Annotated in this window: 52 protein-coding genes and 1 tRNA gene; 36 read left to right on the top strand and 17 right to left on the bottom strand. The window is 58.6% G+C overall.

Features of this window, described 5'->3' with window-relative positions; all coding sequences use genetic code 11:
* A partial coding sequence (locus ACR0B0_RS20480; protein ID WP_480649379.1) for a COG4223 family protein occupies window positions 1-1108 on the top strand: 1108 nt, incomplete at its 5' end.
* Window positions 1109-1118: 10 nt separating this feature from the next.
* On the top strand, window positions 1119-2660 hold the full coding sequence (locus ACR0B0_RS20475) for a heme biosynthesis protein HemY (protein WP_170349514.1): 1542 nt from the start codon (window positions 1119-1121) through the stop codon (window positions 2658-2660).
* 4 nt (window positions 2661-2664) lie between these two features.
* Here the strand turns inward: ACR0B0_RS20475 and ACR0B0_RS20470 are convergent, their stop codons facing one another.
* The 3 genes from ACR0B0_RS20470 to ACR0B0_RS20460 are packed head-to-tail and all read right to left on the bottom strand — an operon-like array spanning window position 2665 to window position 5757.
* Window positions 2665-3699, bottom strand: coding sequence for an ABC transporter substrate-binding protein (locus ACR0B0_RS20470; protein ID WP_170376611.1), 1035 nt, complete (start codon window positions 3697-3699; stop codon window positions 2665-2667).
* Window positions 3696-5093 carry a sensor histidine kinase N-terminal domain-containing protein gene (locus ACR0B0_RS20465; protein ID WP_480649377.1) on the bottom strand — a complete coding sequence of 466 codons (1398 nt, stop codon included), beginning with the start codon at window positions 5091-5093 and terminating at the stop codon, window positions 3696-3698. The genes ACR0B0_RS20470 and ACR0B0_RS20465 overlap by 4 nt, the downstream gene beginning before the upstream one ends.
* A complete protein-coding gene (locus tag ACR0B0_RS20460; protein ID WP_480649375.1) occupies window positions 5086-5757 on the bottom strand; it encodes a response regulator transcription factor in 672 nt (223 codons plus the stop codon). Before ACR0B0_RS20460 ends, ACR0B0_RS20465 begins: the two co-directional genes overlap by 8 nt.
* Window positions 5758-5909: 152 nt before the next feature.
* Here ACR0B0_RS20460 and ACR0B0_RS20455 point away from each other — a divergent pair, with 152 nt between their 5' ends.
* The 3 genes from ACR0B0_RS20455 to ACR0B0_RS20445 all read left to right on the top strand — a co-directional run bounded on the left by ACR0B0_RS20455 (window position 5910) and on the right by ACR0B0_RS20445 (window position 8931).
* Window positions 5910-6878, top strand: a complete 969-nt coding sequence (locus ACR0B0_RS20455; RefSeq protein WP_170349510.1) for a Bug family tripartite tricarboxylate transporter substrate binding protein — start codon at window positions 5910-5912, stop codon at window positions 6876-6878.
* Window positions 6879-6950: 72 nt separating this feature from the next.
* Window positions 6951-7382: a tripartite tricarboxylate transporter TctB family protein gene (locus ACR0B0_RS20450; protein WP_170361122.1), complete on the top strand. Its 432-nt coding sequence runs from the start codon at window positions 6951-6953 to the stop codon at window positions 7380-7382.
* 10 nt (window positions 7383-7392) lie between these two features.
* The gene (locus ACR0B0_RS20445) at window positions 7393-8931 is read left to right on the top strand and encodes a tripartite tricarboxylate transporter permease (protein ID WP_170349508.1); all 1539 of its coding nucleotides are present in this window, start codon (window positions 7393-7395) and stop codon (window positions 8929-8931) included.
* A 141-nt stretch (window positions 8932-9072) separates the two neighbouring features.
* Here the strand turns inward: ACR0B0_RS20445 and ACR0B0_RS20440 are convergent, their stop codons facing one another.
* Both ACR0B0_RS20440 and ACR0B0_RS20435 read right to left on the bottom strand, forming a co-directional pair.
* A complete protein-coding gene (locus ACR0B0_RS20440; protein ID WP_480649372.1) occupies window positions 9073-9936 on the bottom strand; it encodes an amidohydrolase family protein in 864 nt (287 codons plus the stop codon).
* Window positions 9933-10931, bottom strand: a complete 999-nt coding sequence (locus ACR0B0_RS20435) for an ester cyclase (protein ID WP_480649370.1) — start codon at window positions 10929-10931, stop codon at window positions 9933-9935. Before ACR0B0_RS20435 ends, ACR0B0_RS20440 begins: the two co-directional genes overlap by 4 nt.
* Window positions 10932-11095: 164 nt before the next feature.
* On the opposite strand from ACR0B0_RS20435, the gene ACR0B0_RS20430 reads away from it, so the two are divergent.
* The 15 genes from ACR0B0_RS20430 to ACR0B0_RS20360 all read left to right on the top strand — a co-directional run bounded on the left by ACR0B0_RS20430 (window position 11096) and on the right by ACR0B0_RS20360 (window position 25747).
* Complete coding sequence (locus tag ACR0B0_RS20430; protein ID WP_170349505.1) at window positions 11096-12169, top strand: ABC transporter ATP-binding protein; 1074 nt, start codon at window positions 11096-11098, stop codon at window positions 12167-12169.
* Window positions 12170-12217: 48 nt separating this feature from the next.
* A complete protein-coding gene (locus ACR0B0_RS20425) occupies window positions 12218-13429 on the top strand; it encodes an ABC transporter substrate-binding protein (RefSeq protein ID WP_170349504.1) in 1212 nt (403 codons plus the stop codon).
* Window positions 13430-13496: 67 nt separating this feature from the next.
* A complete protein-coding gene (locus tag ACR0B0_RS20420; RefSeq protein ID WP_170349503.1) occupies window positions 13497-14519 on the top strand; it encodes a carbohydrate ABC transporter permease in 1023 nt (340 codons plus the stop codon).
* 1 nt (window position 14520) lies between these two features.
* Window positions 14521-15675 (top strand): carbohydrate ABC transporter permease, encoded by a 1155-nt coding sequence (locus ACR0B0_RS20415; protein ID WP_480649368.1) that lies wholly within the window; start codon window positions 14521-14523, stop codon window positions 15673-15675.
* A gap of 126 nt (window positions 15676-15801) precedes the next feature.
* Complete coding sequence (locus ACR0B0_RS20410) at window positions 15802-16332, top strand: ester cyclase (RefSeq protein ID WP_170361133.1); 531 nt, start codon at window positions 15802-15804, stop codon at window positions 16330-16332.
* 11 nt (window positions 16333-16343) lie between these two features.
* Window positions 16344-17675: a histidinol dehydrogenase gene (gene hisD / locus ACR0B0_RS20405; RefSeq protein WP_170349500.1), complete on the top strand. Its 1332-nt coding sequence runs from the start codon at window positions 16344-16346 to the stop codon at window positions 17673-17675.
* Entirely contained in the window at window positions 17672-18724 is a 1053-nt protein-coding gene (locus tag ACR0B0_RS20400; RefSeq protein ID WP_480649366.1) for an ester cyclase, read from the top strand. Before hisD ends, ACR0B0_RS20400 begins: the two co-directional genes overlap by 4 nt.
* The gene (locus ACR0B0_RS20395) at window positions 18724-19488 is read left to right on the top strand and encodes an SDR family NAD(P)-dependent oxidoreductase (protein WP_170376626.1); all 765 of its coding nucleotides are present in this window, start codon (window positions 18724-18726) and stop codon (window positions 19486-19488) included. The genes ACR0B0_RS20400 and ACR0B0_RS20395 overlap by 1 nt, the downstream gene beginning before the upstream one ends.
* The gene (locus ACR0B0_RS20390; protein WP_217354378.1) at window positions 19488-20531 is read left to right on the top strand and encodes a LacI family DNA-binding transcriptional regulator; all 1044 of its coding nucleotides are present in this window, start codon (window positions 19488-19490) and stop codon (window positions 20529-20531) included. The genes ACR0B0_RS20395 and ACR0B0_RS20390 overlap by 1 nt, the downstream gene beginning before the upstream one ends.
* Window positions 20528-21517, top strand: a complete 990-nt coding sequence (locus ACR0B0_RS20385; RefSeq protein WP_170349496.1) for a nuclear transport factor 2 family protein — start codon at window positions 20528-20530, stop codon at window positions 21515-21517. Before ACR0B0_RS20390 ends, ACR0B0_RS20385 begins: the two co-directional genes overlap by 4 nt.
* Before the next feature lie 152 nt (window positions 21518-21669).
* Window positions 21670-22629 carry a cupin domain-containing protein gene (locus ACR0B0_RS20380; protein ID WP_425081197.1) on the top strand — a complete coding sequence of 320 codons (960 nt, stop codon included), beginning with the start codon at window positions 21670-21672 and terminating at the stop codon, window positions 22627-22629.
* Window positions 22617-23228: a class I SAM-dependent DNA methyltransferase gene (locus ACR0B0_RS20375; protein WP_170376636.1), complete on the top strand. Its 612-nt coding sequence runs from the start codon at window positions 22617-22619 to the stop codon at window positions 23226-23228. Before ACR0B0_RS20380 ends, ACR0B0_RS20375 begins: the two co-directional genes overlap by 13 nt.
* 10 nt (window positions 23229-23238) lie before the next feature.
* Window positions 23239-24363, top strand: coding sequence for a cobalamin-independent methionine synthase II family protein (locus ACR0B0_RS20370; protein WP_480649363.1), 1125 nt, complete (start codon window positions 23239-23241; stop codon window positions 24361-24363).
* The gene (locus ACR0B0_RS20365) at window positions 24360-25055 is read left to right on the top strand and encodes an alpha/beta fold hydrolase (RefSeq protein ID WP_480649361.1); all 696 of its coding nucleotides are present in this window, start codon (window positions 24360-24362) and stop codon (window positions 25053-25055) included. The genes ACR0B0_RS20370 and ACR0B0_RS20365 overlap by 4 nt, the downstream gene beginning before the upstream one ends.
* A complete protein-coding gene (locus ACR0B0_RS20360; protein ID WP_480649359.1) occupies window positions 25052-25747 on the top strand; it encodes an RraA family protein in 696 nt (231 codons plus the stop codon). Before ACR0B0_RS20365 ends, ACR0B0_RS20360 begins: the two co-directional genes overlap by 4 nt.
* Before the next feature lie 55 nt (window positions 25748-25802).
* Here the strand turns inward: ACR0B0_RS20360 and ACR0B0_RS20355 are convergent, their stop codons facing one another.
* Together ACR0B0_RS20355 and ACR0B0_RS20350 are read right to left on the bottom strand one after the other, a co-directional pair.
* Window positions 25803-25988 (bottom strand): hypothetical protein, encoded by a 186-nt coding sequence (locus ACR0B0_RS20355; RefSeq protein ID WP_480649357.1) that lies wholly within the window; start codon window positions 25986-25988, stop codon window positions 25803-25805.
* A gap of 442 nt (window positions 25989-26430) precedes the next feature.
* A tRNA-Leu gene (locus ACR0B0_RS20350) sits at window positions 26431-26517 on the bottom strand.
* Window positions 26518-26716: 199 nt separating this feature from the next.
* On the opposite strand from ACR0B0_RS20350, the gene ACR0B0_RS20345 reads away from it, so the two are divergent.
* The gene (locus ACR0B0_RS20345) at window positions 26717-27700 is read left to right on the top strand and encodes a complex I NDUFA9 subunit family protein (protein WP_480649355.1); all 984 of its coding nucleotides are present in this window, start codon (window positions 26717-26719) and stop codon (window positions 27698-27700) included.
* Here ACR0B0_RS20345 and ACR0B0_RS20340 read toward each other — a convergent pair whose 3' ends face one another.
* Window positions 27701-28504 carry an undecaprenyl-diphosphate phosphatase gene (locus tag ACR0B0_RS20340; RefSeq protein WP_170411224.1) on the bottom strand — a complete coding sequence of 268 codons (804 nt, stop codon included), beginning with the start codon at window positions 28502-28504 and terminating at the stop codon, window positions 27701-27703.
* 229 nt (window positions 28505-28733) lie between these two features.
* Between ACR0B0_RS20340 and ACR0B0_RS20335 the strand changes: the two genes are divergently transcribed.
* The 7 genes from ACR0B0_RS20335 to ACR0B0_RS20305 all read left to right on the top strand — a co-directional run bounded on the left by ACR0B0_RS20335 (window position 28734) and on the right by ACR0B0_RS20305 (window position 39923).
* Window positions 28734-30167 carry an NAD(P)-dependent oxidoreductase gene (locus ACR0B0_RS20335; RefSeq protein WP_170349487.1) on the top strand — a complete coding sequence of 478 codons (1434 nt, stop codon included), beginning with the start codon at window positions 28734-28736 and terminating at the stop codon, window positions 30165-30167.
* 29 nt (window positions 30168-30196) lie between these two features.
* Window positions 30197-30631, top strand: coding sequence for a GFA family protein (locus ACR0B0_RS20330; RefSeq protein WP_170550445.1), 435 nt, complete (start codon window positions 30197-30199; stop codon window positions 30629-30631).
* On the top strand, window positions 30628-35160 hold the full coding sequence (gltB, locus tag ACR0B0_RS20325; protein WP_480649354.1) for a glutamate synthase large subunit: 4533 nt from the start codon (window positions 30628-30630) through the stop codon (window positions 35158-35160). The genes ACR0B0_RS20330 and gltB overlap by 4 nt, the downstream gene beginning before the upstream one ends.
* Before the next feature lie 116 nt (window positions 35161-35276).
* Complete coding sequence (gene mtgA / locus ACR0B0_RS20320) at window positions 35277-36011, top strand: monofunctional biosynthetic peptidoglycan transglycosylase (protein WP_170361165.1); 735 nt, start codon at window positions 35277-35279, stop codon at window positions 36009-36011.
* 58 nt (window positions 36012-36069) lie between these two features.
* Window positions 36070-36735 (top strand): FtsZ-binding protein FzlA, encoded by a 666-nt coding sequence (gene fzlA, locus ACR0B0_RS20315; RefSeq protein WP_170349481.1) that lies wholly within the window; start codon window positions 36070-36072, stop codon window positions 36733-36735.
* Between the two features lie 74 nt (window positions 36736-36809).
* Entirely contained in the window at window positions 36810-37847 is a 1038-nt protein-coding gene (gene queG / locus ACR0B0_RS20310; RefSeq protein ID WP_480649351.1) for a tRNA epoxyqueuosine(34) reductase QueG, read from the top strand.
* A gap of 72 nt (window positions 37848-37919) precedes the next feature.
* A complete protein-coding gene (locus ACR0B0_RS20305; RefSeq protein ID WP_480649349.1) occupies window positions 37920-39923 on the top strand; it encodes a hydantoinase/oxoprolinase family protein in 2004 nt (667 codons plus the stop codon).
* Window positions 39924-39944: 21 nt separating this feature from the next.
* Here the strand turns inward: ACR0B0_RS20305 and msrA are convergent, their stop codons facing one another.
* Both msrA and msrB read right to left on the bottom strand, forming a co-directional pair.
* The gene (msrA, locus tag ACR0B0_RS20300; protein ID WP_170349476.1) at window positions 39945-40454 is read right to left on the bottom strand and encodes a peptide-methionine (S)-S-oxide reductase MsrA; all 510 of its coding nucleotides are present in this window, start codon (window positions 40452-40454) and stop codon (window positions 39945-39947) included.
* On the bottom strand, window positions 40451-40900 hold the full coding sequence (gene msrB, locus ACR0B0_RS20295) for a peptide-methionine (R)-S-oxide reductase MsrB (protein WP_170349474.1): 450 nt from the start codon (window positions 40898-40900) through the stop codon (window positions 40451-40453). Before msrB ends, msrA begins: the two co-directional genes overlap by 4 nt.
* Before the next feature lie 142 nt (window positions 40901-41042).
* On the opposite strand from msrB, the gene ACR0B0_RS20290 reads away from it, so the two are divergent.
* Entirely contained in the window at window positions 41043-41564 is a 522-nt protein-coding gene (locus ACR0B0_RS20290) for a glutathione peroxidase (protein ID WP_480649347.1), read from the top strand.
* On the opposite strand, the gene ACR0B0_RS20285 is transcribed toward ACR0B0_RS20290, so the two are convergent.
* Window positions 41540-42427 (bottom strand): DMT family transporter, encoded by an 888-nt coding sequence (locus tag ACR0B0_RS20285; protein ID WP_480649345.1) that lies wholly within the window; start codon window positions 42425-42427, stop codon window positions 41540-41542. The two genes, ACR0B0_RS20290 and ACR0B0_RS20285, sit on opposite strands and share 25 nt — an antisense overlap.
* A gap of 182 nt (window positions 42428-42609) precedes the next feature.
* Between ACR0B0_RS20285 and ACR0B0_RS20280 the strand changes: the two genes are divergently transcribed.
* The 3 genes from ACR0B0_RS20280 (at window position 42610) to ACR0B0_RS20270 (ending at window position 44709) form a co-directional block, all read left to right on the top strand.
* Window positions 42610-43806, top strand: coding sequence for a BCCT family transporter (locus tag ACR0B0_RS20280; protein ID WP_170349838.1), 1197 nt, complete (start codon window positions 42610-42612; stop codon window positions 43804-43806).
* A 145-nt stretch (window positions 43807-43951) separates the two neighbouring features.
* Complete coding sequence (locus ACR0B0_RS20275) at window positions 43952-44305, top strand: hypothetical protein (RefSeq protein ID WP_480649344.1); 354 nt, start codon at window positions 43952-43954, stop codon at window positions 44303-44305.
* A 170-nt stretch (window positions 44306-44475) separates the two neighbouring features.
* Window positions 44476-44709, top strand: a complete 234-nt coding sequence (locus tag ACR0B0_RS20270; protein ID WP_170349469.1) for a hypothetical protein — start codon at window positions 44476-44478, stop codon at window positions 44707-44709.
* A gap of 60 nt (window positions 44710-44769) precedes the next feature.
* Here the strand turns inward: ACR0B0_RS20270 and ACR0B0_RS20265 are convergent, their stop codons facing one another.
* The 4 genes from ACR0B0_RS20265 to ACR0B0_RS20250 all read right to left on the bottom strand — a co-directional run bounded on the left by ACR0B0_RS20265 (window position 44770) and on the right by ACR0B0_RS20250 (window position 49470).
* On the bottom strand, window positions 44770-45057 hold the full coding sequence (locus ACR0B0_RS20265; RefSeq protein ID WP_170349467.1) for an HU family DNA-binding protein: 288 nt from the start codon (window positions 45055-45057) through the stop codon (window positions 44770-44772).
* Between the two features lie 130 nt (window positions 45058-45187).
* Window positions 45188-46651: an AMP nucleosidase gene (locus tag ACR0B0_RS20260; RefSeq protein WP_170349465.1), complete on the bottom strand. Its 1464-nt coding sequence runs from the start codon at window positions 46649-46651 to the stop codon at window positions 45188-45190.
* Window positions 46648-48450, bottom strand: a complete 1803-nt coding sequence (gene ade, locus ACR0B0_RS20255) for an adenine deaminase (protein WP_170349462.1) — start codon at window positions 48448-48450, stop codon at window positions 46648-46650. The genes ACR0B0_RS20260 and ade overlap by 4 nt, the downstream gene beginning before the upstream one ends.
* 144 nt (window positions 48451-48594) lie before the next feature.
* Window positions 48595-49470, bottom strand: coding sequence for a LysR family transcriptional regulator (locus tag ACR0B0_RS20250; RefSeq protein WP_170349460.1), 876 nt, complete (start codon window positions 49468-49470; stop codon window positions 48595-48597).
* Between the two features lie 116 nt (window positions 49471-49586).
* On the opposite strand from ACR0B0_RS20250, the gene ACR0B0_RS20245 reads away from it, so the two are divergent.
* Both ACR0B0_RS20245 and ACR0B0_RS20240 read left to right on the top strand, forming a co-directional pair.
* On the top strand, window positions 49587-50342 hold the full coding sequence (locus ACR0B0_RS20245; RefSeq protein ID WP_170349459.1) for a class II aldolase and adducin N-terminal domain-containing protein: 756 nt from the start codon (window positions 49587-49589) through the stop codon (window positions 50340-50342).
* 11 nt (window positions 50343-50353) lie between these two features.
* The gene (locus ACR0B0_RS20240; protein WP_480649342.1) at window positions 50354-51343 is read left to right on the top strand and encodes a sterol desaturase family protein; all 990 of its coding nucleotides are present in this window, start codon (window positions 50354-50356) and stop codon (window positions 51341-51343) included.
* Window positions 51344-51347: 4 nt separating this feature from the next.
* Here ACR0B0_RS20240 and ACR0B0_RS20235 read toward each other — a convergent pair whose 3' ends face one another.
* Window positions 51348-51980, bottom strand: coding sequence for a class I SAM-dependent DNA methyltransferase (locus ACR0B0_RS20235; RefSeq protein ID WP_170349455.1), 633 nt, complete (start codon window positions 51978-51980; stop codon window positions 51348-51350).
* 90 nt (window positions 51981-52070) lie between these two features.
* Here ACR0B0_RS20235 and ACR0B0_RS20230 point away from each other — a divergent pair, with 90 nt between their 5' ends.
* Window positions 52071-52916: an SDR family oxidoreductase gene (locus ACR0B0_RS20230; protein ID WP_170349453.1), complete on the top strand. Its 846-nt coding sequence runs from the start codon at window positions 52071-52073 to the stop codon at window positions 52914-52916.
* A gap of 3 nt (window positions 52917-52919) precedes the next feature.
* On the opposite strand, the gene ACR0B0_RS20225 is transcribed toward ACR0B0_RS20230, so the two are convergent.
* On the bottom strand, window positions 52920-54536 hold the full coding sequence (locus ACR0B0_RS20225; protein WP_480649340.1) for a GMC family oxidoreductase: 1617 nt from the start codon (window positions 54534-54536) through the stop codon (window positions 52920-52922).
* A gap of 397 nt (window positions 54537-54933) precedes the next feature.
* On the opposite strand from ACR0B0_RS20225, the gene katG reads away from it, so the two are divergent.
* On the top strand, window positions 54934-57135 hold the full coding sequence (gene katG, locus ACR0B0_RS20220) for a catalase/peroxidase HPI (protein ID WP_480649338.1): 2202 nt from the start codon (window positions 54934-54936) through the stop codon (window positions 57133-57135).
* Window positions 57136-57490 lie beyond the last annotated feature (355 nt).

Raw genomic sequence — 57490 nt, 5'->3', positions numbered from 1 at the left:
AGCCGAAGCCGAAGCCGAAGCCGAAGCCGAAGCCGAAGCCGAAGCCGAAGCCGAAGCCGAAGCCGAAGCCGAAGCCGAAGCCGAAGCCGAAATGGCCGTGGAACCGACCCACGCTGAGCCTGCTGCGCACAAAGAAGAAAAGCGAGGCGGCTTTGTCCCGGCCCTGATCGGTGGTGCAATCGCCGCGGCGATTGGCTTTGCCGCTGGCAGCGCGGGCATGTTCAATTCGGGCCAGTCTGACGCGCTGACAGCCCTTGAATCGAAGTTGAGCGACCAGGCCAGCCAGATTGAAGCGCTGACGAAATCCCTATCCGAATCCCAGTCCGGCAGTTCGGACGTAGACAGCAAGATCGCGGCCCTGACTGATCAGGTCACGCCGCTCAGTTCGGATCTGGCGGCGTTGAAAACCAGCCTGGATGGGCTGGCTGGCAAGGTTGACCCCTTGGCCAGCCGTCTGAACGATCTGGAAAGCGGCGCCCTGACGCAAGGCGCCTCGCCCGAGGTCTCGGCCGCCTTTGAGGCCGAACTGAAGAAACTGCAGGACTCGTTGACCGCGCAGCGGGCTGAGGTCGAGAAAATGGTCTCGGATGCACAAGCGCTTGAGGCGCAGGCCGCGGTCAAGGCACAGGCCGCGACCAATGCCGCGGTTCTGTCTCAGGTGCATGGGCAGTTGGAGGCGGGCCAGCCTTATAACGACCTGGTAGACCAATTGACGGCAGGTGGCGTGAACGTGCCAGAGGCCCTGTCAACACCGTCCACGGAAGGCGTTGCAACTCTTGCCGCCTTGCGCGAGTCCTTTGTGCCCGCAGCCCGTACTGCGCTGGCCGATGCACGTGATGCCGACAAGACAACCGGGCTGGTCGCCTTTCTGCAACGGCAGACCGGCGCGCGATCGGTGACGCCGCAAGAGGGTGACGGCCCGGACGCGGTCCTGTCACGGGCACAGGCAGCCCTGTCCGAAGGGGATATCGCCACCGCGCTGAGCGAGCTTAAATCTCTGCCCAACACGGCACAGGCCGCATTGGCCGATTGGGAACAGGCGGCCCAGACACGTGTGGCTGCCGTGGACGCCGCAAATGCGCTGCAATCCAGCGTAAACTCGAACTGAAGGACCTGCCATGCTGTGGTCATTGTTAAAGATCCTTGTTTTTGTAGCGATTATCGGCCTGCTGGCCATGGGCGCCATGTTCCTGATGGAAACCAGTGGTGGCGTGCAGATCACCGTTGCGGGCACCGAATTTACATTGGGGCCATTGCAATCGGTGATCGCGCTGGGCGTGCTTGTGGTGGCCATCTGGGTGATCTTCAAGCTGTTGACCCTGCTGATCGCGACATTGCATTTCCTCAACGGCGACGAAACTGCCCTGTCGCGCTATTTCGACCGCAGCCGCGAGAAGCGCGGTTATCAGGCGCTGGCGGATGGCCTGATGGCGTTGGCCTCGGGTGAGGGGCGCGTGGCGATGAACAAGGCCGCCAAGGCGGAGAAACTGCTGAACAAGCCGGAACTGACCAATCTGCTGGTGGCACAGGCTGCCGAGATGAATGGCGATACGAAAAAGGCGTCAGAGACCTACAAGAAACTAGTCACCAATAACGCCACCCGCTTTGTCGGTGTGCGCGGCATCATGAAGCAGAAACTGGCCGAGGGTGATGATGACACAGCCCGAAAGCTTGCTGAAAAGGCGCTGGCGATCAAACCGCGTCACGCTGAAACCCAAGATATTTTGCTGGGCCTGCAGACCAAATCGCAGGACTGGGCCGGAGCGCGATCAACCCTGACGGCCAAGTTGAAGGCGGGCCAACTACCGCGCGACGTGTTCAAGCGCCGTGACGCGGTTCTGGCCCTGTCCGAAGCCAAGGACATTTTGGATGACAGCGCCACGGTCGAACAACAGGAACACGCGATCGAGGCCAACCGCCTGTCACCCGATCTGGTGCCTGCCGCCGCGATGGCCGCGCGCGCCTATATTGAAAAGGGCAAGCCGCGTGCTGCGACCAAGATCCTGAAAAAGGCTTGGGAGGTGCAACCGCATCCCGATCTGGCCCATGCCTTTGCCGAGATTGCGCCGGATGAAACACCGGCGGCCCGGATCTCCCGGTTCACTGCCCTGACCCGTATCCACCCCGAAAACCTGGAAACCCGCCTGATCCTGGCTGAGTTGAACATCGTCGCCGAGGACTTCCCTGAAGCCCGCCGCGCGCTGGGCGATGTGGTGGAAAAACAGGCCGATGCGCGGGCCTATACCCTGATGGCAGCGATAGAACGGGGCGAAGGGTCCTCGGACGCTGTTGTGCAAGGCTGGCTGGCCAAGGCGCTGAACGCGCCGCGCGGGCCGCAATGGGTCTGCGACAATTGCCACGACATCCAGCCCGAATGGGGACCGGTGTGCCAGAACTGCGGCAGCTTTGACACGCTCAGTTGGCAGACCCCGCAAACGCCTGAGATCGCCACGGCCACTGGTGTGCATATGCTGCCGCTGATCGTCGGCGCGCTGGAGGACAAAGTCGAGCCGGAACCCGAGCCCGAAGCCGAGCCGGAAGAGGACGTGGTCGAAGAGGCCGAGGCCCCCGAGATCATCGAGATGGAGGCCGAACCTGTCCGCCCTGACGTTGAACCGGTGCGGCCCGATGTCGAACCCGTGGTGGAAAAACAGGCCTGACGCCTTAACGCGCAGTTTCTACGTTGAATGCGTCGTTCCAGAGTTTAAACAGCTCGGCCCGACGGTTCTGATCGCGCGCCACCAGCAGCGCTGGGGACAGGGCGATAAATCGGCGGGCGCTAGGGTTCAGGCCAGTCTCAGCCGCGTCCATCGGGGCGACAAGGCCCGAGGCCGCCAGCAGGGTTTGTGCCTCAGGCGACAGCAGGAAATCCAGAAACCCGGTGGCGGCATCCTTGTTTTCCGCCTGTGCCGGGATCATGAAGGCGCGGGATAGGACCAGCGTGTAATCCTCGGGCAGGATCACCCCCACACCGGGGGCATCGGCATTGGCTACGTAAGAGCCCAGAACGTTATAGGCGATCAAGAACCGCCCCTCGGCCACATCGCGGATGATTTCGGCGGAACAACAGGTGGCCACGGCGTCGATGCGGGCAAACCCCTCGATCAGGGACCCGAATGTCGTGGCCTCAAGACTGTCGCCATAAGCAAACAGGTACCCCAGCCCGGATGCGGCGATATCATAGGTGGCCACCCGCCCGCGTAACAGGTCGGGCTGGGTGCGCATGGCGTCCAACAGGGCAAACCGGTTGCGCGGAACATCCTGATCTGACAGCAGAGATTTGTTATAAGCAATAACCGCGGGTTCCGTGGTGATCCCCCACAGCTCATCCCGCCAACGCCGGGCCGCGGGCAGGGCTTCGGTTCGGGGTGATCTGTAACGATGCCCGCAGGCGGCGTTAACCAGCCAGACCATTTGCTGAATGGCCGAGGAAAAGACCACATCGGCCGGGTTCTCACCATTCTTGCAAACCGTCCGGCTGTGCTGGAACAGCGCGTTTGACCCCCATTGCTCATACGTGATCCGCAGGTCGGGGTTCTGGTCGGCAAACCGCTCAAGAACCGGGGCGATGATGGCGATATCAGTGGTCGAACGGATCAGCATCGGGTCGTCTCCGTCACCGAAGCTGGCCGTGGCCTCCTGCGCGCATGCAAGGCCGGGCAGGGCAAACAGAAGGCAGGTCATCAAAGCGCGGATCATTCCACCCCCCTTGAGGTCGTGGCAGGAAAGCTGAGTGCGGCGCGAAAGCCAATGTTGTCGCGGGTCATTTCAACCTTGCCGTCAAACGCCTCGGCTGTCGATTTCACGATGGACAGTCCCAGCCCGCTGCTGTCCTCGCCCGAGCCGGTGGTGCGATTGAACCGATCACCGATTTGTTCGGCGACAGGGGTGGCCGGGCCAGGCCCATGATCGCGCACCCACAATACGGCACGGCCACTTTCTTGCGCAGCCCCGATGCTGACCGGGGGTTGCCCGTGCCGCAGCGCATTGCCCAACAAGTTTTTGGCAGCTTCGGCCAGAGAAAAGGCATCGGCATTTACCAGAACGGGATTTTCTCCGATCTCCAGCCGCACTTCGACCCCGGGGGCGACAAGCTCATGATCGCTTTGTTCCAGCACGTCCAATGCCACCTCGCGCAGATCAACGGGAAGGCGCGGGGCACTGTCGATGCGGTGGATCACCATGGCACGGGACAGCAGTTGGTCCAGCAAAGTGCCCAGCGAGCGCGTGCGGCCCAGTAGCCGGTCTAATGCCCGTTTGCGGGCGGGGGGTTCGGGATCATCCTGCGCAATTTCCGCCTGAACCCGGATCGCCGCCACCGGCGTGCGTAGCTGATGCGCCGTGTCGGCAATCAGGTTGCGCATGGTGTCCACCTGCCGGTCCAGCCGTCCCATAAAGCGGTTCATCGCGTTCAGCATCAACTGCAGTTCGCGCGGCAGGCCGTCGCTGGCCATAGGGGTCAGATCGTGAGGATCGCGGCGGGTCAGATCCTCGGACAGGGCCTCAAGCGGGCGCAGGGCGGATCGGGTGACAATCCATGACATCGCCAACAACAGAACGCCCGCCACCGCCATCGGCAGCAAGGCGTCGCGCATCAGGCCAACGGTCATCATCTGACGCGCGCGCAAGGTCTGCCCGACCAGTATTTCCACCTCGCCCGAAAACTCGCGTTCGGCAAACAGGCGGGCCAGGCGGACAAAGCGCGCAGGTTCTCCGTTCAGATCAGCGGCGAAATAGATCGGAGCAGCACCAGGCTGTTGCGGTATGTCGATCACCGTGTCGCGATCCAACCCGGTGATAAAAGGGCCATCTGGTACTTGAACCGCATAGAAAATCCGATCTTCAGGGGCCTGCGCCAGCAGTTGAAAGGCGGAAACCGGCAGGTCTACGACGGGTACGCCGTCCTGAATCCGCACGGATTCGGCGATGTCGCTGGCGGCGCCAAGCAAAAGCCGGTCATAAGCCTGCCGCGCCGCCAATCTGCCATTGGCCCAGATCGACAAAGCGACAAGGCAGCCGCCCAGTATCAAAATCAGCATCACCGCGCTGAGAACACGGGCAGTCAGGCTGTGGGGCAGGTGCAGCTTAGCCATCCAGACCGATCCGGTATCCGACACCACGCCGGGTGGTGATGCTGACCGTACTGCCGGTGAACTTTTTGCGCAGGCGGGCGATATACAGCTCGATCGCGTTTTCGCCGACATCGGCATCCTCGAACCCGTAAAGCGAATCGTACAGCCGGGTTTTCGACAGGAATTGCCCCTCATGCCGGATCAGTGTGTCCAGCACAGCGGCCTCGCGCGCGGTCAGGTTCAGGCGTTTGCCCTCCAGCGCGGCGCTGCGGTCCTTGGGGGCATAGATCAGCGGGCCCAGCGTGATCTGCTCGGATTTTCGGTCGGCGTCGCGACGAACCAGAGCGCGCAACCGGGCCTCAAGCTCGCGCTGGTCGAAGGGCTTGCCCAGATAGTCATCGGCCCCCTTGTCCAGCGCGGCGATCCGATCTTCGACCGAGGTCAGCGCGGTCAGCATCAGCACAGGGATACGGTCACCTGCCGCGCGGATCTTGCCTAGGAAACTTAACCCGGACCCATCGGGCAGGTTTATATCCAGCAACATGGCGTCATAGCTTTGGACTGCACGAAAATCACCGGCGGCTTCGACGGTTGTGGCCAGATCACATACCACACCGGACCGGGCGAGATGGGCTATCACACCTTCGGCCAGATCTTCGGCATCTTCGATCATCAATACGCGCATGACCCCTCCCCAAGGCGAACGCCTGAACCCTGACAGGTTCGTGACAGCATTATTCGGTAAACAGATTCAACCTGCAAGAACGGGCCTTGTGTCCTGCGGGGATCGGTTTCGGCTGCACGCGCAGTCCAAAAAGACCAGAGGAGGAGACACGAATGAAACTGTTTGGAACCAGTGGCGCGATTGCGGCTGCTGTCTTTGCCCTGTCCGGCGTTGCGGCCAGCGCGCAGGAATGTATCGCCCCGGCCAACCCCGGTGGCGGATGGGATTTCACCTGTCGTCAGGTGGGTAAATCGCTGCAGGATCTGGGCCTGATCGACCAGACCATGCAAGTGGTGAACCTTGCCGGTGGCGGCGGCGGCGTTGCTTTTGCCGAGGTGGTGAACAAGCGCGGCGAGGATAATGAGCTGATCGTGGCGGCCAGTGCGGCCACTGCCACCCGTCTGGCGCAGGGGGCTTACCCCGGCAATACCATGGATCAGGTGCGGTGGCTGGCGGCCATCGGCGCGGATTACGGCGTGATTGCCGTTGCGGCAGATAGCCCGGTCAACACGCTGCCTGAGTTGCTGGACCAGATCAAAGCCGACCCAACCGCCGTGTCGGTTGCGGGTGGCTCGGCCGTGGGCGGTTGGGATCATCTGAAGGTTCTGATTGCGGCCAATGCATATGGCATCGACGATGTGCGCTCGGTCAAATACATCGCCTTTGACGGCGGTGGTGAGGCCGTGACCCAGCTGCTGGCCGGGTCGGTTCAGGCCTTTACCGGCGATATCTCCGAGGCCAAGGGTTTCGTAGACTCGGGCGACATCAAGGTGATCGCGGTGCTGGCACCCGAACGTCTGCCCGGCGAATTCGCCGATTTCCCGACCGCCAAGGAACAAGGCATTGACGCGATCGGCGCCAACTGGCGTGGCTTCTATGCCCCGGGTGGCATGACCGATGACGCCTATGGAGACTGGGTCGGCAAGATCGGTGATCTCTACGCTTCGGATGAATGGAAAGAGGTGATGGCCGCCAACGGTCTGGCACCGCTGGACCTGCAAGGCGCGGATTTCCAGAACTTCGTGGCTGAATCCGTGGGTCAGATCCAGACCATCTCGAAAGAGATCGGGATTATCAAATAACACCACTCACTGTGATCCGGGCACCTGGCTGTGCCCGGATCCAATCATTTACCCGAACTATAGGAGACACCGATGAGTGACCGTATCTTCGGGGTCGTCGGACTGCTACTTGCCATCGGATTTGCCTTTTCCGCACTGGCGATCGAGGAAAGCTTTTTGTCTGACGCCGTCGGGCCCAAGGCCTTCCCGCTGATCATTGCTGCCATTCTAGGCCTGTCGAGCATCGTCATCGCCCTGCGCCCTGATACCGAACCCGAATGGCCCGCGCTGGGCCGTCTGGTTGAGATCGGCGCTGCCGTAGTCATGATGATCCTTTACGCCGAATTGCTGCCCGTTGTGGGATTTGTCATCGCCACCGCCTTTGCCGCCACCTATCTGGCCTGGCGTCTGGGGGCCGGGCCGCTGGAAAGCGTGTTGGTTGGCGTCGGCACATCCATAGGTATTTACGTAATTTTCCATCTGGTTCTGGGTCTGTCACTGGCCCGCGGCCCGCTGGGCTTCTGAGGAGAGGGGCATGGAAACATTAGCATCCCTTGGGGACGGTTTCGCCATCGCGCTGACATGGCAGAACCTGATGCTGGCCCTGCTGGGCTGTTTTCTGGGTACAATCATGGGTGCGTTGCCCGGTCTGGGCCCGTCCAATGGTGTGGCCATTCTGATCCCGCTGGCGTTCACGCTAGGTCTGGGGGCGACACCCTCGCTGATCCTGCTGACCAGCGTCTATTACGGTGCAATGTATGGGGGACGGATTTCATCCATTCTTTTGAATATCCCCGGGGATGAGCCCGCGATGATGACCTGTCTGGACGGGCATCCGATGGCCAAAAAAGGGTTCGCAGGTGAGGCACTGTCGCTGTCCGGCATCGCGTCGTTTGTTGGGGCGTTTCTGGCCACTTGGGGCCTGATCTTTCTGGCACCGCAGCTGGTGAAGATCGCGCTGTTGTTTGGACCGGCGGAATATTTCGCCCTGTTCGCGTTGGCCTTTATGACGTTGGGCGGCGTGTCGTCGACCAATCAGGCGAAATCGGCATTTGCCGCCGCATTGGGACTTGGGCTGGCAACCATTGGTGTCGACACACAAACCGGCGTGCCGCGGTTCACCTTTGGCGAGGTGCATCTGTATGACGGGTTGGATTTTCTAGTCGCCATCGTCGGCTTGTTCGCCTTGTCCGAAGTGTTCATCTTTCTTGAACACCGCCACGGCGGATCGGATGCCGAGGGGCGCAAGCTGAATATCGGTCGGCTTTACCCGCCGATGTCGATGGTCAGGAAATGCACACCGACCATGCTGCGCACCTCTTTCCTGGGCTTTATAGCCGGGGTTTTACCGGGTGCAGGCGCTTCGTTGGGCTCGTTCATTTCCTATTCGATGGAAAAGCGGCTGGTCGACAAGGAAAACACCTTTGGCACCGGTGATCCGCGCGGTGTGGCGGCGCCCGAGGCCGGGAACAACGCCGCTGCCGGGGGTGCTCTGGTACCAATGCTGGCGCTGGGCGTACCGGGTTCGGGAACCACGGCCGTGCTGTTGGCGGTCCTGCTGGCGCTGAATATCACGCCGGGGCCGCTGCTGTTCACGCAGAACCCAGATGTGGTCTGGGGCTTGATCGCGGCGCTGTTCATCGCGAACTTTATGCTGCTGGCGATGAATATCCCGATGGTGGGCCTGTTCACGCGGGTTCTGATGGTGCCGTCGCGCATTCTGATGCCCGTCGTGGCGATGGTCAGTTTTGTGGGTATCTATGGCATTTCGGGCTCCAGCTTTGATCTGCTGGTGATGATCGGGTTCGGTGTCATGGGGTGGGTTCTGCGCAAGCTGGACGTACCGCTGGTGCCGGTTATCTTGGGCACGCTTTTGGGCAACTCGATGGAAAACAACCTGCGTCGTGCGGTGACCATCGACAACGGCAACTGGTGGACCCTGATCGACAGCCCGCTGTCCATCGCGCTGTGGACCATTGCCATCATCGGCTTTGTTCTGCCCCTGATCGTGGGCGCACGGGTCAAAGCCAAGATGCACCAGCGCCGCGATGAAGAAGGCGCGATCAGCGATTGATGGATCAGGCGTCGCCGATCACGTGTAGGCGGCGCCGTCCCAGGGTCTTTCGATTTGGTGATTCGCCTGAATTGTAGTTTCGGATGCCGAGCTGAGGCGTCGTTGGAACACATATGCAGCCGGTTTTCTGACCCTGATTGCTTAGATGCGATAGAACTGGCGCGCTGTGCCTCCGAAGACAAGATCGTTGTCTTGCTCGGGAACCAGCGCGCCGTGCCTTTCAACCAAAACCGCATAGGTGGAAGACAGGCTGTCGACCGGGAAATTCGACCCGAACATGCACCGATGGGGCCCGAATTGGGTCAGGCATGTGTCCACGATGGGCCGCACGCGGTCGGCGCTCCAGTTGTGATCGAACATGCCAAGACCGGACAGTTTGCATGTCACCTGCGGCAGCGCCGAGAGGTGATGCAGTGCTTGCACCCACCGTTGCAACCCTTGTTCCGACCGGTCATGGGGTGACCCTGCATGGCATAGCGCCACCCGCGTCGCAGGGGCCTGCGCCAGAACGGCGGCGGTCTGCTCCATCAATTCTGGCAGCAATTGCAGGTCAAATGACAGTCCGCGGTCACCCAGTTGTTTCAACCCGTCCAGAAACCTTGGATTGTCCAGCAGGTCGTTTGTGCCGGACAGTTGATCCTCGCCCGGTGCGCGGCCGATGATCTGACGCACCCCACGCACAGAGGGCAGGGTTTGCAAACGGTCCAGTTGCGTGGTTACGTCCTGTGCAGTCAGATCACAAAAGGCAACCTGGACCAGTGGCCAGTCGGGATTTTGATCGGCAACAGACTGGACCCATTGCGCCTCGGCCCAGGGATCGGCCGCACCTACCTGGATATGGACCGAGGCGGAAAATCCTTGAGCGTCAGCTTGGAACTCGGGCAGCAGATAGTTCCGCTGAATGGGGCTGGGGTCACCGAAGAATCGCACCGCGCCCTTTTCCATCAACCACGGATAATGCACCGCGGTCAGGTCCCACAGATGGTGATGCGCATCAATCCTCATGGTGTTTCAATCCCGGTTGTGCGGGCCAATATATCGACGCCTTGTTGTTTCCAGAAATGCAATAGATCAATGAAGATCCAGTTCTCGGCCAGCTTGTCACCCGCACGGCGATAGATGTCGATCACCCGAAACTCAGCCGCCTTTCCGGTGGCGGGCATCCCCATGAAACCGCCCGTGGGCACGGCGGTGAAATTGGGCCAGCCGAAAAAGCCGCCATAGTGCCCCTCGGCCATGCGGCAGATATGTTGGGTCTTTGAGCGTTCGGTGAAGGCCGCGCGAAACGGGCCGGAATGCTGCTGCGCGTAACGCGCGATTGTGTAGGTGGCACCGATCCCTTCGGGCCCCCACCAGATCATGTCCTCGTGCCAAGTTTGCGCCAGCTCATCCGTCAGGGACAAGCCGCTGTCCCACTGCCCAAGGTCCGAGATCATGGCGTTGATGACCTCCAGCGTCTTGTGACCTTCGTCGGCGGGCTGATCTTCGGTCAGAATGCCGTCATGTGTCATTGGTCCGGGCTGCACCAGATGCGCTGCGGTCTGTGGCGGAAAGGGGTTCTGACCGGCCTGAACCATAAGGTGCGGAATGTCGAAATACATTGCCGTCTCGGAAATCTTGCCATCCACAACATTGTGAAATTCGCAATACCGCAGAAGGGCCATCTTGCCAGTGGGGCGGATGCCCAGCCATGGCGCGTCGAACAGACCCATGAGGTGCCCCATCGACACCACCCAGACGCCCCCTTCGGTCAAAGAATTTCGGCCCGCGAAAAAGATATCCTGTCGGCGTTGTAGATGGGTCAGACTGTGTTTCAGCGGCTGCCAGAACCTGCGCGCCACCGCGTCAGGGCCTGCGATTTCGTCGAACGGGTGAAATCCGCGCCACACCAGATTCGGTGCGCAATATTGCTTTGTGACGGTGGCCAACTCATCCCCATTAGCGCGGCTAAGCGCGTCATGGAAGGACAGGATCAGCTTTTTTTCAGTTTGAAAACTCACGGCGCTTTCCGTTCTTTATCAGTGTTTTGCGGGGTCTTTTCCGCGAATTCGACTCGGTGGTTTCGCGTATTTTTGCATACGTATGCAAAAAAGTCTTGCCTGATTTGATATATGCGAATTACTGTTTTGCAAACGTATGCAAACGAATCCTTTCAGGGGGCACCATGGCGGAAATTCAATTGCGCAACGTCGGCAAGCGCTGGGGGTCATTCATTGGGGTCCACAATTTCGACCTGACCATCGCGGATCGCGAATTTCTGGTTCTGCTGGGCCCCTCGGGCTGTGGCAAGACCACCACGATGCGCATGATCGCCGGTCTTGAGGACGTCACCGAGGGCGAAATTCTGGTCGATGGCAAGGTGGTCAACGATCTGGAGCCCAAGGACCGCGATGTGGCGATGGTGTTCCAGAGTTACGCGCTCTATCCCAACATGAACGTCTACGAAAACATCCGCTTTCCTTTGAAAGTGCGCGGCATCGACCCGTCGACCCATGACGACAAGGTGCGCCGCGCCAGTGCAATGGTGGAACTGGACGATTTCTTGCACCGCAAACCCGCCGAATTGTCAGGCGGTCAGCGGCAACGTGTGGCGCTGGCCCGCGCCATCGTACGGGAACCGAACGTGTTCCTGATGGACGAGCCGTTGTCGAACCTGGATGCCAAGCTGCGTGTTTCGACCCGAGCTCAGATTAAGAACCTCAGCCACGAGCTGGCGGTGACAACCATCTACGTGACCCACGACCAGATCGAGGCGATGACGTTGGCCGACCGAGTTGTTGTGATGAAACAAGGCGTGGTGCAGCAGGTCGGCAGCCCGACCGATATTTACGACCGGCCCGCCAATACTTTTGTGGCCAGCTTTATCGGCTCACCGGCGATGAACCTGATGGATGGCGAGGTTTCGGGCGGTGTGTTCCGCGCCGAACATGTAGCGATTCCGGTCGACGCACCGGACGGTCCAATGACATTGGGCTTCCGCGCTGAAGATGCTGGCCTTGCCGAAGGGCAGGGCGAAATCACCGCACCGATCTACACGTTGGAACTGCTGGGCGATGCGACCATGATCTCGGTCCGGGTCGGCGGTGCGCTGGTATCGGTCAAAGCCGACAAAGCCTTCCGCGCCGAGATTGGAGATCCCGTCTCGTTCTCGGTGCCCAAAGAAATCTGTCACCTCTTCGAAGCTGGAAGCGGTGCGCGGATCGGGGAACAACCCCACGAACAGCCCATACGGGCTTAACACCGGTCCGGACGTCGACGACGGACCGATCCTGACAGGGAGAAACGCATGAAACTCAAGACGATCCTCATGGCAGGTGCCATGTCCATCGCGGCAAGTGGCACATGGGCTGCCTGTTCGTTTGAAAATGACGTACCGCTCAAATCGCTCTCGGCTGGTTTCGAGGCCTGGAAAGCCGTCACCGATGCGATGGCCGAATGCGGCAATTTCAATGCGTCGCTGGACCAGGAATTCCGCGAGAAACAGCCTGAGGCTTTTGCCGCCAGCCCGTCGCTCTATCAGATCGGTGGGGTGTCGAACACGACACTGATCCCGTTGCTGAATGCAGGCACGATCCGTCCGCTGGACGATCTGGTCGAGAAATACGGACAGAACCTGCTGCCAAACCAGCTGATCAAGGTGGATGGCAAGACCATGGCGATTGCCATGATGGTGAACGCACAGCACATGATGTACCGCAACGACGTTCTGGCCGACCTGGGTATTGCCGAGCCCGCAACCTATGATGACGTTCTGGCCGCCGCCGCCAAGATCAAAGATGCGGGTGTTATGGAATACCCGATCGGCGGCACCTTCAAGACCGGTTGGAACCTCGGCCAGGAATTCATCAACATGTATATGGGTGAAGGCGGCTCTTTCTTTGGCGACGGTAACATGCCTGCGATCAATAACGAGCAGGGCGTGAAGGCGTTGGAAACCCTGAAGGCCATGACCGATTACATGGATCCGGAATATCTGGTCTCGGACTCCACCTATGTTCAGCAGCAGTTCCAGCAGGGCAAGATTGCCATGGCGAACCTGTGGGCCAGCCGCGCCGCTGCAATGAACGACGAAGCCGAAAGCCAGGTGGTGGGCAAGGTTACCATGTCGGCGGCTCCGATGGGCTCGGCTGCACCGGCCACCACGATCTGGTGGGACGGTTTCGTTCTGGCCTCGAACATGAGCGATGAAGAGGCCGACGCCGCCTTCCGTGTCATGCTTGAAGGCATGGATGAGGAAATGGTCAGTGCCAACAATGACGCTGCCGTCTGGCTGAACCCGGCCTACAAGGCAGGTGAACTGGCCGCCGGTGCGGCTGCATCCGCCCAAGCCGGGGCCAAGGCATACCCGGCTTCGGGCCCGATGGGCATCATGCACACTGCATTGGGCAACGGTCTGGCTGATTTCATGACCGGCGCCAAGGACGCGCAAACCACACTGGCCGATATCGAGGCGGATTACATCACCGCAGCCAAAGAAGCCGGTTTGATCAACAACTGATCCTCCCGCGGGAGGGCCTCGGTCCTCCTGCACCCTTCCCATTGAGAACCATGAGAAAGGCAGAGCCATGAATTTCCGGACATTTGCCGCCTTTGTTGGCCCCTCTGTCTTTATGATGCTTCTCTTTATCGCGTTCCCGCTGATCAGCGTGTTCAAGCAGAGTTTCTATGTCACCCAACCGATCTATGAGACGGTGGAAGTTGAAACCTGCACCCCCGGCTTTCTGACCCAGACCTGTGTGACCGAGACGGTTTCGCAACCCCAACTCGACGAAGAGGGTAAGGTCATCATGCAGACCCAGTATGTCGGGCTGGAAAGCTACCGCAACGTGCTGGAGCCTGAACGTGCATGGCGCGCGATCAGCGAGGGCAGCTGGAATGTGTTGTCCACCATCAACTTCTGGAAAGCGCTGCGGTTCACGCTGACGTTCACGCTGATCACCCTGCCGCTGGTCATCGTCTGCGGGCTGGGGATCGCCGTTTTGATCAACAATGCCGCGCAGGCGATAAAAGGGCCGGTTATCTTTATTTCGCTGTTGCCCTTCATCATTACCCCGGTGATCGGGGTGCTGTCGGTCAACTGGCTGTTTCGCGGCGACGGTATCCTGACGGCACTGCTGGAGTGGTGGTTGAACCGCGATATCGCGCTGTTTGCGCAGGCCTGGACAATTGAGGTGCTGATGATGCTGTACCGCGTCTGGCACGTCGCCCCCTTTGCCGCCATCGTGTTTTACGCCGGTTTGCAAACGGTCAATCAGGACAGTCTGGAAAGTGCTGTGATTGACGGCGCAACCCGGTGGCAGCGGATGAAATACATCGTCATCCCGCATCTGATGCCGCTGATCATCTTTGTGTCGATGATCCACTTGATGGACAGCTATCGGGTGTTCGAAGAGATCGTCGGTTTCGCCAGCCAAGGCTATGTCATCTCACTACAATGGCTGACCTATGACTTCCTGGTGCCTGATCAGGCGGGCAACCGTTCGATCAGCCGGGCTTCGGCCAGCGCCATGCTCACCATGATCGGTATTGCCATCCTGCTTATCTTCCCGCTGCGCCGGACATGGCGCGATCACAAAGGAGGTCACTGACATGTCCTCGCGCGCGCTTCGCCAACCGCTCAGCCTGCGGCTGACTTCAAACATCTTCCTGGCCTTCTGGTGCATTGTCGCCATCTTTCCGATCTTCTGGATCACGGTGATGAGCTTCAAATCCCCAGTCGACGCCTTTGACGGTAATGCCCTGAACGTGATCTTCGGGCCGGCGACGCTGGCCAATGGCAAGGGGATTTCGCTGCTCGATATCATTCTGGGGATCGGGGTGATCTGGGGCACGATTGCTCTGGTGACCAAAAAGATGCCTGGGATGATCAAAGCCTATTCCAAAGAAGGTCAGGAGTGGTTTGGCTGGGTGATTGGCATTCTGGCCGCCGTGGTGGCCTTTCTGATCGTATTCTTCGTGATCCTGCCCGCCGTTCTGAGCATACTGAACCCGCTCTTTGGCCCTCTGGGGCGGGACATATTGGGGCTGACGACCGAACACTATAAAACCGTTTGGATCGACCGTGGATTTTCGAACAACTTCAAGAATTCGCTGATCGTAACCACGGGAGTTGTTGTCTTATCGCTGTCGGTGGGGACGCTGGCGGGGTATGGGTTGGCCCGGTCCGGATCGACCCTTGCGTTCTGGCTGCTGATCGTCGCGCTGATCTTCCGCGCGCTGCCGCCCTCGGCGCTGGTGGCTAGCTATCTGCCGGTCTTCATCAGCTCATCCGAATGGTTGGCGCCGATCCTGGGGGAAAACGCACCGACGCTGTACGGTAAGCCATTTGCCGTGATTGCGGTGCTGGTGGCGATCAACCAGCCTTTTACGATCTGGATGCTGCGGTCATTCTTCCAGAATATCCCGGCCGAACTGGATGAGGCCGCGCGCGTTGATGGCTGCAATCACTTCCAGGCGTTCCGACGCGTGATCATGCCGGTGATGTGGCCGGGCGTGATCACCACCGGGCTGTTCAGCTTTCTGCTGGCGTATAACGACATCCTCGTCACGTCGCTGCTGCTGGATGCGCAGAACCAGACCATGGTTCCCGCCATTGTCGGCATGTTCAACCGCGAGACCACGACAACCGATCAGGTGGTCGCTGTGGCAGCCGCCGTATCGATCACCGCGCCGCTGATCTTTCTTGTTCTGATCTTCCAGCGCCAGATCGTCAGCGGTCTGACCGCCGGAGCGGTGAAAGGGTAATGAGCAAGAACGCACGCCATAACGCCCTGTCGCGCCACCCGGCGCTGAACAGGATGCCCAGGGATTTTCTAAGCATTGGGGTTTCTTGACCCAATCCCTCCCTCGGCAACCTGAAAGGATAGAAAGATGAAAGGTTCCCGCCCCGAACAAGCGGTTCTAACCCGCGACACGGACCTGGACAAAACCGAAGACACGCGCCGCGTGATCGAAACCATGGTCGATGGCCTGAATGACCACCGCATTGATGACATTGGCGAGTTCTTTGCCCAGGGCTTTCGCTGGATGGGCAATCAGGGCTGTGGCACCAAGACCGGCCTGCAAGAGTTTCAGGACAACTGGCAGCGCCCGTTTCAGGCCGCGTTCTCGGACAAGACCTGCATTGATGAGGCCCGCCTGTATATGGGCGAATGGGCCGCAGCGTTTGGCCGCCAAGAGGCGACCCATTCCGGTGAGTTTCTGGGCATCGCCCCCACCGGCAAACGGGTCGAGATCCGGTACATGGATTTCTGGAAAGTGGTCGATGGCAAGATCGTCGACAACTGGGTGAACGTCGATTTCGCACATGTCGCGGCGCAGCTGGGTGTCGATCTGTTCAACGGGGAAGGCTGGGAAGCTTTTGACCGGGGTGAAAAAGTAGCGCCCCGGCCGGAAAACTGAGGATTGGAAACATGACAATCGAGTATCTCAAACGCGGTAAATCTGATGCTGACCGGGCCGAAGATGACGCCAAAACCCGCGCTGTGGTCGAAGCGACCCTGAAAGACATCGAAACCCGTGGCGATGTGGCCGTGCGCGAGCTGAGCGAAAAGTTCGACAACTATTCGCCCCCGTCGTTCCGCCTGTCTCAGCAGGACATTGACGACCTCATCGGGCAACTGACCGACCGTGAACTGGCCGATATCAAATTCGCGCAGGAACAGGTGCGCAACTTTGCGCAAGCGCAGCGCGATTCCATGGTGGATATCGAGGTCGAAACCCTGCCCGGCGTCATTCTGGGCCACAAGAACATCCCCGTGCAGTCGGTGGGATGCTATGTGCCCGGTGGCAAATTCCCGATGGTCGCCTCGGCGCATATGTCGGTGGCGACGGCTTCGGTGGCGGGCGTGCCGCGCATCATCGCCTGTACACCTCCGTTCAATGGCAAGCCGAACGCAGCGGTGATTGCCGCGATGCATCTGGGCGGCGCCCATGAGATCTATGTCATGGGCGGCATTCAGGCCATCGGCGCGATGGCGCTGGGCACCGAAACGATTGACCCCGTGCATATGCTGGTCGGTCCGGGCAACGCCTTTGTGGCCGAAGCCAAGCGGCAACTGTTCGGCCGTGTCGGCATTGACCTGTTCGCTGGCCCGACCGAGACCATGGTCATCGCCGACGAGACTGCCGCCGATGCGGAACTCTGCGCGACCGACCTGCTGGGTCAGGCGGAACACGGCTATAACAGTCCTTGCGTGCTGCTGACCAACTCGCGCAAACTGGCCGAGGATACGATGGCCGAGGTCGACCGTCTGCTGGGAATCCTACCCACGGCAGGCACCGCGAAAGTATCGTGGGACGAATATGGCGAAGTGATCGTTTGCGACACATATGATGAGATGCTGCAGGTCGCCGATGATATCGCATCCGAACATGTGCAGGTGATGACAGATAGGGATGATTGGTTCCTTGAGAACATGACCTGCTATGGCGCGTTGTTTCTTGGTCCGCGCACCAATGTCTCGAACGGGGATAAGGTGATCGGAACAAACCACACCCTGCCAACGAAGAAAGCCGGGCGCTATACTGGCGGTCTTTGGGTGGGTAAGTATCTGAAAACGCATAGCTATCAAAAGGTTCTGACCGACGAGGCGGCGACGTTGATTGGCGAATATGGGTCGCGCCTGTGCATGCTTGAAGGTTTTGTGGGCCATGCTGAACAGTGCAACGTGCGGGTGCGCCGCTATGGCGGTATCAACGTGCCTTACGGCAAGCCCGCACCGTATCGGGATGCCGCTGAATGAGCGACAAGCACACACAGCATAAGGCCCTGATCGCTTTGCTAAGGGCCGCGATGTATGACTTTTCCGAAGCCGGCGTCCGCAAGGCGCTGGCTGAGGTCACGACATCGGATGCAGTGTTCCACCTATGCCATCCCTTTGGTGACAGTATCGGCAGCGATGCATATTACGACTTCGCCTATAAGGACCTGCTGGACGCATGGCCCGATCTGGAGCGTCGCGACTATATCGTCATGGCCGGGCCGGACGAAAACGGCGCGGATTGGGTCGGGTGCGGGGGGTATTACACCGGTACCTTCACCGGGCCTTGGCTGGATATCCCACCGACGGGCCATCAGGTCACCATGCGGTTTCACGAATTCTATCGTTTCGTGGACGGACAGGTCGTCGAGGTTCAGGCGCTCTGGGACATCCCTGAGGTGATGATGCAGGCCAACGCCTGGCCGATGGCCCCCAGCCTTGGCCGTGAATGGCATGTGCCCGGACCAGCCACTCAGGACGGGTTCGTGCCCGGACCTTACGATGCGGCCAAGGGCAAGGCGACGTGCCAACACATTATCGACATGCTGGAACACTTGAAAAAACACCCGTCACAAGGTGGCCCCGAAGTGATGGAGATGGAGCGGTTCTGGCATCCACGCATGAACTGGTACGGGCCTTCGGGCATCGGCACCGGGCGCGGTTACGCAGGGTTTCGCAACTGGCATCAGATTCCGTTCCTGAACGGCATGCCGGATCGCGGGCAGTATGTGGACGACATCACTTATCATTTCTTTGGTGATGGCGAGTATGCGGCTGTGACCGGCTGGCCGAACATGATCCAGACGGTTACCCATGACGGATGGATGGGGATTGCGCCTTCGGGCAAGAAAATCGCCATGTGCAGTCTGGATTTCTGGCGATTGGAAAACGGGCGCATACGCGAAAACTGGGTGCTGGTCGATCTTCTGGATGCCTACCGCCAGCTTGGCGTTGACGTTTTCGCCCGTCTGCGTGAATTCAACAAGGCCCGGAATCTGGGCCGCATTGAAACGCCTGATGGAATGAGCTGATGACTGACCTGCCCCGCACCCCTTCGTTTTCGCTGAACGGCAAAACCGCCCTTGTGACCGGCGCGTCCTCGGGGATTGGACAGGGCTGTGCGGTGGCCTTGGCCGAGGCCGGGGCGCATGTGGTCTGCGCCGCGCGTGGGGCAGACCGGCTGGCTGAAACCGTCGCGGCGTTGCAGGCGCAGGGCTGGTCGGCCGAAGCTGCGGTTGTGGATCAGGGCGATTTGAATGCCCTGCAACAGCTGTTTGATGGGCGCGTCTTTGACGTCGTGGTGAATTCCGCCGGAACCGCGCGCCACAGCGCGGCGATCGACACCACGCCCGAGGATTTCGATGCGGTCACGGATGTAAATCTGCGGTCGGCTTATTTCCTGTCGGCCTATGCGGCCAAGGCATTGATGGCGACGGGCAGGCCGGGCTCGATCATCCATATCTCAAGCCAGATGGGCCATGTCGGCGGGGTCGATCGGGCGCTGTATTGTGCCACCAAGCACGGGCTTGAGGGTATGGTCAAAGCCATGGCAATCGAATGGGGAAAGCAGCGCATCCGCATCAACACGGTCTGCCCGACCTTCATTCGCACACCCTTGACGCAAGCCACCTTCGATGACCCCGAGCGCGCCGCCTGGATCATGGAGAAGATCAAGCTGGACCGTGTCGGTGAGGTCGAAGACATCATGGGCGCGGTGACCTATCTGGCCTCGGACGCCTCGGCTTTGGTGACCGGAACTTCGATGTTGATTGACGGGGGGTGGACAGCGGATTGATGGCAGAAAAAGTCACATCCCTTCAGGTTGCGCAACTGGCAGGCGTCAGTCAGTCGGCGGTTAGCCGGGTGTTCACGCCGGGTGCCTCGGTCAGCAAAAAGACTGAAGAAAAGGTGCGCAAGGCGGCGGCAGAGCTGGGGTATCGACCCAATGTTCTGGCGCGCGCAATGGTGTCGGGCAAAAGCCGTATCATCGGTTTGGTGGTCGCCTATCTGGACAACTACTTCTATCCCGAAGCGCTTGAGAAACTGTCCAACGCCCTGCAAGAACAGGGCTATCACGTGCTGATCTTCATGGCTTCGCGCACGGCGGGTAACATTGATGACGTGATGGAGGAAATCCTCGACTATCAGGTGGATGGCGTTGTTTTGGCCTCGGTTGCGATGTCGTCAGATATTGCAACGCGCTGTCAGCAGGCGGGTGTACCCGTGGTGCTGTTCAACCGAAGTCAGGACCTAGACGGGATCACGTCGGTCACGTCTGACAATTATGCCGGTGGCCGCAAGGTGGCCGAGTTCCTGGTTGCCGCTGGCCACAGTCGCATTGCTTACATCGCGGGTTGGCAGGGTGCCTCGACCCAGCGTGACCGCGAGGCCGGGTTCCGGGCGGCATTGGCTGAGGCCGGTCAGGCCGTGTTTGCCCATGGTGTGGGCGAGTTTCACACGGAAAATGCCCGAACGGCTGCACGTCGCATGTTTGATGTTGCACCGGATGACAGGCCGGATGCCGTGTTCGTGGCCAATGACCATATGGCGCTGGCCGTCATGGATGTCATCCGCTTTGAGCTTGGCCTGCGTGTTCCCGAAGATGTCTCGGTGATCGGGTACGATGATGTCCCGCAGGCGGGGTGGCTTGCCTATAACCTCACGACGATCCGACAGCGGGCCAATCTGATGGTTTCTGAAACTGTGGACGCGCTTTTGGATCATATCGAAAACCCGGCAGCCGCCGCGGCGCGCAAGGTGGCCATAGACGGGCCGCTGATTGTACGTACCTCGGCCCGGTTGCCAAAAGGGTGGACCCCACAAAGGACAGACATATGAAAGGCTTCGATCCGAAGTTCCGGGATTTTCCCGACTATATCATCGGTATCACCAAGGAAATTTGGGAAGACCGGGGCATCGCCACGCTGCATGACTATTACAGCAAGGATATCGTCGTGCGCTCGCCCGGGTCCGTTGTTCTGGGTAATCAGAACGTCATCGGCGCCACCATGGCAACACTGGCTGAGTTTCCGGATCGGCAGCTGTTGGGCGAGGATGTGATCTGGTCCGGCACGCCGGAAGAGGGGATGTTAAGCTCGCACCGGATCATCTCGACCGCGACGCATTTGGCCGAAGGGGTGTATGGCAAGCCGACCGGCACAAAGCTGCGCTATCGGATTCTGGCCGACTGTCACGCCAAAGATAATCAGATCGACGATGAATGGTTGATCCGCGATCAGGGTGCCATCGTCCGGCAGATGGGCTGGGACCCCAAGGAATACGCTGCCGACCTGATCGCGCGCGAGGGTGGGCCAGAGAACTGCGTCAAACCGTTGACGCCAGAAACCGACCAGCCCGGCCCTTATAAAGGCAAGGGCAATGACAATGAATGGGGTCAGCGCTATGCCTATATCCTGACCAAGATCATGAATGCCGATATGGGCGTGATCGAGGCCGAGTATGACCGCGCCGTGCAATCGGAGTATGTCGGCGGTGTCACTGGCCATGGCTGGGATGCGGTGGATCGGTTCTGGATGGGTCTGCGGGCCAGCTTCCCCAATGCGGAATTCAAGGTTGAACACCAGATTGGTCGCGATGATCCGAACATGCCGCCCCGTGCTGCCGTGCGCTGGAGCCTGTGGGGTAAACATGATGGCTGGGGTGCATTTGGCGCCCCAACCGGCGCGCAGGTCTATGTTCTGGGCATCAGCCATGCTGAGTTTGGTGCGCTGATCGGCGGTCAGCCACAGTTGCGGCGCGAGTACACGCTGTTCGACGAAACTTCGGTCTGGAAACAGATCCTGCTGCAGGGTGGAGAGGGCTAGGTGACCGCGATGGTCTCATCTCTGAACGCCAGCCAGACTGCACGGCGCTATCATACCCATCGTGCGTCGCTGCGCGCACGGCGTCTGAACAATCGGCCTCCGGGGGGCGGAAATTGATCCCATCTTTCCCCCAAATCCAAGGAGACACCGTCATGAGTACTATTCAACAACGCATCGTCCGTTATGGCGAGCTGCAACCCTGTAAAACCGCCTTTATCGACGCTCACACTCCGGGCAGCGATCAGAAAGAGAACTTTACCATCATCGGTGGCGGCGTGTCGGAATCGCCCGATCAGCACGTCCACATCACCGACAAGATCGGCTTTAACATCGGCGCGGCGGGTCAGCCGCCGAAATGCCGAAACTCGCTGCACAGCCACACCACGGCCGAGGTGTTCTTTGTCGCGAAAGGCCGCTGGCGGTTCTTTTGGGGACGCTATGGCACAGCCGGAGAATTCATTGCCGAAGAGGGGGATATCTTTAACATCCCCACAGGTATCTTCCGCGGGTTCGAGAATGTCGGACAGGACTACGGCATGATCATGTCGATCCTGGGGGGTGATGATGCCGGTGGCGGTGTCACGTGGGCGCCGCAGGTGATCGAGGACGCACAGGCGCATGGTCTGATGCTGGGCGACAACGGTGTGCTTTACGACAGCAAAAAGGGTCAGGAACTGCCCCACAATGTCCGGCCGATGCCCTTGTTGAACGAAGCAGAGTTGCAAGCCTATCCCGAGGTGCCGGTCGACGCGGTGATCGGCAAATACGTCGCCCGCTATTGGGACCTGATGGCGCTGGGCGCTGAAAAACCTGCGCTGGTGATTGGTGAGACCGGTCTTATCAAGGACAAGCCGGGGTTCGAGGTTGATTTCCTGACCCGTGGTTCGGCTGTGAATGATCCGGTCAAAGCTGAGAAGCCTGTGGTTCTGATGCCGGCCAGCGGCCATTGGCGTATCACCGTAGACGGATATGAGGTCACATTGTCAAACGGCGATACCGCGCTGGTTATGCCGGGTGAGGCTTACACCGTCGCGCCGTCCATGACCGGGCAGGCAGGCCTGTACCGCATCACGGCGACCGATGACCCCGCCGGAGCCACATGGGTCGGATGACCGTCGATCCGAACGATACCCACGCCGTTTATGAACGGCAGGCCAAAGCCTATGACGAGCAACGCTCGCGGGCTTTGTTCGAAGCGCGCTGGCTGGCGCGCTTCACCGCCAGTCTGAAGCCCGGCGATCACGTCCTTGATCTGGGCTGCGGTACCGGTGAGCCCATCGCCCGCTGGTTCAAGGCCGAAGGGTTCACCGTCACAGGTGTCGATTTTTCCGAGGCCATGCTTGAGATCGCCCGCAGCCGCTGGCCTGATGGAGACTGGCGACAGGCCGACATGCGGGATTTCGAGCTGGACCAGAGCTTTGATGGTATTGTCGCCTGGAACAGCTTTTTCCACCTGACTGCTGACGAGCAGAAGAGCTGTATCGCCCGAATGGCCCGCCATCTGCGCAAGGGCGGAATGCTGATGTTGACCGTTGGCCCCAGCGCTGGCGAGGAACAGGGAACTGTTGGCGGGGAACCCGTGTATCACGCCTCGCTCTCACCCGCCGGTTACGCCACCTGCCTCGAAGAAAACGGGATGATCATGACAGGGTTTTTGGCCAAGGACCCGGAAACCCAAAGCCATACTGTGCTGATGGCACGCAAGAATTAACGGAGGTTCCATGACCGTAAAGACAACACATGTCGGATCCTTGCCACGAACTCAGGATGTGGTGGATTTCATTTTTGCGCGCGAGCGGGAGGAACCCTTTGACCCCGCTGCCTTTGACGCCTGCATGACCAAGGCCGTGTCCGAGACCGTGCGCAAACAGGTCGAAGCCGGTGTGCAGATCGTCAGTGACGGCGAAACCTCGAAGATCTCTTATGCCACCTATGTCAAAGACCGTTACACCGGGTTTTCGGGCGATAGCCCGCGCAATGCGCCCGCCGATCTGAAGATGTTCCCCGGTTTTCTGCAACGGCTGGCTGATGATGGCGGTACGCCCCAATACGCGCGGCCTCAATGTACCGGCGAGGTGCGGTCGAAAGGGCAGGGTGAGCTTGAGAAGGATATCGCCAACCTCAAGGCTGCGATGGCGCAGCACGAGGCCGAGCGGGGCTTTATGAATGCCGCCTCACCAGGGGTCATCTCGCTGTTTCTGCAGAACGATTTCTACCCCACGCGTGAGGCTTATCTGGCCGCGCTGGCCGATGCGATGAAGGAGGAATACGAAACCATCGTGGCCGCCGGGTTGGATTTGCAGCTGGATTGCCCTGATCTGGCCCTGTCGCGGCACATGCTGTTCACCGACCTGACCGATGAAGAGTTCGTCAAGATCGCCGACATGCATGTCGAGGCCCTGAACCACGCGCTGCAGAATGTTCCGCAGGACCGGGTGCGGGTGCATATCTGCTGGGGCAATTACGAAGGGCCACATTGTTGTGACATCGCCATGGATAAGGTGTTCAGCACTCTGATGGCGACCAAATCCCGCTACGTGCTGTTTGAAACCTCGAACCCGCGCCACGCCCATGAATGGACCGTGTTCCGCGACCGTAATTCCGAGATTCCGGACGACAAGGTTCTGGTTCCCGGTGTGGTCGACACCACCACCAATTTCGTCGAACACTCTGAATTAGTGGCGCAGCGGATCACGCGCTTTACCAATATCGTCGGTGCTGATCGGGTGATCGCAGGCAGCGATTGTGGGTTTGGCACCTTTGCAGGCTTTGGCGCGGTGGATCCCGATATTGCCTACGCCAAGCTGACGGCATTATCCGAGGGTGCAAAGCTGGCCTCGGCATGACACCGCTGGTTCTTTTGCCGGGTATGATGTGTGATGCTCGGTTGTTTCAGCCGCAGATCGCTGCGTTGTCCGGGTCACGGCCGCTGATGACCTTCCCGCTGGTGACGCAGGACAGTGTTCAGGAGATGGCAGCCGAAATCTTGTCAAACGCACCGTCGGTCTTTGCGCTGGCCGGCCTGTCGATGGGCGGCATCGTTGCGATGGAGGTGGTGCGGCAAGCCCCCGGCCGCGTTGAACGGCTGGCGCTGTTGGACACCAATCCACTGGCCGAAAAGCCCGAGGTCAAAGCCCGGCGTGGGCCGCAGATGAAGGCCGTTCAGGAAGGTCAGTTGCGGCAGGTGATGCGCGACGAGATGAAGCCCAATTACTTGGCCGACGGTCCGCATCAGGGGGCGATTCTGGACCTATGCATGGCGATGGCCGTTGATCTGGGTCCGGATGTATTCCTGCGCCAATCCCGCGCTTTGATGGATCGCCCTGACCAGACTGAAACACTGGCTGTCTACACGGGTCCCTCACTGGTGATGTGCGGGCGCGAGGATGGCCTGTGCCCGGTCGAGCGACACCAGTTGATGCACGACTTTCTGCCCAACAGCACGTTACAAATCATCGAAGAGGCCGGGCACCTGCCCACTCTGGAACAACCCAATGACACAACAGCGGCCCTGATCCGCTGGCTGGAGGCCCCATGACACCTTCCCTTCTGACCCTGTTGCGCAAGGTTGACACCCCCACCGTCTGCAACGCCATCGAGGTGGCGCAGGGCAAGCGCGGATTTGACGGCTTCTCGCGCGGCACCATGCTGTGTTCGGCCCCGTCGGAACCTGCGATCGTGGGCTATGCCCGTACGGCAAAGATCGCCGCTGTGCAGCCTCCGTCAGAGGCGCTCGAGGTCATCAGGGAACGCCGGATGGCCTATTACAAATACATGGCCGAAGGTCCCGCACCCTCGGTCGCGGTGATCGAAGATGTCGATTTCCCCAATTGCATCGGCGCCTATTGGGGTGAGATCAATACCACCGTTCACAAGGGGTTTGGCATGTCAGGCGCGCTGACGAACGGCGTTATGCGCGACCTTGGCGATCTGCCACAGGGGTTCCCGGTGGTTGCCGGATCGGTCGGGCCCAGCCACGGTTTCGTCCACGTGCGTGAGGTCGATACGCCGGTCTTGATCTTTGGTCTTTCGGTCAATCCTGGTGATCTGATCCATGCCGATCAGCACGGAGCGCTGGTGATACCAGAAGATGTTGTTGACCAACTAGAGGGCGCAATCCAGAAATTGCTGTCCACCGAACGCATCGTCCTCGACGCCGCCGCACAGCCGGGGTTTGATTTCAATGCGTTTCAATCCGCTTGGGAAAAGTTCGAAAAATCCCGGGTCTGACAGGGTAAGCTTGACCCGTTCAAACGGAGGGCTCTAAACCGTCGTTGGTATGCCATCACCGGCGTCGCGATGGCAGGTCAGCCTGCTTTTCTTCCAGCACGTTTCGAAAGAGCACCTTGAGTTCAGATTTCTTCACCAGGGGCAGCCTGCGCCGATTATCCGAAGACAGGTCATCTTCTGAAACGTCCATCCGGTGCGCTTTCATTAACTTGAAGCGACTAAGAAACGAAATTTTCTTCATTGTTGCGGTCCTTCAAATTCAAAGCGTAAAAATTTGCCGCTGCGGACCCGACCCGAACCCTATGGTCGAGAGCTCGAGGATCATTAATCCGTGAGTGATGATCCGCAGCGACAGGGCGCATTTAGGCAAGTCGTTTGCCACCGTAAGGGGGAAGAATCCGGGTTTTTGCGTCATTTATTAACCGACCAGTCAAAAAATGATTGGATAGCTTACCTTTACGTAAAGATGCTCACTCACCCGGCCCGTTTTCGTGACGTAGCGTCACGAAAGATGCGGGTCACGCTAAGGCCTGAACGGGACCATTTAGCCAGTCTGTCTCCGCAGTAATCTGGCAAAGCATAGCCGGAAGGGAGAGACGTCTAATAGATAAAAATTGGGGGAATACGTCACCCGAACACGTATCTGATACGATCAGAAACAAGCCAAAAATCTGTCGGGGATTTGGTGCCCAGGAGAGGACTCGAACCTCCACGTCCATACGGACACTAGCACCTGAAGCTAGCGCGTCTACCAATTCCGCCACCTGGGCAGGTGTCGTGGAGCGGCGTTTAAGCCTACTGACGGGGGGCGTCAACCAGATTCGGGAAGATTTTCACAAGTTTTTTGACCCACCTCCGAAACGCTTGGGAAATTGTCGGGGTTTTCGCGGACGCGCGGCGTTATTGCGCCTTGTTTGCCGGGGCTTTGGGCGGTAGATCGGATCAAGACCAATCAGCAGGAGCCCTCGCATGTCCAAACTGGTCACGATTTATGGCGGATCGGGATTTGTAGGTCGGTATATCGCCCGGCGTATGGCAAATGAAGGATGGCGTGTGCGGGTCGCAGTGCGGCGCCCAAACGAGGCGATGTTCGTCAAACCTTATGGCGTGGTTGGTCAGGTTGAACCCATCTTGTGCAACATCCGCGATGATGCGTCGGTTGCTGCCATGATGCATGGGGCCGATGCGGTGGTGAACTGCGTGGGTGTGCTGAACGAGCTGGGTAAGAACGAATTTGACGCGGTACAGGCCGAAGGGGCTGAGCGGATCGCGCGCATCGCTGCCGAACAGGGTGTTGCGCGGATGGTGCATATCTCGGCCATCGGCGCGGACGCCACGTCCAAAAGCGAGTATTCCCGCACCAAAGCACAGGGCGAGGCCGGTGTGCTGGCGCATATGCCGAACGCGGTGATCCTGCGCCCGTCGGTTATTTTCGGAACCGAGGACCAGTTCTTTAACCGCTTTGCCGGGATGACCCGGATGGGGCCGTTCCTGCCCTTGGTCGGCGCAGAGACCAAGTTCCAGCCGGTCTATGTGGATGATGTCGCCAAGGCCGCCGTGCAGGGCGTTCTGGGGCAGGCCGAGGGTGGCAATTATGAGCTGGGCGGCCCAGAGGTAAAATCCTTCCGCGCGCTGATGCAACAGATGCTGGGGGTGATTCATCGCCGCCGGGTGATTGTTGGTGTGCCGTTCTGGGCCGCCCGGATCATGGCGGGTGTGCTGGATATAGCCAAATTTGTCAGTTTTCAGCTGTTTCCCAATCACATTCTGACGCGCGATCAGCTGACGAATCTGCGCCGGGACAATGTGGTGTCGGGCGATGCCAAAGGCTTTGGCGATTTGGGGATCGAACCGGCTACTTTGGAATCCATCTTGCCGGACTACCTGTGGAAGTTCCGTCCCTCGGGCCAGTATGATGAGATCCAGAAGTCGGCAGACAACCTGCGTACCTGATCAGCTATAGGCAATCACCAGCAGGGTTGCCCCAAGAATCACGCGATATATTACATAAGGCGTAAAGCTGACGCTGCGCAGCAGGCGCATCATCAGGGACAGCGCCAATAAGGCCGAGATAAAGGCAAAAAAAGCGGCTATGGCACCGTCCTTAGCCAGTTGGGCATCAGCCTCGCGGATTACCTGTGTCGACAGTAATACGCCCGAGGCCAGAATCGTCGGGATCGACATCAGCATCGCGATCCGCGCGCCGTCTTCGCGGCTATACCCCAGCTGCCGCGCGCCGGTGATGGTGATGCCTGACCGCGAGGTGCCGGGGATCAACGCCAGAACCTGCCACAAACCCATGATGACCGCATCGCGCGGGCCCCAATCGTTGGCTTTCTTGGTTTGGGGGCCCTTCTGGTCCATCCAATACAGCAACAATCCGAAACCCAGCATGGTCCAGCCAATCACCGCCATGGATCGGAGGGACTGGCTGAAACCAGTTGTGAAAAGAATTGCACCGACGATAACCGTGGGAATCGTTGCGATGATCAGGCTCATCGCCAGCCGTGCTTGCGGGGTGTCGATCTGCCCGGTCAGGGCGTGTGGCAGGCCGGCAGCGGCCTGTTTCACATCGGACCAGAAATACAGGATAACCGCGCCCAACGTGCCGACATGCACGGCGACGTCGATGGCCAGCCCCTGATCTTCCATTCCGGTCAAGCTGGGCAGCAGGATCAGGTGACCCGAGGAAGAGATCGGCAAAAACTCAGTTATCCCCTGAATAATTGCCGCGAGAATCAACTGAAATAGACTCATTTAACCTGCCGTGCTGCCGCCGCGTATTGTTAGGGGAAATGGGTATAAGTGCGGTGCCGAAAAGGAAAGCACGTAAAAGGGTCCGAAACGGAACTAAAAATGACGACATTTTCCAATTACTTTTCCTGACGTCGTATATTTTTTTAATTTAGGTCAGCATAATTGACTTTTAATTCCGTAAGGTATCTCTTAAACAGGCGCGACCAAGCCAATTCATGGAGTCTGACCCGTGGCCAAGCAACCGATGCTGAAATTTGTGCAGATCGACCGCGTCATGCCTGAAAAGCGTGCCGCCGATGACCGCAAAGAAGACTTTGACGAAATCTATGCTGAATACGCCGCAGCCAAGGCGGAAGAACAGGCTAGTCGCTGCAGCCAATGCGGTGTTCCCTATTGTCAGTCGCATTGCCCGCTGCACAACAACATTCCTGATTGGCTGCGCCTGACCGCCACGGGCCGTCTGGAGGAGGCGTATCAGACCAGCCAGGCCACCAATACCTTCCCGGAAATCTGCGGCCGCATTTGCCCGCAGGATCGTCTTTGTGAAGGCAATTGTGTGATCGAACAATCAGGTCACGGCACGGTTACCATCGGAACGATTGAGAAGTACATCACGGACACCGCCTGGGACAAAGGCTGGGTGACCCCCGTTGCACCTGGTGCCGAGCGCAGCGAAAGCGTCGGTATCATAGGCGGCGGACCCGGTGGATTGGCGGCTGCGGACATGCTACGCCGGGCTGGCATTCAGGTCACTGTGTATGATCGTCACGACCGTGCCGGTGGCCTGTTGATGTACGGTATTCCAGGCTTCAAGCTGGAAAAGGACATTGTTCAGCGTCGCAACGAATTGCTGGCTGATGGCGGGGTCAATTTCGAGCTGAACTGCGACGTGGACGCCGCCAAATTCGACGACATTCGCGCCAAGCATGATGCAGTGATCATCGCAACCGGGGTCTACAAGTCCCGTGATCTGTCCATGCCAGGCAGTGGCCTGAATGGTATCGAAATTGCCATTGATTTCCTGACCGCTTCGAATCGCAAAAGCTTTGGTGACGCGGTCGAGGATTTCGACAATGGCCGGCTGAATGCCAACGGTAAAAAAGTTGTTGTGATTGGTGGCGGCGATACCGCGATGGACTGCGTACGCACCTCGGTCCGTCAAGGGGCGACCTCGGTCAAATGCCTGTACCGCCGTGACCGGGCAAACATGCCGGGATCGCAGCGTGAAACGCAGAATGCCGAGGAAGAAGGCGTGATCTTTGAATGGCTGAGCGCCCCCAAAGGGTTCACCGGCGATGACAAGGTTTCTGGCGTGATGGTGCAAAAGATGCGTCTGGGTCAGCCAGATGCCACTGGCCGCCAAGCCCCCGAGGTCATCGAAGGTGCGGACTATGTCGAAGAGGCCGATCTGGTCATCAAGGCGCTGGGCTTTGAGCCCGAAGACCTGCCTACGCTGTTTGGTCAGCCCGACCTGCCCGTAACCCGTTGGGGCACCGTTAAGGCCGCGTTCCAAACCGGCGAAACCGAGATGGACGGTGTCTATGCCATTGGTGACATCGTGCGTGGCGCCTCGCTGGTGGTCTGGGCGATCCGTGACGGCCGCGACTGTGCCGATGCGATCATCGACAGGTTTAACAGCAAGGCTGCCGTCGCAGCCGAGTAACACCCAGCCCAGCGACAGGAGGGTCAGGAATGCCTGAACTGCAAGGCCAATGCATGTGCGGTGCGGTCACCGTCACCGCCACCCCAGCGAAGGATGCGCTGGGTGCCTGTCATTGCGACCAGTGCCGCCGCTGGACCAGTTCAATGCTGGTGAGTTTTCAAGCCGAAGAGGGGTATGCCGCGCTGGGACCGGTCAAGACCTTTACCTCGTCCGACTGGGCCGAGCGCGCCTTTTGCGCCGAATGCGGCTCGGCCCTGTGGTATCGGGTCACCGCGCCCGGCGACATGCACGGACACACAGAAATGGCAGCGGGCCTGTTCGAAGATACGGGCCACGGACTGCAACTGGAACTTTTTATCGACAAAAAGCCCAAAGGGTATGCGTTCGCAGGTGAGCGCAAGCAAATGACCAAAGCTGAGGTCGAGGCGATGTTTGCCCCCTCGGAAGAAGGAGACAGCCAATGACCAAATATGATGCCGATTGGGTACGGGCCGAAGAAGCCAAACGTGAATGGATGGCGAAAAACGGTCTCTATTCCGAGGAAGAAGAGCATTCTTCCTGTGGCGTGGGTCTTGTTGTATCCGTTGACGGCAAAGCATCACGCAAGGTTGTCGACGCCGGTATTGATGCGCTGAAAGCGATCTGGCACCGCGGCGCCGTGGATGCTGATGGCAAGACCGGCGATGGTGCGGGCATCCACGTGCAGATCCCGGTTCGTTTTTTCTATGACCAAATCCGCCGCACAGGTCATGAGCCCAATCTGGACCAGTTGATCGCTGTCGGTCAGGTGTTTCTGCCTCGTACCGATTTCGGCGCGCAGGAACAGTGCCGGACCATCGTAGAAACCGAAGTTCTGCGCATGGGCTATTACATCTACGGCTGGCGGCACGTGCCGGTCGATGTGACCTGCTTGGGTGAAAAGGCCAACGCGACCCGGCCCGAGATCGAACAGATCCTGATCTCGAACTCGAAAGGTGTAGATGAAGAGACGTTCGAGCGTGAACTATACGTCATCCGTCGCCGTATTGAAAAAGCTGCCGCCGCTTCCGGGATTTCGGACCTGTATCTGGCGTCGCTGAGCTGCCGCTCGATCATCTATAAAGGCATGATGCTGGCTGAGCAGGTCGCGGTTTTCTACCCCGACCTGATGGATGAGCGGTTTGAATCCGCCTTTGCGATCTATCACCAGCGCTATTCGACCAACACCTTCCCGCAATGGTGGTTGGCGCAACCGTTCCGGATGCTGGCCCATAATGGTGAAATCAACACCCTGAAGGGCAACGTCAACTGGATGAAAAGTCATGAGATCCGCATGGCCAGTGGCACCTTTGGCGACTATGCCGAAGACATCAAGCCGATCATCGCGGGTGGATCGTCAGATTCGGCCGCATTAGACTCGGTTTTCGAGGTTCTGGTGCGCGCGGGCCGCTCGGCCCCGATGGCGAAAACCATGCTGGTGCCGGAAAGCTGGTCCAAGCAGGCGGTGGAACTGCCGCAGGCCTGGCGTGACATGTATTCCTACTGCAACTCGGTGATGGAGCCGTGGGACGGTCCCGCCGCGCTGGCGATGACCGATGGCCGCTGGGTCTGTGCCGGTCTGGACCGGAACGGGTTGCGCCCGATGCGCTATGTGGTGACGGGCGATGGTCTGGTGATTGCGGGCTCTGAGGCTGGCATGGTGCCGATTGATGAGGCCACTGTGACAGAAAAAGGCGCGCTGGGTCCGGGGCAGATGTTGGCCGTGGATATGAAGAAGGGCAAGCTGTTCCGTGACAAGCAAATCAAGGACAAGCTGGCGCGCGCCCTGCCGTTCGGCGACTGGGTCGGTAAAATCAACGATCTGGACACCACGCTGGGCAGTGTAACCGAACAGCCCTTGTTTAGGGGTGAGGAACTGCGCAAGCGTCAGATCGCGGCTGGATATTCGGTCGAAGAACTTGAGCAGATCCTTGCACCCATGGCCGAGGACGGCAAAGAGGCTTTGGCCTCGATGGGGGATGACACGCCTTCAGCTGTGCTGTCAAAGCAGTACCGTCCGCTGAGCCATTTCTTCCGGCAGAATTTCAGCCAGGTGACCAACCCGCCCATCGACAGCTTGCGCGAATACCGCGTGATGTCGTTGAAGACGCGGTTCGGGAACCTCAAGAACGTGCTGGACGAGGACAGTAGCCAGACCGAGATCATCGTTCTGGAAAGCCCTTTTGTCGGCAACGCTCAGTGGGAAATTCTGGCCGAAAACTTCAACGCGCCGCTGGCTGAGATCGATTGCAGCTTTGAACCCGGTGAGGGCGCGCTGGACCGCGCTTTGATCCGTATTAGAGCCGAAGCGGAAGAGGCCGTGCGTTCTGGTGCAGGGCATCTGGTGCTGACCGATCAGTATTCCGGGCCGGACAAAGTGGCGATGCCGATGATCCTGGCCACAAGCGCGGTACACAGCCATCTGACACGTCAGGGTCTGCGGACCTTCAGCTCGCTCAACGTGCGGTCGGCGGAATGTATCGACCCGCACTATTTTGCCGTGTTGATTGGCTGTGGTGCGACAGTTGTGAACGCCTACCTGGCCGAGGATTCGCTGGCCGACCGCATTGAACGTGGCCTGCTGGATGGCACGCTGACCGAAAATGTGGCCCGCTATCGCGAGGCAATCGATCAGGGTCTTCTCAAGATCATGGCCAAGATGGGTATCTCGGTTGTCTCCTCTTACCGAGGCGGTCTGAATTTCGAAGCCGTTGGTCTGAGCCGTGCCATGGTGGCCGAGTATTTCCCAGGCATGATCAGCCGTATCTCGGGCATCGGTATTCACGGCATCCGCGTCAAAGCCGAAGAAATTCACACCAAAGGCTGGGACAGCGGTCTGGATGTGCTGCCCATCGGCGGTTTCTACAAAGCACGCAAGTCGGGTGAGACTCACGCGTGGGAAGCAACCTCGATGCATATGATGCAGATGGCCTGTAATAGGGCTTCATATGAATTGTGGAAGCAATATTCGGCCAAGATGCAGTCGAACCCGCCGATCCATCTGCGCGACCTGATGGATTTCAAACCCATGGGCAAACCGGTGCCGATTGAAGAGGTGGAATCGATCACCTCGATCCGCAAACGCTTTGTCACGCCAGGCATGTCGCTGGGCGCACTCAGCCCCGAGGCGCACAAGACGCTGAACGTGGCGATGAACCGGATCGGTGCGAAATCCGACTCGGGCGAGGGTGGTGAAGATCCGGCCCATTTCGTACCGGAACCCAATGGCGACAATCCGTCAGCCAAGATCAAACAGGTGGCGTCGGGCCGGTTCGGTGTGACTGCGGAATACCTGAATCAATGTGAAGAGCTGGAGATCAAGGTCGCCCAAGGTGCGAAACCGGGTGAGGGTGGTCAGCTGCCGGGCATGAAGGTCACCGACCTGATCGCGCGTTTACGCCATTCGACCAAGGGCGTGACGCTGATCTCGCCGCCGCCGCACCACGATATCTACTCGATCGAGGATCTGGCGCAGCTGATCTATGATCTGAAACAGATCAACCCGCGCTGCAAAGTGACGGTGAAACTGGTGGCGTCTTCGGGCGTTGGCACGATTGCCGCCGGTGTGGCCAAGGCCAAGGCGGATGTGATCCTGATCTCGGGCCACAACGGTGGTACAGGTGCGTCGCCCGCGACGTCGATCAAATATGCCGGTTTGCCGTGGGAGATGGGCCTGACCGAGGCGCATCAAGTTCTGGCAATGAATAACCTGCGCGATCGTGTCACCCTGCGGACCGATGGTGGTCTGCGGACTGGTCGCGATATCGTCATGGCCGCGATGATGGGGGCCGAGGAATACGGCATCGGCACTGCCGCCCTGATCGCGATGGGCTGTATCATGGTGCGTCAGTGCCAGTCGAACACCTGCCCGGTTGGTGTCTGTACGCAGGACGAGGACCTGCGCGCCAAATTCGCCGGTAATGCAGACAAGGTGGTGAACCTGATCACCTTCTACGCGCAGGAAGTGCGTGAGCTGCTGGCCAGCCTCGGCGCGCGCTCGATTGATGAGATCATCGGCCGGGCCGACCTGTTGGCGCAGGTCAGCCGTGGATCGGCGCATCTGGACGATCTGGACCTCAACCCGCTGCTGATCACCGTCGATGGCGCGCATGATATCGTCTACAACCGCGACAAGGACCGTAACGCGGTGCCGGATACGCTGGACGCTGAAATCGTGCGGGATGCCGCGCGGTTCCTGAAAGACGGCGAGAAAATGCAGCTGTCCTATGCGGTGCAGAACACGCACCGAACTGTGGGCACCCGCGTCTCAAGCCATATCGTGCAGAACTTTGGCATGCGGAACACGTTCCAGTCCGATCACCTGCACGTCAAACTGCAGGGCTCGGCCGGTCAGTCGCTGGGGGCGTTTGCAGCACCGGGGTTGAAGCTGGAAGTGTCGGGTGACGCCAATGACTATGTCGGCAAGGGTTTGTCGGGCGGCACCATCGTCGTGCGCCCACCACAGGTCAGCCCGCTGAAGGCGGATGACAACACCATCATCGGCAACACCGTCCTGTACGGCGCCACCGATGGCCACCTGTTTGCCGCAGGTCGCGCGGGCGAGCGATTCGCGGTGCGCAACTCGGGCGCGAAGGTTGTGATCGAGGGCTGCGGTTCGAACGGGTGTGAATACATGACCGGCGGAATCGCGGTGATCCTGGGTGATATTGGTGCCAACTTTGGCGCGGGTATGACCGGTGGCATGGCTTATCTGTACGACCCGGAAGGCAAGGCGCAGGCGCTGATGAATATGGAAACGCTGGTGACCTGTCCGGTGACCGTCGATCATTGGGAAGATCAGCTGAAATCGCTGATCGAAACCCATCAGGCCGAGACCTTCAGCCGCAAGGCCGCCGACATTCTGCAGCATTGGGATGTTGAAAAGGCCAACTTCTTGCAGGTTTGCCCAAAAGAGATGCTGAACAAGCTCAGCCACCCTCTGACCAACGAAGCAACGGCTGTTCCGGCTGAATAACTGGTTACAACAGACCAGTCTCAAACCCGCGCGCCAATTGGCTGCGCGGGTTTTCTTAAACCCTTATACCGACAACACCCGTTTCAAACGCGCGCCCAACGTCGTATAGCTGTGACATGGCAAAAGCAGCAGTCCGCAAAAAAAGCGGTAAGAAAAAAAAGGCATCCAAAGCCAAAACCCCACTGATGCAACGGCTTCGCCGATGGGTCAGTCGTGGCTTGTTGGCGGCCGTTGTGTTCGTCGTTGCATTGGTCGTTTTGTATTCGGTGGTGAACCCGCCCGTGACCCACACGATCTGGTCTGAATGGCGCCGGCTGGGCAAGGTCGAGCGTGACTGGGTCCCGATAGAAGAGATCTCGCCCGTCATGGCCCGCGCGGTTGTCGCGGCCGAGGATGCGAATTTCTGCCAACACTGGGGCTTTGACGTGGAGGCAATTCGCGATGCGCTGGAAGATGGCGGATCACGCGGGGCGTCGACCATTACCCAGCAGGTGGTGAAAAACGTATTCCTGTGGCAGGGCCGCAGCTGGGTGCGTAAAGCGCTGGAAACTTCGATCACGCCGGTTGTCGAGATCTTCTGGAGCAAACAGCGTATTCTCGAGGTCTATCTGAACGTCGCTGAAACCGGACAGGGCGTATTTGGGGTCGAAGCGGCGGCTCAAAGCAATTTCAACGTATCCGCTGCCCGGCTGAGTCCGGTTCAGGCGGCCCGGATCGCGGCGATTTTGCCCTCACCCCGCAATCGCTCGGTCACTGATCCGTCAGTGCGGACGCGCAGACGGGCCGCGTCGATCCTGGATGGAGCGGCCACCATCCGCGCAGATGGTCGCGCGGATTGTTTCGAGGATTGAAACTCAACACCCCTCAAGGCTAAAGCTGGGGGGTATACACTGGTTCGATTGGAAGCTCATGGCGCGTTTGTTTCACGTTCCCCTGTCCCCTTATTGCCGCAAGGTTCGTCTGTCTTTGGCGGAAAAGAAGATCGAGGTTGAGCTGGTCGAAGAGAAATACTGGGAGAAAGACCCGGATTTCCTGCGCCGCAACCCTGCCGGAAAGGTGCCGGTGTTGCGACTGGACGGGCAGGTGATGGCGGAAAGCGCGGCGATTTGTGAATATATCGAGGAAACGCGTCCGGAGCCTGCGTTGATGCCGAAAACACCCGAAAGCCGGTACGAAGTGCGGCGTCTGGTGGGATGGTTCGATGATAAGTTCCACCACGAGGTGACTTCGAAACTGCTGTATGAACGGGTGAACAAGAAAGTCACCGGTGAAGGCTATCCGGACAGCAAGAACGTCAAGGAAGGCGCGCGGGCAATCAAATATCATCTGGACTACATGGCCTGGCTTTTGGATCACCGCCGTTGGCTTGCGGGGGATCAGATGACATTGGCCGATTTTGCCGCTGCAGCACATTTGTCAGCGCTGGATTATATCTCGGACGTGGACTGGAATAGATCGCAAGCGGTGAAAGACTGGTATGCCAAGATCAAGTCACGCCCCGCGTTTCGGTCGATTCTTGCGGATCAGGTGCCTGGATTCCGACCCCCTGCGCATTACGCCGATCTGGATTTCTGATAGGGTAGAACAAGGGCTGTCTGCCCCTTTTTGGCCCTATAGGCCAATTCACCCCCAAGGATATTTTTAGCCAGATGAAGAGCGGATCGGATCTAAAGGAAAAGTTGGTGGCGCAGGCACTGAGCGAGGGCTTTGTGTCTTGCCGGATCTGTCGACCCTGGGATGTACCGCAGGTGCCGTCACGGCTGGAGGCATTTCTTCAGGCTGAATATCATGGGCAAATGGGATGGATGGCTGAGCGTACCCATTGGCGGGGTGATCCGGCGGCCCTGTGGCCCGAGGCGCGGTCGGTGATCATGCTGGCCGAAAGCTATGCGCCCGAGCATGATCCGACTGATATACTGGATCATCCAGACAGGGCGGCGATCTCTGTCTATGCGCAGAACAAGGATTATCATGATCTGGTCAAGAAACGGTTGAAGCGGCTGGCGCGCTGGCTGATTGCCGAATGCGGCGGAGAAGTTAAGGTCTTTGTTGATACCGCGCCTGTTCCAGAGAAGGCGTTAGGCCATGCCGCAGGGCTGGGTTGGCAGGGGAAACATACCAACCTTGTCAGCCGAGATTGGGGAAATTGGGCCTTTATAGGCTCTGTTTTCACGACATTGGACTTGCCGGTCGACGTGGCCGAAACCGATCATTGTGGAAAATGCCGGGCTTGTTTGGATTCATGTCCAACGGATGCGTTTCCGGCCCCGTATCAGTTGGATGCGCGGCGCTGCATTTCGTATCTGACAATCGAACATAAAGGTCCGATTGAGGAAGACCTGCGCGGCAAGCTGGGCAATCGGATTTACGGTTGCGACGATTGTCTGGCAGCCTGTCCGTGGAACAAATTCGCCGTTGCGGCCAGCGATGTCCGGTACGCCGCACGGGACGATCTGAAAGCGCCACCCCTGGCGGAGCTGGCGGTATTGGACGATGCCGCGTTTCGGGCGAAGTTTTCCGGGTCGCCCATCAAACGGATCGGGCGCGATCGGTTCGTGCGTAATGTTCTGTATGCCATCGGCAATTCGGGAATGGCTTCGTTGCGACCGGTGGCGCAAGGATTGGTGGAAGATCCAGACCCAACGGTGGCAGATGCCGCGCGCTGGGCGGTCGAACAACTGGCGTAAGTGCCGCAAACAGGCTGGACGTGTCGGTCCAAACCGCTACACCCATCAGCAGCGAACAGGAAGGAGAACCCGATGGCGCTGGCTTTGGGGGTGGATACGGGTGGAACATACACCGACGCGGTGCTGATCCGGGATGAGCGTGAGGTGATCGCCTCGGCCAAGTCCCTGACCACGCGAGCTGATCTGGCGATCGGTGTGGGTAAGGCTATTCAGGCGGTTCTGGATGCGGCGCAGGTGGCACCGGGGCAGATTTCCATGGCGTCCTTGTCGACCACACTGGCCACGAATGCGCTCGTTGAAGGGCAGGGTGGACGGGTTGCGTTAATCTACATCGGGTTCAAGGATGGCGATCTGGATAAGCACGGATTGCGGGATGCGCTGAAGGGCGATCCGGCGCTGGTAATTTCCGGGGGTCACACCCATGCCGGGGGAGAGACCACGCCGTTGGATGTGACCGCGTTGGACGCATTTTTAGACTCTCATAAAGGCATATCTGGCTTTGCGGTGGCCTCGCAATTTGCCACCCGCAACCCCGCACATGAGCTGGAGGCCGCACGGATCATCACCGACAGGACCGGCGCACCGGTGACATGCTCACATCATCTGTCAGCCAAATTGAACGGCCCGAAACGGGCGGTGACGGCGGTATTGAACGCCCGTTTGATCGGGATGATCGACCGGTTAATCGGGCGCGCACAGGATCGGTTGCTGGAATTGGGCATCACCGCGCCGATGATGGTTGTGCGTGGAGATGGTGCGTTGATGAGTGCCGAACAGGCAAGGGAACGCCCGATTGAGACCATCCTCAGCGGACCTGCTGCGTCTATCGTCGGAGCCAGTTGGCTGACCGGGGCAGAGAATGCGCTGGTGTCGGATATCGGTGGAACGACCACGGATGTGGCCCTGATCCGCGATGGCAAACCTGCAATTGACCCAGCGGGCGCTCAGGTCGGCGGTTTCCGCACCATGGTTGAAGCCGTGGCGATGCGTACCCATGGTCTGGGTGGTGACAGTCAGATGCATGTGGTGACCGAAGGTTTGGGTGGCGGTGTGTTTTTGGGGCCGCGACGGGTTTTGCCGGTTTCCCTGATTGCATCTGAGGCACCAGATGTTGTCCACGCGGTTTTGGATATGCAATTGCGGTCCACAACGGTGGGCGAACATGATACCCGGTTTGCCCGCCAAGTCCCAGGCATCCACGCCGAAGGCCTGGGCGCGCGGGAAGAGGCGTTGATGGAGCGGTTGGGCAATAATGTCATGCCGCTCAGCGATCTATTGCGCACCCGGATGGAAAACGGTGCCCTGACGCGCCTGGTGGATCGCGGGATCGTTCAGGTCTCTGGCGTGACGCCTTCGGATGCCAGCCATATGTTGGGCCGGCTGGATGCGTGGGATGCGGATGCGGCGCGTAAAGCGTTGGAGATTGTCGCGCGCAAGCGTGTAGGAACCGGCGACATGTTGGCCGCATCACCGGAAAAGCTGGCGCAGATGATCGTGGACCAGTTGACCGAACAGACCGCGTTGACCTTGTTAGAGAGTGCTTTTGCTGAAGAGGCCGATGACTTTGGCGTGCCTTCTGCCGATCTTGCCCGTCACGTTCTGACGCAAAAAGGGCTGGCGCGCCATCGTGGACTTTTGGCGCTGGATACAGCGTTGAATGTGGATGTGGTGGGTCTTGGGGCCTCGGCCCCCAGCTATTACCCAGCGGTTGGGGAACGACTGCACGCCCGCATGATCCTGCCTGAACACGCGGGCGTGGCCAACGCCATCGGTGCTGTGGTCGGACGGCTGACCCTGCGCCGGTCCGGCACGGTGACATCCCCGTCCGAGGGGCGGTTCAGGGTACATCTTGAGGACGGTCCACAGGATTTCACCGAGTCCGACAAGGCGCTGGACATGCTTGAATCGGTGCTGCGGGACGAGGCAGAGGGCGCTGTGCGTCAGGCCGGGGCTGCGGATATACGGGTCGTGGTTGACCGGGACATCCGCACTGCCCGTATCGAAGCGCAGGAGGTATTCGTCGAGGCTATGGTCACCGTTGAGGCCAGTGGCAGGCCCCGCGTTGCGTCGGAATAGCCCCGCAGGGGGCTACCCGTATTATTCAGCCGCGTCGCGTTTGGGCAGAACCCACCCCGCGCGCGGGAAGTGGCAAGTGTAACCGTTTGGGATACGTTCCAGGTAATCCTGATGTTCGGGCTCGGCGTCCCAGAAATCACTGACGGGCTCGACCTCGGTCACCACTTTGCCGGGCCACAGACCGCTGGCATTCACATCGGCGATCGTATCCAGCGCCACTTGTTTTTGCTCGTCATCGACAAAATAGATGGCCGAGCGATAGCTCATCCCGCGGTCATTGCCCTGACGGTTCGGCGTGGTCGGGTCGTGGATCTGAAAGAAAAACTCCAGCAATTCGCGATAGGTTATCTTGGCTGGATCGAAAAAGATCTCAATCCCTTCGGCATGGGTGCCGTGATTGCGATAGGTGGCATTGGGCACGTCACCGCCAGTATAGCCAACGCGCGTGCGCGACACGCCCGGCAATTTGCGGATCAGGTCTTGCATGCCCCAGAAACAGCCCCCGGCAAGAACGGCGCGTTGTTCGGTCATTTGATGTCCTCCACATGGATCAGGTACTCGCCATAACCTTCGGCCTCCATCTCATCGCGATGAATGAATCGCAAGGCGGCAGAGTTGATGCAGTAGCGCAGCCCGCCATGTTCACGCGGGCCGTCCGGGAACACATGTCCCAGATGGCTGTCGCCGTGTTTCGAGCGGACTTCGGTGCGGATCATACCATGGGTGGCGTCGTGAAACTCCTCCACATGCTCATGGATGATGGGCTTTGTGAAACTGGGCCAGCCGCAACCGGATTCGTATTTGTGGGTCGAGGCGAACAACGGCTCGCCCGAGACGATGTCCACGTAAATACCCGGTTCCTTGTTGCTCAGGTATTTGCCGGTGCCCGGGCGCTCAGTTCCGCTGCGCTGCGTGACGTGAAACTCTTCGGGCGACAATGCCGCGATGGCTTCGGGGGATTTAGTGAATTGGGTCATGGGTCCTCCGGTCATTAAACTTGTGGCATAATCTGGGGGCAGGGGTGCAGAATTCAAAGCCCTATTTCAGTGTCCTCGCGCAGTCGTGCAGGTGATCTGCAATCGGTTTCCGTACGTAATGAGAGCAAAGGGAGGCCATGTAATGATCAGAATGCTTCTACTAACGGCTTTGATAATGCTTGGTCGCGCCGTTCAGGCCGCGCCGCTGAGCGGAGAATTCGCGTCAATCGATGGTGGCACCATTTCGATCGCAGATTGGAGGGGACAACCGGTTCTTGTCGTCAACACTGCGTCACACTGCGGATTTACCGGACAATATGAATCTCTGCAAAAGGTGCATGAGGTTTATTCTAACCGCGGACTTGTGGTTTTGGCCGTGCCGTCAGACTCGTTCAATCAGGAGTTAGGGTCTGCTGAAGAAGTCCGGCAATTCTGCGAGTTGAATTATGGACTAACATTGCCAATGACGGATATTACGCCGGTCAGGGGTGCCGATGCCCATCTATTTTACAAGGAGGTAAAGGCGCAAACCGGGTTTGAGCCTAGTTGGAATTTTAACAAAATATTGCTCGACCCCAACGGGGAAGTCGTCGTTACATATGGTGCAAATGTGAAACCGGACTCACCAAAGCTGCTGCGTCAGGTCGAGGCTTTATTGCCCTGAGCAGGTTGGCGGGAAAGCTGCACTGCTAAAATGCCCAGTGTCGTGATCCCAACCCCGACAGCATCCAGCGGGCCTAGCTTTTCGCCCAATAGAATAGCGGCGATGGTAACGCCGAAGACCGGGTTGAGGAAATGGAAGGTCGCCGCGCGGGTGGCTCCGATCCGGTCCAGCAGCAGAACCCAGATTAGCGTGGCCAACAGGCCCGGGAACAAAGTGGTATAGGTGAAAGCCAGCGCCATAGGCACGGTTGGGTGGATAAAGATCGTCTCGAATATGGGGGCGGCAACAAACAGAACGGCTGAGCCCACAAGCATCTGCAATCCGACTACCATCATGAAATTGCCGCCCGATGTGGCGCCGCGAATGGTCAGTGTGGCAAAAGTCAGCGCCAGCGCCCCGATACAACACAAAGCCACACCAAACAGGTCGTGGCCACCGCCGATGCGGGTGCTCATGATCAGGGCGACGCCAGCAAATCCGGCGATCAGACCCAGCACCGCAACCGGGCGCAGCTTTTCACCCAAAAACAACCATCCGGCCAAAGCGACCAGTAACGGCATGGTGGACGCGATTATAGCCGCCACCGAGGCTTCGACTGTTTGCATCGCATAGAAATTCAGACCCAAATAAAGGGCATTCTGGCAAATTCCGAACAGAATTGTAGCGCGCCACTGGGATCGGGTCAGGTGCCAGCTTTGCCCCATGGCCCGTGCGATAGCCACGCCTATCAATCCCGATATCAAGAACCGCAGTGCCAGCGAGAACAGAGGCGACGCATCGGCAACGATGATCCGGGCTGAGGTGAAAGCCGAGGACCAGATAAAAGCAAAAACCAGCCCCATGGCGATGGCGCGCAGATCCATTGAGCATCCCCCAGTCAGAACGCGGCGACTGTTTCCGAATTTCCATCAGGCCGCAAGCGCCCCTTGCCAAAAAACCACACCTTTGGGGCAAGCGTGAAAACTGCGACGCTTTTATTGATTGACCGGCCAATTAAAGATAAATGCGAAAAATCTGGCTGATTATGGGAGGTTTGTCAGTGCTTCTGGAATACATTCTGTCTTTTGGCGTCCTATTGGCTTTGGGCCTGGTCGCTTTCTTCGTAGTGAAATGGTGGAATCTGCGCTGCGTCGGTGTGACGCCTGTTCATCTGTTCACCTTCATCGCGATCCTGTTCACATCCGGTCTGGATGTCGGCCTGATCATGTTCCCGCTGACCGAGTTCGGCGGCTATGCCGAAGATCCAGCCTATGCCTTTGCCAATCCGCTGGCGATCGAGTTCGGCTTCTGGGGCTTTCTGATCTGGGCCTTCTATTTCCTGACCGCGTTCTACTTCTGCGTGATCGAACCGCGGGTCAAGTTCTTTGAGATCCCGCTGGTCAAGCTGATCAACAACGTGGTGATCATCGGCACCTGCGCCTTTACCGCCAGCCTGTTCCTGATCTACCTGCCCGGCTACCTGCCCGAGGTCGGAGACGGCGAATCCGTGGTCACCACCTTCTATGTCATCGTATTTGTGGTCATTCTGGCGGCGGCCTATTCGTCGACCGACCTGAAATACGTGCGTATCCTTTCGGTGGGCTCGACCTTTCTGTTTCTGGCGCTGATCCTTGGCATGTGGGTTGCAGCTGGCATGGGCTTTACCGGTTTTGCGGAAACCAGCAGCAATATCGGGGCCTATTTCGCCAACCTGCACAAATTCGTCCTGCCGCTGACAGACTATCACGCCTTCTACCTGTTCTGGTGGTTTGCGTGGTCGATCATGATTGGCCAGTTCACCTCGCGCTTTGTGGGTGGGTTGAAGACCTGGCAATTGCTGGCGGCACTGCTGATCTTCCCGTCGATCCCGTTGGCGATCTGGTTCACCGTTCTCTACTACTACCACCTGAACGGCATCAGCACCGCAGGCATCACCAACATCGCGATGGTGATTGTGGGCGTGACCTTTGTGATCAACTCGCTGGACTCTCTTATTAGGCTCTACACCGACAACCTGAACATGACGGTCGAGCGGTTCGGCAAGGCGATTTATGTCGCAGGCAATGTCGTGCTGCTGTTCGTGCTGACCCTGTTGTTCCAGAGCCAGTGGTTGCAGATCCAATGGATCGGAGCGGTGGTCGTCGGCCTGTACCTGGCCTGCGTGGTCTATATCCTGATCGCCAAGCGCAAAGAGGTGCTGAGCATCGACTCGATGCCCGAAGACCGCGATCTGGACTTCCACAAGGTTGAAACGGTTCACTGATCAACTTTGGCGATTAACCAAAAAACGGGCGCCAAGGCGCCCGTTGTTTCCATCGGAAAAGCAGGCAGTTTTCGCAGCTTTGCAGAGTAAGATTATTGCTTTGCGTCGGCTTGTGAAATCAAATGTGTATGCATAGCTTAAGACTATGAAAAGAATAATTCTTTTACTGCTATTCTCATTGCTTGCCTTTGCTTTTGCTTATCAGTCCTATCGATTGGCGGCTCTTGAGAGCCTGAGCGGTCGACAAACTTCCTACATTCGTTTGATTGATGAAACCGCGAAAGTTGGCTGTTTGAAGAAGCACGCTTTCGTCGAGTTTTTAACATCAAAAAACTTGCACCACTGGGTTATTGACGCCGAAAGTTCTTTAGTAAGTAGTGAAAAGCTTCCAGATGAAACAGCTTTGATAGAAGTCTTATTGAGGCCAAATCCCTTCCTTGCGCCTCCAGTTTTCACGAGGTTTTATTTTGACGAGGCGGATTGCTGGTTGCCAATTTAAGTTTTAAACAGGGTTTTGATCTTTGGGTCGAAAGAACTCATCGCAATCGAAATTGCTTCTAGTCGCTAGGTGCAAAAAAAAGCGCCCAAAATACCGGAAAGAAACAACGCATAAGAGTTGTTGAAGAGCTATGAAGCCCTACCTCGTCTGTAAGGGTGATAGGAAACTTCATGCTGGAAGAAAAACGCAAAGATCTGGACTCGGAAAAACAGAAGAAACTGCTGTTTAGGCTTGTGGATGAACTCAGCCGGTCTTCGCCGGATTTGTACTATCGCTCGACCAGTGAAATTGCCGCGTATCTCGAGGCATACATTCGCAAAGGGGCAAAACTGTCTGCTGATGACAGGGCTTTGATGACCCGCCTCAACCGCCGCGATTTGGAAGTGCTGCTAAGCTTGCACTGAGGCAAAGAAAAAGGGCCCCCAAACGGCGGCCCTCAATCGCTTGTCCGAAAAAGACTGGGATCAGCCGTTCACGCTGTCTTTCAGAGCCTTCGCGATGGTCATCTTGACCACCTTGTCGGCCTCTTTCTTGAACTGCTCGCCGGTGGCGGGGTTGCGCACCATACGCTCGGGGCGCTCGCGGCAGTAGATTTTGCCAACACCGGGCAGGGTTACCGCACCACCAGCCGACACTTCGCGGGTGATCAGGCCGGTCACGGCCTCCAGCGCGGCGTTTGCAGCTTTCTTGTCGGTTCCCATTTCCTCAGCGAGAGCAGCAACCAGCTGAGTCTTTGTCATAGGCTTTGCCATTTCTTGGTCTCCTTAACGTGCCCGATAAATAGGGCCTCACCGCGTAACTGTAACGGGATATTGTGGGCGAACACAACGAATAGTAGCGTCGAAAACCCTAAAAATAGGGGGATTTCGTTGCTTTTTTGCTTCAGAGAAAGGCCGTTTCGTCAAATGAACGCAATTTCCGGCTGTGCAGACGCTCTAACGGCATGCCGCGCAGGTGTTCCATCGCACGGATTCCAATCGCCAGATGGCGGCTGACCTGAGTGGTATAGAACGCCGACGCCATGCCGGGAAGCTTTAATTCACCATGCAGCGGTTTGTCGGACACACACAGCAATGTGCCGTATGGAACCCGGAACCGATAGCCATTGGCGGCGATGGTGGCGCTTTCCATATCCAGCGCAATCGCGCGGGATTGGCTGAGGCGTTGGACTGGGCCGGACTGGTCGCGCAGTTCCCAGTTGCGGTTGTCGACCGAGGCGACGGTACCTGTCCGCATAATCCGCTTGAGTTCATAGCCTTCCAGTTCGGTGACTTCGGCCACGGCGCGTTCCAACGCGACCTGAACCTCGGCCAGGGGCGGGATCGGCACCCAGACGGGCAGGTCGTCGTCCAGTACCTTGTCTTCGCGTAGATAGGCATGGGCCAGCACGAAATCCCCCAATGCCTGCGTGTTCCGTAACCCGGCGCAATGGCCCACCATCAACCAGGCATGCGGGCGCAGGACGGCAATATGGTCGGTGGCTGTTTTGGCGTTCGACGGCCCCACCCCGATATTGACCAGAGTAATCCCGGACCCATCCTCGCGTTTGAGGTGATAGGTCGGCATTTGCGGCAGTTTCAGGGGTTGGTCCAATGTGCCATCTGGCGAGGTGATCTCGACATTTCCGGTTGAAACAAAGCTGGTATAGCCGCTTTCCGGATCGGCCAGCTGTGATCGGGCGTAGTTTTCGAATTCAGACACATAGAACTGGTAGTTGGTGAACAACACGTGGTTCTGGAAATGGCTGGGATCGGTCGCCGTATAATGCGCCAGCCGTGCCAGCGAATAATCCACCCGTTGCGCGGTGAACAAGGCCAGCGGGCCGTGATCCCCTTCGTGATCATGAACCCCGTTAACGATGTCGTCATTGGTTGTTGTCAGATCCGGCACGTCGAACACATCGCGCAGCGTAAACCCGGCTGCTCCCTGATGCGGGACGACAAGATCAGGATTGTTGGCAACAGCGAAATGCACCGGGATCGGCGTGTCTGAGGCACCGATGGACACTGGTTGGCCATGGTTGCGGATCAAAAGTGCGATCTGCTGCGTCAGGTAGGACCGGAACAAATCGGGCCGTGTCACCGTGGTTGCATGGGTGCCGGGTTCAGAGACATGACCAAAACTAAGCCGGCTGTCGACCTGAGCATAGGTCGCAGTTTTGATGCGAATTTCCGGGTAATAGGCTCTGAATCGTTCGGGCGGTGCCTCCCCTTCTATTGCCTTTGCAAAGCTGTCGCAGAGGAACTGGGTCGCCTGATCGTAAATCTCTTCCAGACGAGCCACCGCCGCCGCGGGGTCGGTGAACTTCTCGGGTGTAGGAACGTCGGGTGTTCTGATTATTGTCATGCAAGGGGTTCCAAAAGGTCGATCTTTTCAAAGGTCCGCACATCCACCAGCCCAAGGTCTGAAATCCTCAATTCGGGAATCACGACTAAGGCCAGCAGCGAGTGCTGCATATACGCGTTGTTCAACTGGCAGCCGCAGGCCTGCATCGCCGCGACCATCTGTTCTGCTTTCGCCGCCACTTCAGTCGCTGGGCTATCCGACATCAGGCCTGCAATGGGCAGTTCCACCAGTGCCAGTTCCGCGCCATCGCGGAATATAGTGATGCCGCCCCCCACCTCGGCCAAACGGTTTGCTGCCAGTGCCATCTGGTCACGGTCGGTGCCGACAACGATCATGTGGTGACTGTCATGCGCCACAGTCGAAGCCATCGCCATTTTGCCTTGATATCCAAAGCCCGAGACAAAGGCGTTTGTCACCCCCCCGGTGGCGCGGTGGCGCTCGACCAGCGCGATCTGGCAGACCTCGCCTTCGCCTTCGACCAACCCGCCGATGATTGGCAGCTCGCATTTCAGTGCCTTTGTGGGGGCCTGATTTTCCACAACGCCAATCACATTGGCCTGCACACGATTGGCACCTGCGGGGGCATTGATTTCGAAATCCGCACCGGTCAGTGCGTGCCCCAAATGTACGGTGTCGCGCGCAGTACCCGGCCAGTTCAGATGCGGGCAATCTACTGAAATTGCGCCCTTTTCGGCGGCAATCTGACCGCGGGCAATGACCATCTCGATGGGCAGCTCGGTCAGGTCCGAGCTGAGAATAATATCCGCTCGCCGTCCCGGAGTGATCGAACCGATCTCACGCTCCAACCCGAAATGGGTGGCCGTGTTGATCGTTGCCATCTGCAAGGCCACCAGCGGATCGCAACCACAAGCAATTGCATGGCGCACAACCCGATTCATGTGTCCGTCATTGACCAGGGTGCCGGAATGACAATCATCGGTACACAGGATGAAATTGCGCGGGTCCAATCCTTTATTGGTGACCGCTGTGATCTGGCTTTCCACATCAAACCAAGCCGAGCCCAGCCGCATCATCGACCGCATGCCCTGCCGCACGCGGGCAATGGCATCGGCCTCGCAAGTGCCTTCGTGATCATCCGCTGGTCCGCCGGCCACATATGCTGCAAAATCAGGCCCTAAATCAGGCGAAGCGTAATGCCCACCGACTGTTTTCCCGGCTCGCTGGGTCGCAGCGATTTCAGCAAGCATCTTCGGATCGCCGTGAATAACGCCGGGGAAATTCATCATCTCGCCCAGCCCGATGATGCCCGGCCAGTTCATGGCCTCTGCCACATCCTCAGCAGTAATTTCATAACCTGTGGTCTCAAGCCCCGGTGCCGACGGCGCACATGACGGCATCTGCGTGAAGATGTTCACCGGCTGCATCAGCGCCTCATCATGCATCATGCGCACGCCGTCTAGCCCCAGCACATTCGCAATCTCATGCGGGTCGGTGAACATCGAGGTGGTGCCATGCGGAATCACCGCACGGGCAAACTCAGCCGGGGTCAACATCCCCGATTCGATATGCATATGGGCGTCGCACAGTCCCGGCAGCATATAGCGACCATGTGCTTCGATGATCTGCGTGTCGGGGCCAATGCAATGGGACGCGTCGGACCCAACATACGCGATGCGCCCGGCGGCAATGGCAATGTCGTGATCGGGTAGGGTTTCGCGGCTATGTACATTCACCCAAGTGCCGCCGCGAATGACCAAATCCGCGGCCTCCCGTCCCGCGGCAACGGCAATCAATTTAGGGGCGACATCGGGCCAGCTTGGGAAAGGTGTGTATTCCATGGCTCAACTTTCCTGAATGCAGAGAAAGGTTCAACCCCCACCGTACAGCTGTCATGAAACCGTCACGCAGCGCGTCAGCGCTGCCGGACCCAACCAGAGGAAGTGCCGCACAGCGGCAGTGACGATGGGCGGGAGTACCCCTTATCAAGACTGCGCGTCTGCCTCCATCTCGCGGCGCAACCAATCTGCAAAAGCCAGCGCCCCCGGGGTTTCTTCGGCTTGGGGTGACAATAACAGATAATAGGCTTCGGGCATTGGAGCGCGATGGGCAAAGGGGGCCACAAGCCGCCCCTGTTCGATTAAGCCGCGTGCAATAGTGTCGTGGGTCAGGCATAGCCCCCCGCCTGCCATCGCGACGGACAGGCTGACCAAATAGGTTGTCGAGTAAGTGATAGGCGGATTTCCCCAAATTAGAGCCTGTTCTTCGGCCCAATTTGCCCAGTTTGACAGCAGATTCGAACAATCGAACAACGGCTTTAGTTGCAGCGTGTCCAGCATCACTTCATAGCCCGGCGCACAGACTGGGTAATAATAATCGGTCCGCAACAATTCCGTTCGCACCATATCGGATGGGCGCAGAGAAAATCGGATTTCCACGGCGGCCCCTTCGGCCATCTCCCGCGGCTCCCATAATTCGGTAAAAATGTTCAGTTGGACTTCTGGGTGTGCCTCGCGGAATTGCGGCAGGCGCGGGGCCAGCCAATTGACGGCAAACGTGATGTTGCTTTGCACCTGAACGGCGTTTTGCTGCGCGCCTGTGACGGCTTGCGTGCCGCGGACCAGCGTTCGAAACGCCTCGCGCACCACCGGCAGATAGGTGATGCCGGCCTCGGTCAGTTCCAGCGCGCGCGGGCGGCGCAGGAACAGGGGCTGGCCCAGATATCCCTCCAACGATTTGATCTGCTGGCTGACCGCGCTTTGGGTCATGTTCAGGTCGCGGGCAGCGCCGGTGAAGGACAAGTGGCGCGCAGCGGCTTCAAACGTGCGTAACCACCCCAGCGGAGGAAGCTGTTTCTGCATTCGCATAATCCTGCCATTAGCTCAACTTATGAATTAGGACTGTTTTTTTCGTTGGTCAATTTTTTAAAGCGCAGGCAGGCTTTTCCGCAGCCCTAACTACCCTATCGGAGCCCGCAATGGCCATCACAAACCTGCGCCCCAATATCGACCACTGGGAGGACCGCGTAGATCTTGCCGCCACCTTTCGTTGGACAGAACGTCTGAACATGCATGAAGGCGTCGCCAATCATTTCAGTCTGGCAGTGAATGATGATGGCACGCAGTTTCTGATGAATGCCAATCAGATGCATTTTGCCCGTATCAAGGCCTCGAATCTGTTGCTGCTGGATGCCAATGACCCGAACGTCATGTCTCAGCCCGGTGCGCCTGACCCAACCGCGTGGGGATTGCATGGCTCGATCCACCGCCATTGCCCGCATGCGCGCTGTGTGATGCATGTGCATTCGATCTTTGCCACCGTTCTGGCCTCGCTGGCCGACAGTCGCCTGCCGCCGATCGATCAGAATACGGCCACCTTCTACAATCGCTATGTGGTGGATAACGAATTTGGTGGTCTGGCCTTTGAAAGCGAAGGTGAGCGCTGCGCGTCAATGCTGTCGGATCCGCAGAAGAAGGTCATGATCATGGGCAACCATGGCGTGTTGGTGATCGGAAGCGATCCCGCGGATGCGTTCAACCGGTTGTACTATTTCGAACGCGCGGCCGAAACGTATATCCGTGCGCTGCAAACCGGCCAGCCGTTGCGCGTGTTGTCGGATGAGATTGCCGAAAAGACGGCACAGGAACTGGACGAGTATCCCGACCAGGCCGATGCGCATCTGCGTGAAATCAAGGCTCTGCTGGATGCCGATGGCTCAGACTACGCCTCATAAAGGGTAATGCTATGACTTATTCCACTCAGGACCCCGAAGCCGCCCGCTGGAATTACCACCCCGAGGGGCCAGTGGGATTGAACCCGTTGTTCAACTGGCCCCCGCGCCCCGCTGCCGTGCTGAAATGGTATAGCGGTGCCTGGTTGCAGATCACGTCGCTGACTCTGTGCTTGGTGGTGGCGGTGACAGCCTATGTACTCTTTTTCCCAGCGTTAGAGACGATGACAAGCTTTGCACCCGGCTGGATGTTCCGCATTTGGCTGCTGAACATGGTGCCTCAGATTCTAATCGCGGGTGGTCTGCACTGGTGGCTGTACATGCGCAAAGGGCAGGGCATGTACAAAAAGTTCGACCGCCGCGACCTGACCCGCAGCAACGGCACGTTCACCTTTCGCAATCAGGTTTGGGACAATATCTGGTGGACGCTGGGCAGCGCGATGACAGTCGCGACAGTGTATCAGTGGATCATCTACTGGGCGATGGCGAACGGCTATGTGCCCACCGTAACTTGGGCCAGCGCACCGGTCTGGTGCGTGGTTTGGCTGGCATTCATACCGATGTGGTCGGGATTGCATTTTTACTGGGTGCATCGGCTGGAACATCACCCCAAGCTGTATAAACACGTGCATGCCGTGCATCACCGCAACGTAAATACGGGGCCGTGGTCAGGCATTTCAAACCATTGGTTCGAAAACATCCTGTACTTCACCACCTACTTCATCCACTTGATCGTGCCCTCGCATCCGCTGCACCTGCTGTTCCATGCCTATTTCCAACAGGTCAGCCCGGTCCTGTCGCATTCCGGATTTGAAAAGCTGCGTGCCCGGGAAACCGATGCCGCCCGCGCAGGGGACTTCTTCCACCAGCTGCATCATCGGTATTTCGAGTGCAACTACGGCACCTCTGAGATTCCGTTCGACAAGTGGTTTGGCACCTATCACGACGGCTCGGCCGAGGCGACGACGCGGACGCGCGCTTTCAAAAAGCAGATGTATTCCTGAAAGGTCAGCTCCGCTCGAACAAGGCGATCAGAGCGGTATCATCCTTGTTGGGGCCTGCGGCGAGGTCCCCATAGATGCGCACCTCGGGCAGGGTCAGGTTTCGAATCTGGCCCTGCGCCATTTTATGCAAGGTTTCGGCAAAGCCCATTTTTTCATAGTGTTTTGCGTTGATCGACAGGGCGAACTGTGCGCCGGGGCGGGCGATGCGCAGCAGGGCGGGCAGGGCCTCAGGGCCCAGATGGCCATGGGTGAAAGTGCCCGAGGATACGATGCCCGCATAGCTGTCGCGCGGGACCGGGATACCCTGGTTCAGGTCTGCCTCAATCGCATCGCGGTAGATATCCTTGCGCATGGCCTGATCCAGCATTTCGGCGCTGATATCCGTGGCGTCAATTGGCCCGACGCCCAGACCGGCCAGAACCGCACCGCACAGTCCTGTGCCTGCGCCCACATCCAGAACCGGGCCTTGCCCACCCGCGCTCACAAAGGCACGGGCCGTATGGATGTGCAGTTGATAGTCTTCAAGTGCTGCAAAGGAATCGTCATAGTCCCCGGCCCACTCGGCATAGAGCCGTTTGTGTTCTTCCGGTGAGTCCAGGGCATAGGCAGCGTGCAGATTGGGTGTTTTGTCACTCATACTCAAAAGAAAGGCGCATTGAGGGATTCGAATCAAGTATTCCGGCGCAATTGCTTGCATCCGCCGGGATTGCGGATCATCTAAGGCGCCATGACAGGAACTCTTTTTTCGTTCGGCCACGGATATTCGGCGCAAGCCTTGTCCCAGCTACTTGAACCACAAGGTTGGCGTATCTGCGGCACCACACGCGACCCGGCCCAATCCCCCGCTATTCGCGCATCCGGAGCAGACCCGCTGGTCTGGCCAGGGCAGGTGCCGAATCTGGACGGGGTGACGCATTTGCTGATTTCGACGGCGCCGAAAGCGGACGGAGACCCGGTGCTGGCTGCCCTGCAAGATGAGATTTCTGCGCGGGCTGCGCAGTTTGAATGGGTGGGATACCTGTCGACGACCGCAGTCTATGGCGATCATCAAGGCGCATGGGTGGATGAAACTACCCCGCCTGCGCCCACGGCTGAGCGTGGCAGATGGCGGGTGAAGGCTGAACAGCAGTGGATGAGCATCCCTGATCTGCCCACACATATTTTCCGGCTGGCGGGCATCTATGGTCCCGGTCGCGGTCCGTTTTCCAAGCTCAAGCGGGCGGGGATGCGGCGTATTATCAAGCCCGGTCAGGTGTTTTCGCGCATTCACGTCGCGGATATCGCACAGGTTCTGGCCGCCTCGATGGCCGCGCCCAACCCTGGTGCCATATATAACGTCTGCGATGATGAGCCGGTGCCACCGCAGGACGTGATCGCCTATGCCGCTGAGTTGCAGGGCCTGCCCTTACCGCCAGAGGTGCCGTTCGACGAGGCTGATCTGACCCCAATGGCCCGCAGTTTCTATAACGAAAACAAGCGGGTCAGGAATGATCGGATCAAGGACGAACTGGGCGTACGTCTGCTTTATCCTGATTACCGCACCGGGCTTGAGGCCCTGATGAAAGACACCTGACGCTCAGCCAGCAGCCTTGATCAGTTCAGCGGCCTTTTCGGCAATCATGATGGTGGGAGCATTGGTGTTGCCGGACACCAGCGTCGGCATAACCGAAGCGTCGATCACGCGCAGCGCATCGATACCACGTACGCGCAATTCCGGGTCGACCACGGCCATGTCATCCAAACCCATTTTGCAGGTCCCGACCGGGTGATAGATCGTGTCGGCGCGATCGCGGATGTGGTTTTCCCAATCGGCATCGGTTTGCGCGGTTTCGGTTCCGAACATTTCCTTGTGCCGATACTTCTCCAGCGCCGGGGCCTGAATGATGTCACGCGTCATCCGCGCGCCCTTGATCAGCGTTTCCAGATCACGGTCGTCAGACAGGAACGCTGGATCAATGGCAGGGGCGGCGAATGGGTCGGCGCTGTGCAGCCCCACCGTGCCCCGGCTTTCGGGGCGCAATTTGCAGACGTGGCAAGTAAATCCGTGACCGTAATGCAGTTTGCGGGCGTGATCGTCGACCAAGGCAATAGTGAAATGCAGCTGAATATCAGGCCGATCCAGATCAGGCGATGTTTTCAGAAAAGCCGCCCCTTCGGCAAACGGCGTGGCCGCCATTGAAACGCCGGTCTTACGCCAACGCAGCAGGTGCCGCAGCAGGTTCACCGATGCGGTCGCCCCGATCCCGAAATTGTCAGTGTCTTTTGTTTTGTAGGACAGAATAAAATCTAGGTGATCCTGCAGGTTCTGGCCAACGCCGGGCAGGTTATGGCGCACGGTGATGCCGTGTCGGGCAAGGTCCGCGCCATCCCCAATTCCTGACAGTTGCAGCAATTGTGGAGATTTGAGTGCACCGGCACAAATCAGCACTTCTCGTCTGGCCGTAACCGCGATGTCGGGCCCTTTGCCTTTTTTCTTGTAGATCACGCCGCTCGCGCGCTTGCCGTCGAATGTCAGTTCTTTTGCCACTGCATGAGTGATGACTTTCAGGTTCGGGCGGTCCATCACCGGAAAGACATAGGCCGCAGCTGCTGAACAACGCTCTCCATTTCGGGCCGGGTCGTGAAATTGGGTCACTTGGTACAGGCCGACCCCTTCATTGTTGCCACGGTTAAAGTCATGCGTGCGGCGGTGCTGCAATTGTTCGGCTGCGCGGATGAAATCATGAGTGATAGGGCGCGGCTCTTTTTGGTGTGAAACCTGAACCGGACCGCTGTCACCATGCAGATCATCGGCTCCGTCCTCATTGTTCTCGGATCGTTTGAAATAGGGTAGCACGCTCTCCCAATCCCAGCCGGTGCAGCCCAGATCGGACCAGCCGTCATAGTCCTGACGCTGCCCCCGTATGTAAAGCATCGCATTGATGGCACTGGACCCACCCAGTGCCTTGCCGCGCGGCTGATACCCCCGGCGTCCGTTCAGGCCCGGCTGCGGCACGGTCTCGAACGCCCAGTTGTTGATCTTTGGCCGCCCGGGCAGGGCAGCGACCACGGCCGAGGGCATACGGACCAGAATACTGTCGCCACGACCGCCGGCCTCAAGCAGGCAAACGCGGGTGTTTGGGTCGGCGCTGAGGCGATTGGCCAGTACCGAACCCGCGGACCCGCCGCCAACGATGACGTAGTCGAATTCCATCTTGACTCCCTCAGTGCCGGATCGGGCATGGCTATGCCTGTAACCTTCCGTGGGTCTGACTGTGGCGCAGCGGTCGAAAAAAACAATTGGCGCTATTGGGATGTGACCCAAGGTTATTTTGTGGTGCTGCCGGTGAACGGGTCGTAACGCAGTGGATTATGAAAATATCATAATCATTTCCTATCACATTCATCATTAAACAAAACTTTTATGCATGATTTTGATTTGCTACTTCTGGTGGTGACAAGACCAAAGAGTCGCCGATCCCCCCGAGCGAAAAACGCGTGCCCCTGGGCGCGCGTTAAGGGCGGGTAAAGGTGTCATCTGCATGAGTTCTTGATCGACCAAGTTTGAACCGTGCGAACCTGCCGGAAATTAGCCAGGAATGGAGATCGATATGGATGGAAGTGATAACCCCAAAACGGGCGGATGCCCGGTGATGCATGGCGCCGGAACCCGGTCAAACCGGGATTGGTGGCCCAACCAACTGAACCTGTCGATCCTACACCAGCATGCGCCCGCGTCGAACCCGCTTGGGGGCGATTTTAATTACGCGGAAGAGTTCAAGAAGCTGGACATGAAGGCGCTGAAGGAAGACCTGTACGCGCTGATGACGGATTCTCAGGATTGGTGGCCGGCAGATTACGGTCATTACGGTGGACTGTTCATCCGGATGGCTTGGCACAGCGCCGGAACGTACCGGACCGCAGATGGCCGTGGTGGCGCGTCGACCGGCAACCAACGCTTTGCGCCGCTGAACAGCTGGCCGGACAACGGCAACCTGGACAAGGCGCGCCGTCTGTTGTGGCCAATCAAACAGAAATACGGCAATCAGATTTCCTGGGCAGATCTGATTATTTTGGCCGGTAACTGCGCCATCGAATCCATGGGTGGCAACACCTTTGGCTTTGCCGGTGGCCGCGAAGACATCTGGGCACCCGAAGAAGACATCTATTGGGGTACGGAAACGGAATGGCTCGCTCCGACAGACAATCCCCATAGCCGCTATTCAGGCGAGCGTGATCTGGAAAACCCGCTGGCCGCCGTGCAGATGGGCCTGATCTATGTGAACCCCGAGGGCCCCGACGGGCAGCCTGATGCGTTGGCCTCTGGTCGTGACATCCGCGACACGTTTGGTCGGATGGCAATGAATGACGAAGAGACAGTCGCATTGGTCGCGGGTGGTCACACCTTTGGCAAGGCACACGGCGCAGGTGATCCCGATCTGGTTGGTCCGGAACCCGAGGCTGCGCCGATCGAGGAAATGGGCCTTGGCTGGGTAAACAAGTTCGGTTCGGGCAAGGGTGACGACACCACCACCAGCGGGATCGAAGGGGCGTGGACCGCGAACCCGATCCAATGGGACAATGGCTATTTCGACCTGCTGTTCGGCTATGACTGGAACCTGACCAAAAGCCCCTCGGGCGCCTGGATCTGGGAACCGGTCGGCGTGAAAGAAGAAGATATGGCCCCTGCGGCGCATGATCCGTCGAAAAAGGTCAAGACAATGATGACAACGGCGGACATGGCGATGCGCATGGACCCGATCTATGGCCCGATCTCAAAGCGGTTCCACGAGAACCCGGAAGAGTTCGCGGACGCCTTTGCCCGTGCCTGGTTCAAGCTGACCCACCGCGATATGGGCCCGCGCTCGAACTATATCGGTGATGAGGCCCCGACCGAAGAGTTGCTGTGGCAGGACAATGTACCGGCCGTGGATCACGACCTGATCGACGACACGGATGCGGCTGACCTGAAGAGCAAGATTCTGGCAGCCGGCCTGTCGGTCTCTGAACTGGTGTCGACCGCCTGGGCTTCGGCCTCGACATTCCGCGGGTCGGACAAGCGCGGCGGAGCCAATGGCGCCCGCATCCGTCTTGCGCCGCAGAAAGACTGGGACGTGAACGAACCGATGAAGCTGTCCAAAGCGCTGGATGCGTTGGAAGGCGTTCAGAAAGCGTTTAACGATGCGCAGTCGGGCAACAAACGGGTCTCTTTGGCCGATGTGATCGTTCTGGGCGGTGCAGCCGGTATTGAACAGGCCGCCAAAGCGGCGGGTCATGAGGTTCAGGTACCGTTCGCCCCGGGCCGCACAGATGCGACGCAGGATCAGACGGATGTCGAGTCGTTCTCGGTGATGGAGCCATTTGCAGACGGCTTCCGGAACTATCAAAAGTCCGACTACAGCGTATCGCCCGAAGAACTGTTGATCGATCGGGCGCAGCTGCTGGCTCTGTCAGCCCCGGAAATGACGGCGTTGGTTGGCGGGCTTCGGGTAATGGGCGCGACGTTCGGCGACACAACACATGGTGTGTTCACTAACAACGTCGGCACGCTCAGCACCGATTTCTTTACCAACCTGCTGGACATGGGTACCGAGTGGAAAGCTGCGGGCAACGGCGTCTATGAAGGCCGCGACCGCACCAGCGGGGCGGTCAAGTGGACCGGAACACGTGTTGATCTGGTCTTTGGGTCAAACTCGCAACTGCGAGCGCTGGCCGAGGTCTACGGTCAGGCCGATGCCGGGGGCAAATTCGTCTGCGACTTTGTCTCGGCCTGGAACAAGGTGATGAACGCGGATCGCTTCGATCTGTCGTAAACACGCGACTAACGTAATGATTGCGCCGTCCGAAGAGACTCGGGCGGCGTTTTCTTTGGCCCAGCCCCGGGGCGCATACCAAGCATTGGGTACGATTCCGCCCATAGATCAACCCTTCCCCCAATTTCAGTGGCCTGTAAGCGGGTTTTTCCCACGAATTGTTAAGTTAACTTATTGATTTCATTAAGGTGGGTAAGTTTCTGAGGGGAAAAGCGAAGTTTTTTCAAAATGGGGGTTGCAGGTCCCAGACCTAATCCGTAAATACCCCTTCACCGGCGCTGCTGAGGCGGTGTTGGGACGCTGGAGACGGCGGAGACGCTCAGGAGAGACTGGGGGCATCTTGAGGGATTTGTTA

It is taken from the genome of Ruegeria sp. BA12 (assembly GCF_056539625.1).
The sequence above is the reverse complement of the archived record's forward strand: the minus strand, read 5'-3'. Positions and strand labels throughout refer to the sequence as shown.

Bases quoted from the DNA above. Each gene is read 5' to 3' on its own strand.
- ACR0B0_RS20475 (WP_170349514.1), top strand. From the start codon at position 1,119: ATGCTGTGGTCATTGTTAAAGATCCTTGTTTTTGTAGCGATTATCGGC.
- ACR0B0_RS20470 (WP_170376611.1), bottom strand. From the start codon at position 3,699: ATGATCCGCGCTTTGATGACCTGCCTTCTGTTTGCCCTGCCCGGCCTT.
- ACR0B0_RS20465 (WP_480649377.1), bottom strand. From the start codon at position 5,093: ATGGCTAAGCTGCACCTGCCCCACAGCCTGACTGCCCGTGTTCTCAGC.
- ACR0B0_RS20460 (WP_480649375.1), bottom strand. From the start codon at position 5,757: ATGCGCGTATTGATGATCGAAGATGCCGAAGATCTGGCCGAAGGTGTG.
- ACR0B0_RS20455 (WP_170349510.1), top strand. From the start codon at position 5,910: ATGAAACTGTTTGGAACCAGTGGCGCGATTGCGGCTGCTGTCTTTGCC.
- ACR0B0_RS20450 (WP_170361122.1), top strand. From the start codon at position 6,951: ATGAGTGACCGTATCTTCGGGGTCGTCGGACTGCTACTTGCCATCGGA.
- ACR0B0_RS20445 (WP_170349508.1), top strand. From the start codon at position 7,393: ATGGAAACATTAGCATCCCTTGGGGACGGTTTCGCCATCGCGCTGACA.
- ACR0B0_RS20440 (WP_480649372.1), bottom strand. From the start codon at position 9,936: ATGAGGATTGATGCGCATCACCATCTGTGGGACCTGACCGCGGTGCAT.
- ACR0B0_RS20430 (WP_170349505.1), top strand. From the start codon at position 11,096: ATGGCGGAAATTCAATTGCGCAACGTCGGCAAGCGCTGGGGGTCATTC.
- ACR0B0_RS20425 (WP_170349504.1), top strand. From the start codon at position 12,218: ATGAAACTCAAGACGATCCTCATGGCAGGTGCCATGTCCATCGCGGCA.
- ACR0B0_RS20420 (WP_170349503.1), top strand. From the start codon at position 13,497: ATGAATTTCCGGACATTTGCCGCCTTTGTTGGCCCCTCTGTCTTTATG.
- ACR0B0_RS20415 (WP_480649368.1), top strand. From the start codon at position 14,521: ATGTCCTCGCGCGCGCTTCGCCAACCGCTCAGCCTGCGGCTGACTTCA.
- ACR0B0_RS20410 (WP_170361133.1), top strand. From the start codon at position 15,802: ATGAAAGGTTCCCGCCCCGAACAAGCGGTTCTAACCCGCGACACGGAC.
- hisD (WP_170349500.1), top strand. From the start codon at position 16,344: ATGACAATCGAGTATCTCAAACGCGGTAAATCTGATGCTGACCGGGCC.
- ACR0B0_RS20400 (WP_480649366.1), top strand. From the start codon at position 17,672: ATGAGCGACAAGCACACACAGCATAAGGCCCTGATCGCTTTGCTAAGG.
- ACR0B0_RS20395 (WP_170376626.1), top strand. From the start codon at position 18,724: ATGACTGACCTGCCCCGCACCCCTTCGTTTTCGCTGAACGGCAAAACC.
- ACR0B0_RS20390 (WP_217354378.1), top strand. From the start codon at position 19,488: ATGGCAGAAAAAGTCACATCCCTTCAGGTTGCGCAACTGGCAGGCGTC.
- ACR0B0_RS20385 (WP_170349496.1), top strand. From the start codon at position 20,528: ATGAAAGGCTTCGATCCGAAGTTCCGGGATTTTCCCGACTATATCATC.
- ACR0B0_RS20380 (WP_425081197.1), top strand. From the start codon at position 21,670: ATGAGTACTATTCAACAACGCATCGTCCGTTATGGCGAGCTGCAACCC.
- ACR0B0_RS20375 (WP_170376636.1), top strand. From the start codon at position 22,617: ATGGGTCGGATGACCGTCGATCCGAACGATACCCACGCCGTTTATGAA.
- ACR0B0_RS20370 (WP_480649363.1), top strand. From the start codon at position 23,239: ATGACCGTAAAGACAACACATGTCGGATCCTTGCCACGAACTCAGGAT.
- ACR0B0_RS20365 (WP_480649361.1), top strand. From the start codon at position 24,360: ATGACACCGCTGGTTCTTTTGCCGGGTATGATGTGTGATGCTCGGTTG.
- ACR0B0_RS20360 (WP_480649359.1), top strand. From the start codon at position 25,052: ATGACACCTTCCCTTCTGACCCTGTTGCGCAAGGTTGACACCCCCACC.
- ACR0B0_RS20355 (WP_480649357.1), bottom strand. From the start codon at position 25,988: ATGAAGAAAATTTCGTTTCTTAGTCGCTTCAAGTTAATGAAAGCGCAC.
- ACR0B0_RS20345 (WP_480649355.1), top strand. From the start codon at position 26,717: ATGTCCAAACTGGTCACGATTTATGGCGGATCGGGATTTGTAGGTCGG.
- ACR0B0_RS20340 (WP_170411224.1), bottom strand. From the start codon at position 28,504: ATGAGTCTATTTCAGTTGATTCTCGCGGCAATTATTCAGGGGATAACT.
- ACR0B0_RS20330 (WP_170550445.1), top strand. From the start codon at position 30,197: ATGCCTGAACTGCAAGGCCAATGCATGTGCGGTGCGGTCACCGTCACC.
- gltB (WP_480649354.1), top strand. From the start codon at position 30,628: ATGACCAAATATGATGCCGATTGGGTACGGGCCGAAGAAGCCAAACGT.
- mtgA (WP_170361165.1), top strand. From the start codon at position 35,277: ATGGCAAAAGCAGCAGTCCGCAAAAAAAGCGGTAAGAAAAAAAAGGCA.
- fzlA (WP_170349481.1), top strand. From the start codon at position 36,070: ATGGCGCGTTTGTTTCACGTTCCCCTGTCCCCTTATTGCCGCAAGGTT.
- queG (WP_480649351.1), top strand. From the start codon at position 36,810: ATGAAGAGCGGATCGGATCTAAAGGAAAAGTTGGTGGCGCAGGCACTG.
- ACR0B0_RS20305 (WP_480649349.1), top strand. From the start codon at position 37,920: ATGGCGCTGGCTTTGGGGGTGGATACGGGTGGAACATACACCGACGCG.
- msrA (WP_170349476.1), bottom strand. From the start codon at position 40,454: ATGACCGAACAACGCGCCGTTCTTGCCGGGGGCTGTTTCTGGGGCATG.
- msrB (WP_170349474.1), bottom strand. From the start codon at position 40,900: ATGACCCAATTCACTAAATCCCCCGAAGCCATCGCGGCATTGTCGCCC.
- ACR0B0_RS20290 (WP_480649347.1), top strand. From the start codon at position 41,043: ATGATCAGAATGCTTCTACTAACGGCTTTGATAATGCTTGGTCGCGCC.
- ACR0B0_RS20285 (WP_480649345.1), bottom strand. From the start codon at position 42,427: ATGGATCTGCGCGCCATCGCCATGGGGCTGGTTTTTGCTTTTATCTGG.
- ACR0B0_RS20275 (WP_480649344.1), top strand. From the start codon at position 43,952: ATGAAAAGAATAATTCTTTTACTGCTATTCTCATTGCTTGCCTTTGCT.
- ACR0B0_RS20270 (WP_170349469.1), top strand. From the start codon at position 44,476: ATGCTGGAAGAAAAACGCAAAGATCTGGACTCGGAAAAACAGAAGAAA.
- ACR0B0_RS20265 (WP_170349467.1), bottom strand. From the start codon at position 45,057: ATGGCAAAGCCTATGACAAAGACTCAGCTGGTTGCTGCTCTCGCTGAG.
- ACR0B0_RS20260 (WP_170349465.1), bottom strand. From the start codon at position 46,651: ATGACAATAATCAGAACACCCGACGTTCCTACACCCGAGAAGTTCACC.
- ade (WP_170349462.1), bottom strand. From the start codon at position 48,450: ATGGAATACACACCTTTCCCAAGCTGGCCCGATGTCGCCCCTAAATTG.
- ACR0B0_RS20250 (WP_170349460.1), bottom strand. From the start codon at position 49,470: ATGCAGAAACAGCTTCCTCCGCTGGGGTGGTTACGCACGTTTGAAGCC.
- ACR0B0_RS20245 (WP_170349459.1), top strand. From the start codon at position 49,587: ATGGCCATCACAAACCTGCGCCCCAATATCGACCACTGGGAGGACCGC.
- ACR0B0_RS20240 (WP_480649342.1), top strand. From the start codon at position 50,354: ATGACTTATTCCACTCAGGACCCCGAAGCCGCCCGCTGGAATTACCAC.
- ACR0B0_RS20235 (WP_170349455.1), bottom strand. From the start codon at position 51,980: ATGAGTGACAAAACACCCAATCTGCACGCTGCCTATGCCCTGGACTCA.
- ACR0B0_RS20230 (WP_170349453.1), top strand. From the start codon at position 52,071: ATGACAGGAACTCTTTTTTCGTTCGGCCACGGATATTCGGCGCAAGCC.
- ACR0B0_RS20225 (WP_480649340.1), bottom strand. From the start codon at position 54,536: ATGGAATTCGACTACGTCATCGTTGGCGGCGGGTCCGCGGGTTCGGTA.
- katG (WP_480649338.1), top strand. From the start codon at position 54,934: ATGGATGGAAGTGATAACCCCAAAACGGGCGGATGCCCGGTGATGCAT.